At 68.3% G+C, this 57,671-nt stretch carries 45 protein-coding genes and 1 pseudogene (2 of these 46 only partly in view); 23 read left to right on the forward strand and 23 right to left on the reverse strand.

The window, feature by feature from the left end; all coding sequences use genetic code 11:
• Both AB0M22_RS23715 and AB0M22_RS23720 read right to left on the reverse strand, forming a co-directional pair.
• A protein-coding gene (locus AB0M22_RS23715) for a sigma-70 family RNA polymerase sigma factor (RefSeq protein WP_364730693.1) crosses the window boundary here: on the reverse strand, window positions 1–78 show its 5' end (the start). The gene continues 1,173 nt to the left of window position 1, outside the view; the window shows 78 of its 1,251 coding nt (coding positions 1–78); its start codon is at window positions 76–78; the stop codon falls past the left edge of the window.
• A 1-nt stretch (window position 79) separates the two neighbouring features.
• On the reverse strand, window positions 80–490 hold the full coding sequence (locus tag AB0M22_RS23720; RefSeq protein WP_364730696.1) for a YciI family protein: 411 nt from the start codon (window positions 488–490) through the stop codon (window positions 80–82).
• 129 nt (window positions 491–619) lie between these two features.
• Here AB0M22_RS23720 and AB0M22_RS23725 point away from each other — a divergent pair, with 129 nt between their 5' ends.
• A complete protein-coding gene (locus tag AB0M22_RS23725; RefSeq protein ID WP_364730699.1) occupies window positions 620–1,786 on the forward strand; it encodes a serine hydrolase domain-containing protein in 1,167 nt (388 codons plus the stop codon).
• Window position 1,787: 1 nt separating this feature from the next.
• Here the strand turns inward: AB0M22_RS23725 and AB0M22_RS23730 are convergent, their stop codons facing one another.
• Entirely contained in the window at window positions 1,788–4,967 is a 3,180-nt protein-coding gene (locus tag AB0M22_RS23730) for a carboxyl transferase domain-containing protein (protein WP_364731934.1), read from the reverse strand.
• A 373-nt stretch (window positions 4,968–5,340) separates the two neighbouring features.
• Window positions 5,341–6,360 carry an NAD-dependent epimerase/dehydratase family protein gene (locus AB0M22_RS23735; protein ID WP_364730702.1) on the reverse strand — a complete coding sequence of 340 codons (1,020 nt, stop codon included), beginning with the start codon at window positions 6,358–6,360 and terminating at the stop codon, window positions 5,341–5,343.
• A 144-nt stretch (window positions 6,361–6,504) separates the two neighbouring features.
• On the opposite strand from AB0M22_RS23735, the gene AB0M22_RS23740 reads away from it, so the two are divergent.
• Window positions 6,505–7,077, forward strand: a complete 573-nt coding sequence (locus AB0M22_RS23740; RefSeq protein ID WP_364730706.1) for a TetR/AcrR family transcriptional regulator — start codon at window positions 6,505–6,507, stop codon at window positions 7,075–7,077.
• On the opposite strand, the gene AB0M22_RS23745 is transcribed toward AB0M22_RS23740, so the two are convergent.
• Window positions 7,052–8,212 (reverse strand): erythromycin esterase family protein, encoded by a 1,161-nt coding sequence (locus tag AB0M22_RS23745; protein ID WP_364730708.1) that lies wholly within the window; start codon window positions 8,210–8,212, stop codon window positions 7,052–7,054. The two genes, AB0M22_RS23740 and AB0M22_RS23745, sit on opposite strands and share 26 nt — an antisense overlap.
• An 82-nt stretch (window positions 8,213–8,294) precedes the next feature.
• Here AB0M22_RS23745 and AB0M22_RS23750 point away from each other — a divergent pair, with 82 nt between their 5' ends.
• Window positions 8,295–9,008, forward strand: coding sequence for a TioE family transcriptional regulator (locus tag AB0M22_RS23750; protein WP_364730711.1), 714 nt, complete (start codon window positions 8,295–8,297; stop codon window positions 9,006–9,008).
• Window positions 9,009–9,066: 58 nt separating this feature from the next.
• Here the strand turns inward: AB0M22_RS23750 and AB0M22_RS23755 are convergent, their stop codons facing one another.
• Window positions 9,067–10,572, reverse strand: a complete 1,506-nt coding sequence (locus tag AB0M22_RS23755) for an NAD(P)/FAD-dependent oxidoreductase (RefSeq protein ID WP_364730714.1) — start codon at window positions 10,570–10,572, stop codon at window positions 9,067–9,069.
• Window positions 10,573–10,811: 239 nt separating this feature from the next.
• Between AB0M22_RS23755 and AB0M22_RS23760 the strand changes: the two genes are divergently transcribed.
• The 7 genes from AB0M22_RS23760 to AB0M22_RS23790 all read left to right on the forward strand — a co-directional run bounded on the left by AB0M22_RS23760 (window position 10,812) and on the right by AB0M22_RS23790 (window position 18,005).
• The gene (locus tag AB0M22_RS23760; protein ID WP_364730717.1) at window positions 10,812–11,630 is read left to right on the forward strand and encodes an ABC transporter permease; all 819 of its coding nucleotides are present in this window, start codon (window positions 10,812–10,814) and stop codon (window positions 11,628–11,630) included.
• A complete protein-coding gene (locus AB0M22_RS23765; RefSeq protein WP_364730720.1) occupies window positions 11,603–12,466 on the forward strand; it encodes an ATP-binding cassette domain-containing protein in 864 nt (287 codons plus the stop codon). Before AB0M22_RS23760 ends, AB0M22_RS23765 begins: the two co-directional genes overlap by 28 nt.
• A complete protein-coding gene (locus AB0M22_RS23770; protein ID WP_364730723.1) occupies window positions 12,463–13,467 on the forward strand; it encodes an ABC transporter substrate-binding protein in 1,005 nt (334 codons plus the stop codon). Before AB0M22_RS23765 ends, AB0M22_RS23770 begins: the two co-directional genes overlap by 4 nt.
• Window positions 13,468–13,479: 12 nt before the next feature.
• Window positions 13,480–14,625 (forward strand): LLM class flavin-dependent oxidoreductase, encoded by a 1,146-nt coding sequence (locus tag AB0M22_RS23775; protein ID WP_364730726.1) that lies wholly within the window; start codon window positions 13,480–13,482, stop codon window positions 14,623–14,625.
• A gap of 176 nt (window positions 14,626–14,801) precedes the next feature.
• Window positions 14,802–16,205, forward strand: coding sequence for an amino acid permease (locus AB0M22_RS23780; protein WP_364730729.1), 1,404 nt, complete (start codon window positions 14,802–14,804; stop codon window positions 16,203–16,205).
• Between the two features lie 194 nt (window positions 16,206–16,399).
• A complete protein-coding gene (locus AB0M22_RS23785) occupies window positions 16,400–16,810 on the forward strand; it encodes an SgcJ/EcaC family oxidoreductase (protein ID WP_364730732.1) in 411 nt (136 codons plus the stop codon).
• 97 nt (window positions 16,811–16,907) lie between these two features.
• Window positions 16,908–18,005, forward strand: coding sequence for a hypothetical protein (locus tag AB0M22_RS23790; protein ID WP_364730735.1), 1,098 nt, complete (start codon window positions 16,908–16,910; stop codon window positions 18,003–18,005).
• A 156-nt stretch (window positions 18,006–18,161) separates the two neighbouring features.
• On the opposite strand, the gene AB0M22_RS23795 is transcribed toward AB0M22_RS23790, so the two are convergent.
• Window positions 18,162–18,497, reverse strand: coding sequence for a hypothetical protein (locus AB0M22_RS23795; protein WP_364731936.1), 336 nt, complete (start codon window positions 18,495–18,497; stop codon window positions 18,162–18,164).
• Window positions 18,498–18,765: 268 nt separating this feature from the next.
• Between AB0M22_RS23795 and AB0M22_RS23800 the strand changes: the two genes are divergently transcribed.
• Both AB0M22_RS23800 and AB0M22_RS23805 read left to right on the forward strand, forming a co-directional pair.
• On the forward strand, window positions 18,766–19,101 hold the full coding sequence (locus tag AB0M22_RS23800; protein WP_040731279.1) for an RNA polymerase-binding protein RbpA: 336 nt from the start codon (window positions 18,766–18,768) through the stop codon (window positions 19,099–19,101).
• Between the two features lie 280 nt (window positions 19,102–19,381).
• Complete coding sequence (locus AB0M22_RS23805; protein WP_364730738.1) at window positions 19,382–20,305, forward strand: alpha/beta hydrolase; 924 nt, start codon at window positions 19,382–19,384, stop codon at window positions 20,303–20,305.
• Here the strand turns inward: AB0M22_RS23805 and AB0M22_RS23810 are convergent.
• From AB0M22_RS23810 to AB0M22_RS23820, 3 genes are all read right to left on the reverse strand, one after another.
• Window positions 20,302–21,084, reverse strand: a complete 783-nt coding sequence (locus tag AB0M22_RS23810) for an ABC transporter permease (RefSeq protein ID WP_364731938.1) — start codon at window positions 21,082–21,084, stop codon at window positions 20,302–20,304. The two genes, AB0M22_RS23805 and AB0M22_RS23810, sit on opposite strands and share 4 nt — an antisense overlap.
• Window positions 21,085–21,226: 142 nt before the next feature.
• Window positions 21,227–22,222, reverse strand: coding sequence for an ATP-binding cassette domain-containing protein (locus tag AB0M22_RS23815; protein WP_364730741.1), 996 nt, complete (start codon window positions 22,220–22,222; stop codon window positions 21,227–21,229).
• Between the two features lie 55 nt (window positions 22,223–22,277).
• Window positions 22,278–35,909 (reverse strand): amino acid adenylation domain-containing protein, encoded by a 13,632-nt coding sequence (locus AB0M22_RS23820; protein WP_364730743.1) that lies wholly within the window; start codon window positions 35,907–35,909, stop codon window positions 22,278–22,280.
• On the opposite strand from AB0M22_RS23820, the gene AB0M22_RS23825 reads away from it, so the two are divergent.
• Window positions 35,896–36,270 carry a hypothetical protein gene (locus AB0M22_RS23825; RefSeq protein ID WP_364732016.1) on the forward strand — a complete coding sequence of 125 codons (375 nt, stop codon included), beginning with the start codon at window positions 35,896–35,898 and terminating at the stop codon, window positions 36,268–36,270. The genes AB0M22_RS23820 and AB0M22_RS23825 overlap by 14 nt on opposite strands.
• A 118-nt stretch (window positions 36,271–36,388) precedes the next feature.
• Here the strand turns inward: AB0M22_RS23825 and lnt are convergent, their stop codons facing one another.
• The 8 genes from lnt to AB0M22_RS23865 all read right to left on the reverse strand — a co-directional run bounded on the left by lnt (window position 36,389) and on the right by AB0M22_RS23865 (window position 45,172).
• Window positions 36,389–38,164: an apolipoprotein N-acyltransferase gene (lnt, locus tag AB0M22_RS23830; protein WP_364730746.1), complete on the reverse strand. Its 1,776-nt coding sequence runs from the start codon at window positions 38,162–38,164 to the stop codon at window positions 36,389–36,391.
• 626 nt (window positions 38,165–38,790) lie between these two features.
• Complete coding sequence (locus tag AB0M22_RS23835) at window positions 38,791–40,386, reverse strand: amidohydrolase (protein ID WP_364730749.1); 1,596 nt, start codon at window positions 40,384–40,386, stop codon at window positions 38,791–38,793.
• Window positions 40,387–40,426: 40 nt separating this feature from the next.
• Window positions 40,427–40,669, reverse strand: coding sequence for a hypothetical protein (locus AB0M22_RS23840; protein WP_364730752.1), 243 nt, complete (start codon window positions 40,667–40,669; stop codon window positions 40,427–40,429).
• A gap of 76 nt (window positions 40,670–40,745) precedes the next feature.
• Window positions 40,746–41,228, reverse strand: a complete 483-nt coding sequence (locus tag AB0M22_RS23845; protein ID WP_150404641.1) for an FxsA family protein — start codon at window positions 41,226–41,228, stop codon at window positions 40,746–40,748.
• 87 nt (window positions 41,229–41,315) lie between these two features.
• Entirely contained in the window at window positions 41,316–42,455 is a 1,140-nt protein-coding gene (locus AB0M22_RS23850) for an NAD(P)/FAD-dependent oxidoreductase (protein WP_364730756.1), read from the reverse strand.
• A gap of 9 nt (window positions 42,456–42,464) precedes the next feature.
• Complete coding sequence (locus tag AB0M22_RS23855; protein ID WP_364730759.1) at window positions 42,465–43,157, reverse strand: TetR/AcrR family transcriptional regulator; 693 nt, start codon at window positions 43,155–43,157, stop codon at window positions 42,465–42,467.
• Between the two features lie 148 nt (window positions 43,158–43,305).
• Complete coding sequence (locus AB0M22_RS23860) at window positions 43,306–43,965, reverse strand: response regulator transcription factor (RefSeq protein ID WP_364730761.1); 660 nt, start codon at window positions 43,963–43,965, stop codon at window positions 43,306–43,308.
• Window positions 43,966–43,999: 34 nt separating this feature from the next.
• Window positions 44,000–45,172, reverse strand: a complete 1,173-nt coding sequence (locus tag AB0M22_RS23865) for a histidine kinase (RefSeq protein WP_364730764.1) — start codon at window positions 45,170–45,172, stop codon at window positions 44,000–44,002.
• Between the two features lie 87 nt (window positions 45,173–45,259).
• Between AB0M22_RS23865 and AB0M22_RS23870 the strand changes: the two genes are divergently transcribed.
• A complete protein-coding gene (locus AB0M22_RS23870; RefSeq protein WP_364731941.1) occupies window positions 45,260–46,027 on the forward strand; it encodes a TSUP family transporter in 768 nt (255 codons plus the stop codon).
• Here AB0M22_RS23870 and AB0M22_RS23875 read toward each other — a convergent pair whose 3' ends face one another.
• The gene (locus tag AB0M22_RS23875) at window positions 46,028–46,672 is read right to left on the reverse strand and encodes a TetR/AcrR family transcriptional regulator (RefSeq protein WP_223885335.1); all 645 of its coding nucleotides are present in this window, start codon (window positions 46,670–46,672) and stop codon (window positions 46,028–46,030) included.
• 197 nt (window positions 46,673–46,869) lie between these two features.
• Here AB0M22_RS23875 and AB0M22_RS23880 point away from each other — a divergent pair, with 197 nt between their 5' ends.
• Together AB0M22_RS23880 and AB0M22_RS23885 are read left to right on the forward strand one after the other, a co-directional pair.
• Window positions 46,870–48,399 carry a TldD/PmbA family protein gene (locus AB0M22_RS23880; protein WP_364730768.1) on the forward strand — a complete coding sequence of 510 codons (1,530 nt, stop codon included), beginning with the start codon at window positions 46,870–46,872 and terminating at the stop codon, window positions 48,397–48,399.
• A gap of 71 nt (window positions 48,400–48,470) precedes the next feature.
• Window positions 48,471–49,823 carry a metallopeptidase TldD-related protein gene (locus tag AB0M22_RS23885; RefSeq protein WP_364731944.1) on the forward strand — a complete coding sequence of 451 codons (1,353 nt, stop codon included), beginning with the start codon at window positions 48,471–48,473 and terminating at the stop codon, window positions 49,821–49,823.
• Window positions 49,824–50,467: 644 nt separating this feature from the next.
• Here the strand turns inward: AB0M22_RS23885 and AB0M22_RS23890 are convergent.
• Both AB0M22_RS23890 and map read right to left on the reverse strand, forming a co-directional pair.
• Window positions 50,468–50,851, reverse strand: a complete 384-nt coding sequence (locus tag AB0M22_RS23890; protein ID WP_364730771.1) for a PPOX class F420-dependent oxidoreductase — start codon at window positions 50,849–50,851, stop codon at window positions 50,468–50,470.
• A 43-nt stretch (window positions 50,852–50,894) separates the two neighbouring features.
• Window positions 50,895–51,662 (reverse strand): type I methionyl aminopeptidase, encoded by a 768-nt coding sequence (gene map, locus AB0M22_RS23895; protein ID WP_364730773.1) that lies wholly within the window; start codon window positions 51,660–51,662, stop codon window positions 50,895–50,897.
• A gap of 211 nt (window positions 51,663–51,873) precedes the next feature.
• Between map and AB0M22_RS23900 the strand changes: the two genes are divergently transcribed.
• Window positions 51,874–52,137 (forward strand): helix-turn-helix transcriptional regulator, encoded by a 264-nt coding sequence (locus AB0M22_RS23900; protein WP_364730775.1) that lies wholly within the window; start codon window positions 51,874–51,876, stop codon window positions 52,135–52,137.
• Between the two features lie 109 nt (window positions 52,138–52,246).
• On the opposite strand, the gene AB0M22_RS23905 is transcribed toward AB0M22_RS23900, so the two are convergent.
• Together AB0M22_RS23905 and AB0M22_RS23910 are read right to left on the reverse strand one after the other, a co-directional pair.
• Window positions 52,247–52,639 carry a PPOX class F420-dependent oxidoreductase gene (locus tag AB0M22_RS23905; protein WP_364730777.1) on the reverse strand — a complete coding sequence of 131 codons (393 nt, stop codon included), beginning with the start codon at window positions 52,637–52,639 and terminating at the stop codon, window positions 52,247–52,249.
• A 109-nt stretch (window positions 52,640–52,748) separates the two neighbouring features.
• Window positions 52,749–53,912, reverse strand: a complete 1,164-nt coding sequence (locus AB0M22_RS23910) for an epoxide hydrolase family protein (protein WP_364730780.1) — start codon at window positions 53,910–53,912, stop codon at window positions 52,749–52,751.
• Window positions 53,913–54,035: 123 nt separating this feature from the next.
• Between AB0M22_RS23910 and AB0M22_RS23915 the strand changes: the two are divergent.
• From AB0M22_RS23915 to AB0M22_RS23940, 6 genes and pseudogenes are all read left to right on the forward strand, one after another.
• Window positions 54,036–54,335: pseudogene (locus AB0M22_RS23915) on the forward strand (metalloregulator ArsR/SmtB family transcription factor); the annotation flags it as partial.
• 18 nt (window positions 54,336–54,353) lie between these two features.
• The gene (locus AB0M22_RS23920; protein ID WP_364731946.1) at window positions 54,354–54,836 is read left to right on the forward strand and encodes an SRPBCC family protein; all 483 of its coding nucleotides are present in this window, start codon (window positions 54,354–54,356) and stop codon (window positions 54,834–54,836) included.
• Window positions 54,837–55,009: 173 nt separating this feature from the next.
• Window positions 55,010–55,402, forward strand: a complete 393-nt coding sequence (locus AB0M22_RS23925; RefSeq protein ID WP_364730782.1) for a VOC family protein — start codon at window positions 55,010–55,012, stop codon at window positions 55,400–55,402.
• A gap of 47 nt (window positions 55,403–55,449) precedes the next feature.
• On the forward strand, window positions 55,450–56,388 hold the full coding sequence (locus tag AB0M22_RS23930) for a lipase (RefSeq protein ID WP_364730784.1): 939 nt from the start codon (window positions 55,450–55,452) through the stop codon (window positions 56,386–56,388).
• An 81-nt stretch (window positions 56,389–56,469) separates the two neighbouring features.
• Window positions 56,470–57,144 carry an isochorismatase family cysteine hydrolase gene (locus AB0M22_RS23935; protein WP_364730787.1) on the forward strand — a complete coding sequence of 225 codons (675 nt, stop codon included), beginning with the start codon at window positions 56,470–56,472 and terminating at the stop codon, window positions 57,142–57,144.
• Between the two features lie 382 nt (window positions 57,145–57,526).
• A protein-coding gene (locus tag AB0M22_RS23940; RefSeq protein ID WP_364730790.1) for a GtrA family protein crosses the window boundary here: on the forward strand, window positions 57,527–57,671 show its 5' end (the start). It continues 386 nt past the right edge of the window; the window shows 145 of its 531 coding nt (coding positions 1–145); the start codon lies at window positions 57,527–57,529; its stop codon lies beyond the right edge, outside the window.

The following is a 57,671-nucleotide window of genomic DNA, read 5'->3' on the forward strand; positions in this document are numbered from 1 at the left end:
GCCGTAGCGGCGGACCAGCGCGGCGAGGACCTGCGGCGCCGAGACGCGCAGCAGGTCCGCCACTTGGTTGTTCGGCATGTCAGCCGAACTCGGGCGCCGCCTCGGCGATCGGCCGCACGTCCGCGTAGGCCGTGTCGGCGAGGTGGGCGGGCGCCGGGCACTTGCCGAGCTGGGCCGCGATCTCGGTGGCGCGGTCGAAGCTTTCACATTCGACGATCCAGTAGCCGGCGAGCACCTCCTGGGTCTCCGCGTACGGTCCGTCGGTCACCAGCGCGCCGCCCTTGCCGCCGATCCGCCGAGTGTGCACCGGCTCGGCCAGCCCGCGAGTCTCGATCAGTTCGCCGGACTCCTCGAGGCCCCGGTTGAACTCGGTCATGAACTGGACCATGGCGGTGAATTCCTCGGCGGTCCACGCCGGTTTGCCGGTGTCCTTGCCCGCCATGCCGTCGTAGTCCTGCTGCGAGCCGTAGCTCAGGATCATGTATTTCATCGCAACTCCTCTGGGTCGGCGGCACCGTGTGGTGCCGCTCATCAGGAACGTCGGCGCTGCTGATCATTCTCGGACATCCGGGAAAAAGTTCGATGCGGCGGTGGCTACGCGCGTGACATGCTGGGGTTCATGACAATCGACGGAACGGTTGCACCTGGTTTCGCGGCGGTACGGGACGCGTTTGCCGCGAACTTCGCCGATCAGGGCGATATCGGGGCGGCCGTATGTGTATATCGGGACGGGCAGCCGGTGGTCGATCTGTGGGGTGGGCTCGCCGATCCCGAGGCGGGGCGGCCGTGGGAGCGCGACAAGCTTCAGTTGGTCTACTCAGCGACCAAAGGGGTGGTCACGGCGGCGGCGCACCTGCTGGTCCAGCGCGGTCTGCTCGACCTGGACGCGCCCGTCGCGCGGTACTGGCCGGAGTTCGCGGCCGCGGGCAAGGGCGAGATTCCGGTGCGCTGGTTGCTGACGCATCAGGCGGGGCTCGCGGCGATCGACAAGCCGGTGCCGCTGGCCGATGCGCTGGCGTGGACGCCGATGGTCGATGCGCTGGCCGCGCAGACGCCGAACTGGACGCCGGGCACCGATCACGGTTATCACGGGCGGACGTTCGGGTGGCTGGTCGGTGAGGTGATCCGCCGTATCACCGGACGGACCGTTGGGCAGTTCCTTGCCGAGGAAATCGCGGGGCCGTACGACGTCGATTTCTTCATCGGTTTGCCTGCGGCGCAACGGGATCGGGTCAGCCGGTTGGTGTTCGCGCCGAAGCCGGATCTGGATTCGGTCCCGGATGAGCTTATCCCGGAGCAACTGCGGCCGATGGTCGCGGCGATGCGCGACCCGGAGTCGTTGGCGAACCGGGCTTTTCAGATCACCGACCCGCCGGACATCGACTTCAATTCTCCCGCAGTGCATGCCGCGGAGATACCGGCGAGCAACGGTATCGGCACCGCTCGCGGGTTGGCCCGGTTGTATGCCGCGCTGGTCGGTGCGGTCGACGGCGAGCGCTTGCTCACCGCCGAAACCCTCACCGCCGCCATCCGCGAACAGACCAGCGGCCTCGACCGGGTCATCATGCTGCCGGACCGCTACGCCAGCGGCTTCATGCTGCCGATCGCCGATCTCACCCTGGGCGGCCCGAACACCTTCGGCCACCCCGGCCGTGGCGGTTCCCTCGGCTACGCCGACCCCGAACGCAAGCTCGCCTTCGCCTACGTCACCAACTACATCGTCGAAGGCGCGCTCGACCTGCGCGCCCGAAACCTGGTGGACGCCTTGGAAACCGCGCTCCAGTAGTTCAGCGGAGGGTGCGGATCCAGCGGCGGGTGTCGGCGGGGTCGATGACGTCGTCGAGTTCCAGGAGGGTGGCGGCGGTCAAGGCTTTGCCGGTGGCGTAGGCGAGGGTGACCAGGTTGTCGAAGGCTTCCTTTTGTTTGGCCGGGTCCTCGATGGCGGCGAGTTCCTTTGCGAAGCCAAGGCGGACAGCGCCTTCCAGGCCCATGCCGCCGATTTCGCCGGTGGGCCAGGCGATCACGAAACGGGGCGCGCGGAAGGAACCGGCGGCCATCGCTTGCGCGCCGAGGCCGTAACCCTTGCGCAGGATGACGGTGCCCCAGGGGACGGAGAGTGCGGCCGCGTCGATGAAGAGGCGGCTGAATTTGGTTACGGTGGCGTCTTTTTCGGCGTCCGGCCCCACCATGAAACCTGGTGTGTCGCAGAGGGACACGATCGGCAGCTGGTGGGCTCCGCACAGGCGCAGGAAGCTGCTGAGTTTGTCGGCGGCGGGGGCGTCGATGGCGCCGCCGAGGTGGTGGCAGTTGTTGGCGATGAGGCCGTAGGTGTGGCCCTCGACGCGGATCAGGGCGGTGACGATGCCGACGGCCCAGTCGGGGCGTAGTTCGAGGACGGAGTCGACGTCGGCGACGGCTTCGATGGCGGCGTGGATGTCGAAGGCGTGCAGCCGGTTCTCCGGGATCACGTGGCGGGCCAGGCGCGGGTCCGGTGCGGTCCAATCATCCACTGGGCCTTGGAAATAGGCGAGGTAGCGCTTGGCGATGCGGATGGCCTCGGCTTCGTCGGCGGCGACGATGTGCACGACACCGTTGCGGCGCTGGACCTCGATCGGGCCGATGTCCTCGGGGGCGTAGACCCCCAGTCCGCCGCCCTCGATCATGGCGGGGCCGCCCATGCCGATGTTGGCGTCCGGAGTGGCGATCACGACGTCGCACATGCCGAGCAGGGCGGCATTGCCCGCGAAGCAGCGGCCGGACACGATGCCGATCAACGGGACTCGGCCGGACAGCGCGCCCATGGTGTGGAAGGTGGTGAAGTCGAGGCCGGAGATGCCGCCGGTGTCGGTGTCGCCGGGACGTCCGCCGCCGCCCTCGGTGCAGAAAATTACCGGAAGGCTTTGGGTGGCAGCCATTTCCAGCATGCGGTCGGTCTTTGCGTGACCGCGGTAGCCCTGGGTGCCCGCCATGACGGTGTAGTCGTAGGAGAGCACGACCACGCGAGTGTGGTCGGTGCCGAAGCGGTCGGCGTTGACGGTGGCGATGCCGCCGATCAGGCCGTCGGCGGGGGTGTTCGCGATCAGGTCTTCGGGGCTGCGGCGCAGTCGCTGGGCGGCGACGGCGAGGGCGCCGTATTCGACGAAGCTGTCGTCGTCGACGAGGTCGGTGATGTTCTCGCGGGCGGTGCGCCGGCCCAGTCGGTGGCGTTTGGCGACGGCGGCGGGCCGGGCCTCGTCCAGGCCGATACGGTGGCGGTCGCGCACCTCGGCCAGGTCCGGGCGGACGGTGTCGAGGTCGATGGCCGCGATGTCGGCTACGGTTCCGTCGTGGTCGGCTTCGGTCCAGATCAGCAGGGGCGCATGTGGATCCACCGTTGCGCCGGGTTCCGCGACGTGTCGCCGGACGAGCAGCGGTTGTTCGGCGCGCAGGACGTGCTGCATCTTCATGGCTTCCAGAACGGCGACCTCGGCGCCGGCCGCGACGACGGAGCCCGGCTCGACGAGGCTGACCACGGTGCCACCCATGGGTGAGCGGAGGGTCTGTTCGTCGTCTTGCAGGTCGACGGAATCCGGGACCACTGCGGCGGCCGGTTCGAGGTGCGGGGCGGGCGCGTAATCGATTGCCCGGGTGACGAGTTCGTGCAGATTCTGTTCGAACCACTCGGTCGAGACGGTGGTCCCGGCGGACAGCTCGTCCAGTGTCGCGCGCAGCAGTGCCGCGTTCGTATCGATGCCGGCGACCACGGTTTCGGCCAGTGCGTCCGAACACCGGCGCAGCGCAGCGGAATACGAGGGGCCGCGGGCGATCACCTTGGCCAGCAGCGAATCGAACTGCGCCCCTTGCCGCATGCCGGTGTAGGCGGCGGTGTCGACGCGCACGCCGACGCCGGTCGGTGCGGCGAACTGGGCCACGGTGCCGGTGCTCGGCAGCACATCGCCACCCGCGGTGACGATTTCGGCGTTCACGCGGGCCTGCACGGCATAGCCGCGCGGTGCGCCGGTGGGCAGCTCGAGGTCCGCGAGGGTGCGGCCCTGCGCCAGATCCAGTTGGATCGCCACAAGATCCACGCCCATCACCTCTTCGGTGACGGTGTGCTCGACCTGTAGTCGCGGGTTCACCTCGAGGAACCAGGCATCGTCACCGCGCACGAGGAACTCGACGGTGATCACGCCGCGGCAACCCACCGATTCCGCGAGGCGCACCGCGTCACCGTGCAGCCGTTCCCGCAGTGCCGCAGCAAGATCGGGCGCGGGTGCCACTTCGATCAGCTTCTGGTGTCGCCGCTGCACGCTGCAATCCCGGTCGCCGAGGGCGATCGCGCGTTCCCCATCGGCAACCACCTGCACCTCGATATGCCGCGCATCGGCAACCAGCGCTTCCGCATAGACGGTGTCATCACCGAACCCGGCCAAGGCCTCCGCCCGGCACCGCTCATACGCCTCCCCCAGCGACTCCGCGTCCCGCACTTCCCGCATCCCACGCCCGCCACCACCGGCAGCCGCCTTCACCATCACCCCATCCGGATGCGCGGCAAGCAAAGCCGCGATCTCGGCGACCCCCGCACCACTCGACGTCGCCGCCAACACCTGCACCCCGGCCCGCTCCGCCGCCGCCCGCGCAGCAATCTTGTCGCCGAAGGTCCGCAACACTTCCGGCGCTGGCCCCACGAAAACGAGTTCCGCCGCGGCACAAGCCGAAGCAAGTTCCGCACTCTCACTGAGGAACCCATACCCCGGATGCACCAACGCCCCCGGCCCCGCCTTCCGCGCAGCCGACACCACCCCGGCGACATCTAGATAAGCAGCAGCACCCACCCCGGAAAGCTGCACCGCATCGTCCGCCAACCGAACGTGCAACGCATCCCGTTCCCCACCCACGAACACCGCCAGCGTCCCACCCCAACGCTCCCGAACCGCCCGCAAAACCCGAACCGCCACCTCACCCCGATTGACCACCACCACGCGCATCCCGCCAGTCTCCCGCATCCCCACCTCCCACCAAACAGCCCCTAACTGAACCATTTCCCAACAAAGCACCCCGCCACGTCCCACTGAGCACCAAACGGGACCTCCACTGACCCGAATCCCGAGAATCCCCTCCACCACGTCCCGGCCGCGGCGGCACGCGGCGTCGAACGGGACCCTCGCTGCGGCGAGTCGCACGGATGCCGGAGCGGGTTCAGGTGAAGGGGATGCGGCGGAATGCTTGCCAGTGATCTCTCATGCTGGTCGATCTGCGCGGCGCGGATCAGCGCATCTGCGCTCCGCGGGAGCCGCCCGAAACTGTCAACACTGCAGGCGATGTCAGGTAAGGGCGGCTACGAGGGGAGCGCGGCGGTGATCAGGCTGCGTCGTGTTCGATCAGGCTGTTGGCGCAGTCGAGCACGGCCTGGTTGGCGGGGCGGGGCGCCCAGCCGAGGACGCGTTTGGCCTTATCGGTGCTGTGCCGGTTGCGGCGACCCAGGGCGGGGGTGATCTCGCCGAGGGAAGCGTCGCTGAGGCGGGCGGCGAGCTTGACCGCGAAGTCGGGCAGTTGGCGGGTGGAGACCTGCTTGCCGCGGGAGCCGAGGCCCTCGCGCAGGGTGCGGGCCATGTCGCGCATCCACATGAATTCGCCGGTGGCGAGGAAGCGTTCGCCGGCGGCGGCGGGTTCGGTCATCGCCCGGATGTGGATGTCGGCGAGGTCGCGGACGTCGACGATTTCCAGTCCGATGCGCGGGACGCCGGGCAGCTTGCCGCCGACCATGCGGGCGACGATGTCGACCGACCCGGTGGTGCTGGTGGTCAGGATGGGGCCGAAGACCGCGCCGGGCAGGATGGTGGTCAGCTCGGTCGGGCCGTCGTAGTCGGCCATGAAATCCCAGGCCGCACGCTCGGCGAGGGTCTTGGACCGGCGGTACGGGATCAGCGTCGGATCGTCGGGATCGGTCCACAGCGTCTCGTCGGTGATGCCGTCGGTCGCGTAGGACGAGGGGCTCGAAGCGTTCGCCGCCGAGGTCAGGACCACCCGCTTCACCCCGCCCGCGGTGGCCGCGCGCAGCACCCGTAGCGCGCCGCCGCGGGCCGCGTCGATCAGCGCGTCCACATCGTCGGCGTTACGCCCCAGCGGCGAGGCGACGTGCAGCACATAGTCGACGTCCTTGACCGCGGCCTCCCAGCCCTCGTCCGAGGTCAGGTCGGCGACGGCGAAGCTCAGCCGCCCGGCCGGGTCGACCGCGGTGGACACGGCCGAGATGACGGCCGCCTCCTTGTCTGCGGCACGCACGGTCGTGCGCACGTCGTAGCCGCGTTCCAGCAGCTCGACGATGCACCATCCCGCGACGTAGCCACTCCCCCCGGTTACCAGAACCAACTCACCCATCGTCGTCCTCCAATGTGTTCGGAACGCCTGTGCGAGAATGAAACGGAGACCCCTCCGGTATTGCCTGCGAGCGTACCGGAGGGCCCTCCGTTTAGCAAAAGTGTGTGTATGGGCAAAGTGTGTATGGATGGAGCGCCGACATTGGTGGACACGCCGAAGCAGGCCAGAGCTGATGCCCGAACGAATCGCGAACGCGTCCTCGTCGCCGCCAGGGACGCGTTCACCGTTTCCGGCGGCACGTCGCTGACGGCGATCGCCAAGCAGGCCGGGGTCGGCATCGGGACGCTGTACCGGCACTTCCCGAATCGGGAATCGCTGATCGTCGCGCTCTACCAGCACGACATCCAGGACCTGATCGATCTCGCGCCGACGCTACTGGACAGACATCCGCCGCTGACCGCGTTGCGACTATGGTTCGACGAGGTCGCTCGCTACGGACAGCTGAAATACGGTGTCGCCGAGGTCATTCACGCGGCGACCAACGGGGGGCTCGACGACGAGTACTACCGCCCGTTCGTGGGCGCGATCGGCCTGCTGCTCGAACGGGGTGTCGCAGCGGGCGCGCTCAAGCCCGACCTCGATCCCGAGGATGTACTGCTGCAGCTGAGCGTTCTCTGGCGGATCGACCCCGAGAACGGCGGCGCCGAACGGGCCGCGCGCATCCTCGATCTCATCGTCGATGGGTTACAGGTCAACCCGCAATCCGACCAGGTGTGACAGTCGAGCTGTCACCGATGTGCAGGACCGTGTCCGCTGTCTCGAGCGTCGCGTTGTCCAGCGGGAAGTAGCCCTTCTCCGGAGTGGTACCGGTCTGCACACGAGCGCCGGCGATCGTGGCGGCCGACGCCAAACCCCAAGTGCCGATTCGGCTTTGCAGCGAACCCTCGAACGTATCCGGCTCCGGCGCCGGCAGATCCAGACCGGCGCTGCACCCCAGGCTGCCCGCGATGAACGTGTACTGCTCACCCCACAGCGCCCCGACGATCGCGCCGACGCCGACCCAGTCGAGGACCATGCCCGCCACCTTCATCGTGCCGGGGTGCCGCCGCAGATGGAAGTTGTGCGCGTGCGCCAGCGTCCCGCCGCGACCGGCCTCGAGGCCGCGGATGTCGAGCAGGTTCTGGGCCATGATCGCGTCGCGGGTGGACGACAGCAGGGATATCCGGGCGTCCAGGTCGAGCTGCCTGGCGGCCTGCCGGTGGTAGCGGAGCAGGCCGATGCCGGCGGTGAGATATGTTCTGGCCCTTCGCCACTCGGCGTGCGACGTGCGGTCGATCAGTTCTGGCGCGCGTCGTTCGAGCGAGACGAGCAGGTCGTGCGCGATCGAGCGCAGCTGGTCGGCCTCGGCCGTGGCGCCGATCGACTTGGTGGCGTCCAGGATTGCCTCCTCGCGGTGCCAGAGTTCGTCGTCGCCGAGCAGACTCGCGAGGTCGAGATCGGATTGCAGGTAGTCGCGGGCGTATTCGAGGTAGCGACGCGGACTTTGGGCGGTGGTGTTCTCGGTCTGCCCGTCGAAGCCGTGGAAGCTCAGTTGTTCTTCCAGCGGCCGGTGCCGGTTGTATTCGCGCATCCAGGCGACCAGTTGCCGGTTGCCCTCCAGCTTTCCCCAGCCGTGCGAGAAGCCTTCGTTCAGCACGGACTCGAGGGTGCCGATGCCCGCTTGGACGTAATCGTTCACGGCGAGCGCGGCGATCCGGTCGGTTTCGAGGGCGATCGATCGGAACCCGAGGTCGGCCAGTTGCGCGAACAGTTCGTTGCGGACCAATTGGAAAGCCGGTTCCTGATGCGTCGGTTCGCCCAGCGCAACCAGGTCACATGGTGTGGGTACGAAGTCCCGAATGTTCTGACTCATGTGTCTGAATCATATCGTTGAAAGAACGGTTGAGACTTTTGTGCGCGCTGACCGCTCAGCACTCCGGTAAAGTCTCAAACCAGTGAGTACCCTGCGACCAGCCGACCTAGCGCGCGAGCACGGCCTATCGACCCAAGCCGTCCGCAATTATGAGCAGGACGGATGCATCCCGCCCGCCGAACGCACCGCCAGCGGCTACCGCATCTACACCGAGGTGCATGCGGCCGCGCTGCAGACCTACCTCGCGCTGATCCCGGCCTACGGGCACTCGGCAAGTGGCCAGATCATGAACGCACTCCACGATGCCGGAGTCGAGGGTGTGCTGATAGCGATCGACCGCGGCCACAGCCAATTACTGCGCGACAGAGAGACTCTCGATACGGTGCGAAAGGCGGTGGCGCACCTGACCGCCGAATCCCCCACCGTCGCAGACCTATCCGCCGACACCCGAACCATCGGCGAACTCGCACACCAACTTCGGGTCACCCCCGCGACCCTGCGCAACTGGGAAGGCGCGGGCATCCTCGCCCCGGCCCGCGACCCGTCCACCGGCTATCGCCGTTACGACGCAAGCGATCTCCGCGACGCCCACCTCGCCGACCTACTCCGCCGCGGCGGCTACCCCCTGGACCACATCCGCACGGTGATCGAACAGATCCGAACCGCAGGCGGCACAGAAGCATTGGCCGCGGCCCTGGCCGACTGGCAACAAAAGCTCACCACCCAGGGCCTGGCCATGCTCAACGCCGCCACCCACCTGAACCACTACCTGAACGTGCACACGCACACCCTTTGATCTCCCGCACAGCGAATCGCATGCGATTGGCTGTGCGGGAGATCAGGAAGTGTGCGGCTCAGGCGGTGCGGGTCTCGACCAGCGGGCGATCCTTGGATTCGTTCGCGCTGCGGGCGAAGGTGAGGACGTCGTCTTCGATCGGTCCCTTGCGGAGCATCTTGCGATCGCGGAAGTAGTTGTTGATGACTTGCCACGGGCCGCGGGTGCCCTGCCGGGGCATCACCGCGTCGCCGCGCTGGATGTAGCCGGAGGTGAGCGCGCCGCCCATGACCGACTCGGCGGCACGGTCGCCTTCTTCGGCCACCGCAACGACTTTGGTGAATCCACCGGACTTCATGTGGTTGAGCACGCGGCAGAAGTATTCGGCGGCCAGGTCGGCTTTGAGCGTCCACGAGGCGTTGGTGTAGCCGAGCACCATCATCGCGTTCGGCACGCCGTCGAGCATCGCGCCCTTGTAGACGACCCGGTCGCGGGTGACCACGGGCTCGCCGTCCACCTCCAGGGTGGCGCCGCCGAGCATCTGCACGCGCAGGCCGGTCGCGCTGATCACCAGGTCGGCGGGCAGTTCCTCGCCCGAGACCAGGCGGATGCCGGTCTCGGTGAACGATTCGATGCGGTCGGTGACGATGGACGCCTTGCCACTGCGCAGCACCTTGAACAGGTCACCGCTGGGCACCACGCACAACCGCTGGTCCCACGGATCGTAGGACGGGGTGAAGTGCCGCATGTCGATGTCCGAGCCGAGCCACATCCGCACCGCGCCGAGCAGTACCTTCTTCGACGCGGCGGGATTGGTGCGGGAGAGCTGAAAGCTGGCGCGCTGCAACGCGATATTGCGCGCCCGGCCGGTTCGATAGGCCAGTTTGGCCGGCACCCTGGCCAGCTTCAGGCCGACCGCGACCGGGTCGTCGGCGGGCAGCGCGGTGATGTAGGTGGGCGAACGTTGCAGCATGGTGACGTGCGCGGCATCCTCGCTCATCGCCGGGACCAGGGTGATCGCGGTGGCGCCGCTGCCGATCACCACGACCCGCTTGCCGCGGTAGTCGAGCCCCTCGGGCCAATGCTGCGGGTGCACGATCTGCCCGCCGAAGTCGGCCTCGCCGGGGAATTCCGGGCGGAAGCCGTTGTCGTAGTCGTAGTAGCCGGTACAACCGACCAGGAAATTGCTGGTGAAGGTCTCGACGGCGCCGGTCTGCTCGTCGAGCGCCTCGACCGTCCAGATGCCCGCCGCGCTCGACCAGCGGGCGGTGGTGACCTTGCGGCCGAAGTGGATGTGCTCCTTGACGCCGTATTCGACAGCGGTGTCCTCGACGTACTGGCGGATGTGCGGGCCGTCGGCGAGCACCTTGGTGCCGATCCAGGGGCGGAAACCGTAGCCGAAGGTGAGCATGTCCGAGTCGGACCGGATGCCGGGGTACCGGAACAGGTCCCAGGTGCCGCCGATCGCGCTGCGGCGCTCCAGGATCGCGTAGCTGCGCCCGGTTTGCTCGCGGGTGAGGTGGCAGGCCATGCCGATACCGGAGAGGCCGGCGCCGATGATCAGTACGTCGACATGCCGCGTCATTGAGGAATCCGTTTCGTCTGGTCACGCCTCGATCACCTTCGACCGAGAACTCCCGTCGAGGTTACGTGTTATCCGAGGTTACGTCTAGTCCCGGTTGCTGGAAACATGCTGACGGACGAGCACCCAATTAAAACCGTGCTGGTTTGAAACGGTGACTCCGCCGCGCCGGGCGCACAGCATGGAGGACTGCGGCGTGCTCAGTGCGCTGCGGAGATCTTGCCCCCAACCCGAGGTGTTGCGTGTCATCAATTGTTGTGGAGCCGACACCGATTCGGGTTCGGTCGGCGGCTCGGTGGCGACCGCGCAAGATCTGGTTGCGGGTGGTCAGCCCGCTGGTCCTGGTGATCGCGTGGCAGGTGGCCAGCGTGAGCGGCGCACTGCCGGAACGACTTCTGGCCTCGCCGCTGACGATCGTGCGCACCACCGGGGACCTGTTGCAGGCCGGGACATTGCAGGAAGCGATCACCGTGTCGCTGGGCCGGGCGGCGACCGGCTTCGTGATCGGGGCGGTGCTTGGCATCGGCCTGGCCGTGCTCGCCGGGCTGAGCACGGTCGGCGAGTACGTCGTCGATCCGCCGATGCAGATGCTGCGCACGGTGCCGTTCTACGGGTTGATTCCGTTGCTGATCCTGTGGTTCGGCATCGGCGAGCTGCCGAAGGTGGTGCTGGTCGCATTCGGCACGGCGATTCCGTTGTATCTCAATACTTTCGCCGGCATCCGCGGGGTGGACGGCAAGCTGGCCGAACTCGCGCAGGTACAGCAGCTGGGCCGGATCGCCGTCATCGGGCACATCGTGCTGCCGGGCGCGCTGCCCCAGATCCTGGTCGGGTTGCGGCAGTCGCTGGGTATCGCCTGGCTGGCGTTGATCGTGGCCGAGCAGGTCAATGCCGATGCGGGACTCGGGTTTCTGATCAACGACGCGCGCGAGTTCCTGCGCACCGACGTCATCGTGGTCGGCCTGCTCGTGTACTGCGTGCTCGGTCTGCTGACCGACGCGTTCGTCCGATTGATCGAGAGGAAGGCGCTGGCATGGCGACGCGGATTCCTGGGACAGTGATTACCGAAGAGCTGATCGATACCGACCATCCGGAGACACCGACCGCCGCAGAGCCGGCAAACGGCTCGGCGACCTCCACGAACCGGACCGAAGGCCGTTCGGCCGCAAAGACTTCCAAGGATGAGCCGAAAACACCGGTCGCGCGAGTACGCGGAGTGGTCCGCGAGTTCGACGGACGCCGCGTGCTCGACGGACTCGATCTCGACATCGCGCCAGGCGAATTCGTCGCGCTGCTCGGTCGCAGCGGGTCGGGCAAGTCCACCCTGTTGCGTGCGCTCGCGGGCCTCGATCGAGGTGTCCAAGGCGAGCTGGATACGCAAGGCACCATCGCCGTCGCCTTCCAGGAACCGCGCCTCGTGCCGTGGAAACGCGTGCTGGCCAACGTGTTTCTCGGTCTGCGCCACGACGACCCGAAGGCCGCCGCCCGGGCCGCGCTCGCCGAGGTCGGCCTCGCCGAGCGCGCGAACGCCTGGCCGCTCACCCTCTCCGGCGGCGAGGCGCAACGCGCCAGCCTCGCTCGCGCTCTGGTCCGCGAGCCGGATCTGCTGCTGCTCGACGAGCCGTTCAGCGCCCTGGATGCGTTGACCCGCATCACCATTCATCGCCTCGTCATCGACCTGTGGCAGCGCCGCAAGCCCGGCGTCCTGCTGGTCACCCACGACGTCGACGAGGCGCTGCGTCTGGCCGACCGGGTACTCGTGCTCGGCGACGGCCGGATCGCCCACGAGTCCCGCATCGACCTGCCGCGGCCGCGCCGCAACGACCACTCGCAACTGCTCTCCCTGCGCAACACACTGCTCGCCGAACTGGGCGTGGCACCGGAAGGAACCGAATGAAAGCCAGAAGGCTGCTGCTCGCAACGACTCTCGCACTGGTCGTGGCGGTCGGCACGGCCTGCGGGTCGGACAAGGCCGAGGACGCGGCGGTCCGCCCCGACGGTTCGATCGACCTGTCCCAGGTGACGTTGCACGCGGGCGATCAGAAGGGCACCGGGCTGCAAGCGCTGCTCACCGCCGCGGGCGAGCTGGACAAGACGCCGTACAAGATCACCTGGTCGCAGTATCAATCCGGCCCGCCGATGCTGGAGGCGATCAACGCCGGCGCGGTCGATATCGGCGGCGTCGGCAATGCCCCGCCGGTGTTCGCGGCCGCGGCCAAGTCGGGGATCAAGATCGTCAGCGGCTACCGGGCCGGCACCGAGGGCCAGGCGGTCGTGGTGCCCAAGGATTCGCCGCTGCGCAGCCCGGAAGAGTTGCGCGGCAAGAAGATCGCGGTGGCCAAGGGCAGTTCGGCGCACCACCATCTGCTCACGGTGCTGACCAAGGCGGGCATCAAGTGGGATCAGATCGAGCCGCAGTACTTGCAGCCGCCGGACGCGCTGGCCGCGCTGTCCACCGGCCGGGTCGACGCCTGGGCCATCTGGGATCCCTACACCGCGCAGGCCGAGCAGCAGGCGAACGCGCGAATCCTGGTGAACGGCAACGGATATGTCACCGGCGATGCCTTCTACGTGGCCGGCAGCAAGTCGCTGGAGAGCAAGGCGACCTCCGCCGCCCTGCGTGACCTGCTCGCCCGCATCGCGCGGGCGCACGTCTGGGTCAACGCGCACCCCGAGCAGTGGGCGAAGACCTACGCCGAGCTGACCGGACTCCCCTATGACGTCATCCTCACCGTCGTCAAACGTGGCCCGTACCAAGACCATCCGCTCGACGCCGCGGCCATCGCCGCCGAGCAGAGCGTCGCGGACGCGTTCGCCGACGCGGGGCTCATCCCGCGCAAGGTCGATATCAAGGACTACACCGACACCCGCTTCAACGACCTGTATCCCCCGGCCTAAGGAGTTGGCTTCATGACTTTGTCCTTCCACTGGTTCCTGCCCACCTACGGCGATTCGCGCGGCCTGGTCGCGGGCGGGCACGGCACCTTCATGTCCGGTGACCGGCCCGCGACCCTGCGCTACCTGAACCAGATCGGCGCGGCCGCCGAGGACAACGGCTTCGAGGCGGTGCTCACGCCGACCGGCGCCTGGTGCGAGGACGCCTGGCTCACCACGGCGATGATGGTCGACACCACCGAGACGCTGAAGTTCCTGGTCGCGCTGCGTCCCGGCCTGGTCAGCCCGACCCTCGCCGCGCAGATGGCGGGCACCTTCCAGCGGCATTCGCAGGGCAGGCTGCTGCTGAACGTGGTGACCGGCGGCGAGCCGCACGAGCAGCAGGCCTACGGCGACTTCCTGGACAAGGAGCAGCGCTACGCGCGCACCGGCGAGTTCCTGCACGTGGTGAAGGAGCTGTGGAACTCGAACGAGCCGATCACCTTCGAGGGCGAGCACATTCACGTCCGCGACGCGCTGCTGAGCAACCGGCCCGATCCGATTCCGCCGGTGTTCTTCGGCGGTTCCTCCGCGCCGGCCGGACCGGTCGCGGCCCGCTACGCCGACACCTACCTCACCTGGGGTGAGCCGCTGCTCGCGGTGAGCCGCAAGCTGGAGTGGATCCGCAGGCTGGCCGTCGATCAGGGCCGCGTCCTCGATTACGGCCTGCGCATCCACGTGATCAGCCGCGACACCGCCGAGGAGGCCTGGGCCGAGGCCGATCGACTGCTCCAGGGCATCGACCCGGCCGACGTCGAGCGGGTGCAGGCGAGCCTGGCGCGCAGCGAGTCGGAGGGGCAGCGGCGGATGTCGGAGCTGCACGGCGGCAGCACCGACCGGCTGGAGATCGCACCCAACCTGTGGGCCGGGGTCGGGCTGGTGCGCGGCGGGGCGGGCACCGCGCTGGTCGGCTCGCACGCCGAGGTGGCCGAGCGGCTGATCGAGTACTCGAAGCTCGGCATCAGCCACTTCATCCTGTCCGGCTACCCGCACCTGGAAGAGGCGTACTGGTTCGGCGAGGGCGTGCTGCCGATCCTGGAGCGCAAGGGGCTGTGGACTCACCCCTCCCGACCGGCCGCCGCGCCGGTCGCGACCCCCTTCGCGGCGTCGTCGAGCAGCTGACCCAGATGTGCCTTCGCGGTCCCGCACCCGGTTTCACCTGCGAATCCGGGTGCGGGGGCGCGAGCGGCGCGACTTACCCAGTTGCACCCAGTTAACGGTGACTGACTCACTTCGATGAGAATGATCTAGTGGTCCGGCTCCCCGGCCGGCCCGCTAGTCGAGCTCATAAGGGAGTCATGACCACCCCAGCCGCCCAGCGATGGCGTCGCCGCCTGCCCGACACCGCGACCACCGACGGAGCGCCGAAGCTGGCGCGCAGACTCGGACGCATCGACCTCACGGCGATGGGGGTCGGCACCATTGTCGGCGCGGGCATCTTCGTGATCACCGGCGTGGCCGCGGCCGAGAAGGCCGGGCCGTCGATCGTGCTGTCGTTCCTGCTGGCCGGGACGGTGTGCGTGCTGGTCGCGCTCTGCTACAGCGAGCTCGCGGCGATGGTGCCGGTTTCCGGCAGCGCCTACACCTATACCTATGCCACGCTCGGCGAAGGGCCCGCGTTCCTGGTCGGGTGGAATCTGTTGCTGGAGTTCGTGATCGCGGGCGCCGCGGTCGCGATCGGCTGGTCCGGGACAACGGTGTCGGCGCTGGATTCGATCTTCGGCATCACCGTGCCCAAGGCCATCGCGGCCGGTCCGGGCGAGGGCGGGATCGTGAATCTGCCTGCGGTGCTGATCATCTGCGTGATCGTCGCCGTGCTGGTTTTCGAGGTCTCGCTGACCGCGCGGATCACCAAGGTGCTCGTCGGGGTGACGATCGGCGTGCTGGTGCTGGTGGTCGCCGTCGGCGCACCGCATATCGACGTGAACAACTGGACTCCGTTCGCGCCCTTCGGTTTCAGCGGAATCGTGGGTGGCGCGGCGATCGCGTTCTTCGCGTTCCTCGGGTTCGATGTCGTCGCGGCCTCGGCCGAGGAGGCGCGCAACCCGCGCAAGGACGTGCCGTTCGCCATCATCGGCACGGTGCTCATCGCGACCGTGCTCTACGCGCTGGTCAGCGCCGTGCTCACCGGGATCGCGCCGTTCGCGTCGCTGAACAACGGGGCGCCGATCGCGACCGCGTTCGGCGGGTTGAAGATCGGCTGGATCGGCAATGTCATCGTGATCGCCTCGGTCATCGCGTTGACCAAGGGTCTGCTGATGATCGTGTACGCGCAGGTCCGGCTGGCGTTCGCGATGTGCCGAGATCGACTGCTGCCCTACGGTTTTGCGCAGACCGGCAAGCGGTCCACGCCGGTCCGGCTGACGCTGGTGCTCGGGGTGTTCTGCGCGACGATCGCCGGGTTGCTGCCGATCGACATCGTGGTGGAGCTGGTGAACATCGGGGCGCTGTCCGCGTTCGCGGTGGTGTGCGTCGGCGTGCTGGTGTTGCGCCGGGCCGAGCCCGAGCGGGAGCGGCCGTTCCGGACGCCGTTCGTGCCGGTGGTTCCGGTGCTCGCGCTCGTCGGGTGCGTGCTGCTGGCGACGACGTTGGACGGGTTGACCTGGGTGCGGTTCGCGGTCTGGGTCGCGGTCGGGCTGATCGTGTACTTCGCCTACAGCCGCAAGCGCTCCACGCTCGCTCCGGCGGCCGTGCGCACCTGACCGCTTCCCACCGTCTCAGCTGCCGGGATCGACTCGCGACCTGCGGGTTCGGTCCCGGCTCTCGCCCCGATGGCGGGAAAGCATCGGGATATATCACACATGACGCGGAATCCATTGCGTCCCATGCGCGTTTTCGGCAGGCTCACTAGATGCCGAACGTACTGGTGAGGCGCCAGATGAAGGGACGATGAACGATGTCGGACGACGAGAAGACGATCCGGGTTCTGATCGAGCGGTGGGCCGCCGCCGTGCACGCGGGCGACCTGGCCGCCGTTCTCGCCGATCACGCCCCCGACATCGTCATGTTCGATGTCCCGCCGCCGGACGAGGGCCTGCGCGGCATCGACGCCTACCAGGCGGCGTGGCCCGGCTTCTTCGAGTGGCAGGCGCAGGGCGCGACGTTCGAGATCGTCTCGCTCGACGTCACCGCCGGCGCTGACGTCGCCTTCGCGCACGCCCTGCTGCTGTGCGGAACCGCCGAGGACTTCGCCAAGGACCCGGCCCGGCGCCTGCGCCTCACCCTCGGACTCCGCAAGGAGAACGAGCGATGGATCGTGTCCCACGAGCACCACTCGTTCCCGGACGCGAGCCTGCCCGCCATCTGAAGAACTGCGCTGAAGGACCGATCAGTACCCCGGTACTAGAAGCGAATAGCGCTGCGGCGGGACGTGTTCGGGCGGTCCGGATTTCTACCTTCGGTGCATGCCAACAACACATTCCGCCGCGCTCGACAGTCGGTCTTCGGCGCGGCATCGCCGCAGTAGCGTGGTCGCCGAGGCCGCCGCTCGGTTGCATCGGCCGCTGAAGTGGATGACGCTCACCATGACCGGGCTCGTCGTGTTCTCGCTGGTGGCGATGGTCGTGGACGATCGCATGCTGCTCGGCGAGTCGGTCTGGTTGAAACCGATGAAGTTCGGGCTCGCGTTCGCTTTGTACGGGCTCACGCTCGCGTGGCTGCTGTCGTTGCCGCACAAGGGAAGTCGCGCGACATGGTGGCTCGGCACGGTATTCGCGGTGACCGGCTTCCTCGATGTCGGGTTCATCGCGATGCAGGCCGCGCGCGGCACGTTCAGCCACTTCAACAACGAGACCGACGCGTGGAACGAGATCGGCCAGCAGGTGTTCCAGTCCGGGGTGCCTGGGCTGTTTCTGGCGAACCTGATCATCGTGTTGATCCTGTCCTGGCAGCGGCTGGTGGACCGGCCGACTGCGCGGGCCATCCATGCCGGACTGTTCCTGGCGGTGGTCGGGATGATGCTCGGTTATCTGATGGGCTTCACCGGCAAGCAACTGGTCCGCGATGCCGACGGCAAGGTAGTCGAGTTGGTTGCCGGGCACACCGTGATCGACCCCGCCAGCCGCGACCTGTCGCCCCGCGACGCCGCCCCGGGCCTGCCGATCACCCATTGGAGCACCATCGGCGGCGACCTCCGCGTCCCGCACTTCATCGGTCTGCACGGTATCCAGGTGCTACTCCTGGCCGTCGTCGTCCTGGCCTGGCTGGCCCCGCGCTACCCCTGGCTACGCGCCGACCGCACCCGCGCCGCGGTGATCGGCGTCCTCGCCCTCGGCTACACCGGCCTCCTGGCCATCACATTCACCCAGGCAATGCGCGCCCAGTCCCTGATCCACCCGGACCCCACCACCCTGACCGCCTTCGCCGGCCTGACCACAGGTGTCCTGGCGCTACTCGGCCTCGTCTACTGGCAAGCCCGCGCAACCCCAGATCCCGAACCGACCACCACAGACCCAACCCCCACTCCCCTACCCACACCCAACCCAATCCGCGGCCGCCAGTAACCGCCCAAGCTCACTTGACGTAGGAACCGTGTTCTCGACTGACGCTGCAACATGCGTCAAGAGCACGGTTCTTACGTCAAGTCGGTTGTCTGCCAGCGGTAGTCGACTGGGCGGAGGTGGGCGGCGCCGATGCAGGTCGCTGTGGGGACGTGCCGGTCAGCGTAGGCGTTCGGCGTCTCTGGTCAGCTCGAGCAAGGTTTTGCCGAGTGTGGCCAGCTCGTCTGGGCTGGCGCCTTCCTCGATGGCGGTGGTGACGTCCTCGGCGGCGCAGCGGGCGGCGAACCAGCGGTCGGCCAGGTCGGCGGCCTCCTGGGCGCTGAGCACGACGGAGTCGTCGGGGATCCCGGTCCCCTTCAAACTGTTGCGGTGCTCGTAGGCGCGTTGGCGACAGGATTGTCGGCAGTACCGGCGACGACGCCCGGCCTCCGACTCCACGATCTCCCGCCCACACCACAGGCAGGACAGCTGACGAGAGTGACGACGATCAGAGATGGAACACACCCCCTAGCGGGACAGCAAGCGGCGCGACATGACGCAGAACCTTAATCGCTCGACGCCCGGAACCCGCTCAGCGACCCCCGAGAACCGCCCGACGCCGGGCGCGGCGAGCTCGGCGCGCCGTTGGCACTACAATGGAACGGTTCCGCGGCCCGTCGGGAACTATCGGCGCAGGCCCGTTCGTTGCACATAAGGTCCAGCGAGCACCACACGCTCGTACGGTCGCAGCAACAAGACTCGAGCACACAGGGAGAGGCACACCATGGCAGATCGCGTACTCCGGGGCAGTCGGCTCGGAGCGGTGAGCTACGAGACCGATCGCGACCACGACCTGGCTCCACGTCGGATCGCCCGGTACCGCACCGACAACGGTGAAGAGTTCGACGTCCCGTTCGCCGACGACGCCGAGATCCCCCCGACGTGGCTTTGCCGCAACGGTCAGGAAGGCATGCTGATCGAGGGCACCACCGTCGAGACCAAGAAGGTCAAGCCCCCGCGCACCCACTGGGACATGCTCCTGGAGCGCCGCAGCAAGGAAGAGCTCGAGGAGCTCCTCAAGGAGCGCCTCGACCTCCTCAAAACCCGCCGCCGCGTCTAAGGGCTCACCACCCGAAAAGGCCGCCTCCATCGAAAGATGCAGGCGGCCTTTCGCGTACCCCCAGTCCGCGAAATCCGCACCCTGACTCGGGATCCGCACCTGGAATAGGGCCCTAGAGTCGGTGCGGATCCCGAGTCAGGGTGCGGATCTGCGGCTGGCGGTGCGGCGGAGACGCTGCGGGATCCGGGTTGCGGTGGAGGGTTCGGGGGAGATCGGCTGGGGTACTTAGGGTCTGGCGCGACCAACGGGATCGTCGCAGTGCGCGTGGGGAGGCAAGGGAATGGCGCGGGAGATCGATGTGAGTCACGAGGCTCGGGAGTTTGCCGAGCAGATCTGGCAGTCGGGGGTGAAGCAGATGGTGGTGACGGTCGAGGCGGCGAAGGCCGCGGTGGAGATGACGCGGCAGTTTCCGATGGCGAAGGAGCCGCCGCCGGAATTCACCGAGCAGTTCGCGGTCGATACCGAGGTCACCACCGATGTGCGCGGCAATGTGTGGGTGGTTTATACGGCGACGGAGCGGGACCGGGCGCCCGAGCGGACCGTCGTGTACACCCACGGTGGCGGTTTCGTGCTGCGGATGTCGCCGGACAGTTGGCAGCTCTGCGCGGATGTGATCACCGAAACCGCGGCGCGCCTGGTCATTCCGCTATACCCGCTGGCGCCCGAGGGCACCGGCGAGGTCATCCCGGACATGATCGCGGACATCGCGGCGAAGCTGATCGCCGACGAAGGTCCCGAGCGAGTGACGCTGCTCGGTACCTCCGTCGGCGCGACGATCACGCTGTCGGCCGCGCAGATCCTGCGCGACCGCGGAGTGCCGAATCCGCAGCTGACCGCGCTGATCGTGCCGGTGCTGGACAACCGCTACAGCGATCCGGAGATGGCGGAGATCGATCCGCTCGACCCGTTCCTCAGCCCGGAAGGATGCCGCTACTTCGGCAGCCTGTACCAAGGCGACCTGGACGTGACCGACGCCCGCGTGAGCCCGATGCTCGGCGACAACGACCACCTCGGCCGCGTCCTGCTGTTCAGCGGCACCTACGACATCCTGAACTGCCAGGCCCGCAAATTCGCGGCCAAGTCGTTCACCGGCACCCACCTCGAGTACCACGAGGCCCCGCAGATGATCCACATCTGGACGGCCGCGCCGATACCCGAGGGCCGGGCCGCGCTGCAAACGCTCTACAAGGCGATCTGGGGTTAGTGGCTGGCCACCTTCCGGTAGCGCAGCAGCGCCAGCGGAACCGCGACCGCCAGGATGACGAGTGAGCAGCCGATCGCGTATCCGACACAGTGCTCGGCGGCCCACCCCGTGGGGTGCCCGAAGGAGGGCGGGGCGTCATTGTCGAAGAGTTTGCGCCCCGCGGCGGAGACCGCGGTAATCGGATTCCACTCGGCGATGGTGCGCAGCGGACCCGGAAGGGTTTGGCCGGGAATAAAAGCCGACGAGATGAACGACAGGGGGAACAGCCAGATCAGTCCCGCGCTCTGCGCCACTTCGACGTTGGGCGCCAGCAGACCGGTCAGCGCACCGACCCAGGACATCGCGAACGCGAAGAGCAGGATCACCCCGAAAGCCAGTGCCGCGTCGGCGATTCCGCCGTTGATCCGCCAGCCGACCACGTAACCGCAGCCGACCATGACGGCCACGCTGAGCACGTTCACCACCAGATCGGACAACGTGCGCCCCATCAGCACCGCCAGCCGCGACATCGGCAGCGTGCGCATCCGATCGATGATGCCCTTCTGCAAATCACTGGCCAGCCCAACCGTGGTGAACGCCGCATTGAAAGCCACTGTCTGCGTGAAGATTCCGGCCAACAGGAACTCGCGATACTGACTACCGCCCAAGGATGCGCCGAAGATATAGGCGAACAGGAACACGAACATCAACGGCTGAATAGTCGCGGTCACCAACAAGGTCGGCACCCGCAGAATGGTCAGCAGATTCCGGTGCGCGACGATCGCGCTATCCCGGAAGATCCGAAACTGCGGCCCCGATTCCAGCTGAGCCACTTGCATTTTCGGCGCATCGACCACGGCAGTCACGACTGCACCTCGCTGGCGCTCGGTTCCGTCGTGCCTGCAAGGGCGACTGGGTCTTTGGTTCGTTCGCTACGCTCACTCACGAGAGAATCTCCTCTGTTACGTCATCGGTTTCTGGCTGGCGCTCGGCCGAATCGCGGGCCGCGGTGCCGGTGAGCGAAAGGAATACGTCGTCCAGGCTCGGGCGATGGACATTGGCGTCCACCACGCAGACGCCCGCGTCGTCGAGCCGGCGCAACGCCTCGACCATGGTGCGCGAGCCGTCGCCGACCACGATCGACGCCTCGTTGGTGTCGGCCTCGTGGCTCGGCTCGCCGATGCCGACCTGGGCGAGCACGGTCAGCGCCGGCTTCACGTCCTGCCCGGCGGCGAGGGTGACGGTGAGCCGGTCACCGCCGATGGACATCTTCAGTTCGTCCGCCGATCCGCGCGCGATCACCCGGCCGCGGTCGATCACGGTGATCCGATCCGCGAGCAGATCGGCTTCTTCCAGGTACTGCGTGGTGAGCAGAACGGTGGTGCCGTCGTCGACGAGTTCGCCGATGACGCGCCACATGTCGAGCCGGCCGCGCGGATCGAGCCCGGTGGTCGGCTCGTCCAGCACCACCACCGCGGGTCGGGCGACGAGCGCCCCGGCCAGGTCGAGCCGCCGCGCCATACCGCCGGAGTAGGTGCCGGCCCGGCGGTCCGCGGCGTGCTCCAAGCCGAACGCGCTCAACAGTTCCATCGCGCGCATGGTGGACTGCCGCGGCGACATCCCGTACAGCCGGGCCACCATGCGCAGGTTCTCGTATCCGGACAGGTTCGCGTCCACGGCGGCGTACTGCCCGGACAGACCGATCCGCCGCCGTGCCGCACCCGGATTGCGCAGCACGTCCACCCCGGCCACCCGGACCGATCCGGCGTCCGGGCTGAGCAGCGTGGTGACGATGCGGACCGTCGTCGTCTTGCCCGCACCGTTGGGCCCGAGCAGCCCCATCACGGTGCCGGTCGGAATTTGCAGGTCGATGTTGTCCAGTACCCGGATCTTGCCGTAGCTCTTCACCAGGCCGTGGACTTCTACTGCCAAGCTCACTGGTTTACCTCCCCGAGCGCCGCGATCGCGGCCGGTCTGTCGGCGGACCCCTGCATCACCTTTGCTTCTCCTTCTTCCTGATCCCGATGGCAGGCTTGTCGGATCGCGAGCCGTTCTTGCTCCGCTTGAGCGTCGGCAGCTCGGGATCGCCGTCGAGCCGGCGACGTAAGACCGAACCGATCGCGGCCAGCGATTCGGGTGCGGTCATCGCCGAGTGCCTGCACGGCAGCTCATGATCATCAATCGCGCCGGTGACGAACGGCTGCCACGCGGCCGCGCGGCGCTCCGGATCGGCCCGGTTGATCTCGTCCGCGGCGGCGGTGAAGAACAGCACGTCACCGTCGAAGACCCGAGGCCGGAAACCGTGCGCGAGCAGGGTGCCGTTGGTGTAACCGGCGTAGAGCCGTTCGAGGTGCTCGACGGTGAGCGCCGCGAACGGTCCCGGCCGCGCGCGCAGCAGCTCTGCCGCGTCGCGCAGGTTCATCGCCGGGTCGATCGGGGTGTCGAGCTGGCCGCTGCCGAACTCCTCGATGATCTCGGCCACGCTCGGAATCGCGTGTTCGAGCCAGGCATCGGAGAGCCGGTAGCTGTCCATCATCGACAGCAGGGCGACCTCGTCGCCCGCGTCTTGCAAGCGCACCGCGACCTCGTGCGCGATCAACCCGCCGAGCGACCAGCCGAGCAGGTGGTACGGCCCGACCGGCTGGATCGACTTGATATGGGCGACATACTGTCCGGCGGCCTCGGCGATCGAGGCGAAGCCGTCCTCCCCCGCGACATGCGGCGCCTGCAACCCGTACACCGGGCGGTCCGGCGCGAGGTGCGCGAGCAGACCCGAGTAGCACCAGGCCAGCCCGATCGCGGGATGGATGCAGAACAGCGGGGCCGCGGCGCCGTTCGGGCGGATCGGCAGCACCGGTCCCAGCGCCGCCGCGATGCCCGCGCCTGCCCCGTCCAGCCGGGCGGCGATGGCGGCCGGGGTCGCCTCGCCGAACATCAGCTGCACCGGCAGGTCGAGGCCGTTGGCCCGCACCTGCGCCACCACCTTCGTGGCCAGCAGCGAGTTGCCGCCGAGTTCGAAGAACCCGTCGTCGGCGCCCACCGATTCCAGGCCGAGCACCGCGGCGAAGGCCGCGCACAGTGCCGACTCGGTCGGTGTCGACGGCGCGCGGTAGCCCTCGGCGGCGGCGAACACGGGTTCCGGCAACGCTTTTCGGTCCAGCTTGCCGACCGGGCTGAGCGGCACCCGATCGAGCAGCATGATCGATTGCGGCACCATGTAATTCGGCACCAGCTCGGCCACGTGCTCGGTGAGTTCGGTCGCGGTGATCCCGTTGCGCGCCTTCACATAAGACACCAGCGCGGTGGTTCCCGCGGGGGTGCGATGCCCGATGGTGGTGGCGAACTCGACCGCACCGTGCCGCGACAGCGCCGCGTCGATCTCGCCGAGTTCGATGCGGAAGCCACGGATCTTGACCTGATGGTCGGTGCGGCCGACGTACTCGATCTCGCGTCCCGAGCCCGTGCTGCGCCCCGCGGCCAGCGAACCCGTCCCGGACCACCAGCGCACGAGGTCGCCGGTGCGGTACATCCGCTCCCCCGGCTTGCCGTACGGGCTCGCGACGAACCGCTGCGCCGTGAGACCCGGCCGATTGAGGTAGCCGCGGGCCAACGCGGCACCGGACAGATGCAGCTCGCCGGTGACGCCGACCGGCGCGGGGTGCAGGCGGGTGTCCAGGATGGTCGCGCTGACCCCGCGGATCGGCCCGCCGATGGTGATCGGCCCGCCCGGGGTCAGCGGCTGCCCGATCACCGTGACGATGGTCGTCTCGGTGGGCCCGTACACGTTGTACAGGTTGCGGTTCGGCGCCCAGCGGGTGACCAGGTCCGGCGGCAGCGCCTCGCCGCCGACCAGCACGTGCCGCAGCTCGGTGACGCCGGCCGGGTCGACCGTGCCGAGCGCGGAGGTGGTGATGAACGCGTGCGTGATCGCCTCGTCGATGAACACCCGGCCCAGATCGTCGCCGCCGACCACGCCGGGCGGAGTGATCACCAGGGTGGCCGCGCCGCCGAGCGCGAACAGCAGGTCCAGCATCGCCGCGTCGAAACTCGGTGTCGCGAAATGCAATACGCGGCACCCGGGCCGGACGTCGAAGCGCTGCGCGGTCTCCGCGGCGAAGTTGGACAGGCCGCCGTGGGTGACCACCACGCCCTTCGGCGTGCCGGTCGAGCCGGAGGTGTAGATCACGTACGCCGGGTTGTCCATCCGCAGCGGTGCGGTGCGCTCCGCGGCGGTGATCGGCGCGTCGGACGAGTCGAGCACCAGCCCGCGGAAGTGCGCGTCGTCCAGCACTATCCAGTCCACGCCGCCGGGCAGCTCAGCACGGTAGTCGCCGAGCGTGATGCCCAGCGCCGCACCGGAATCCGACAGCATGTGCTCGATCCGGTGGGCCGGGTACAGCGGGTCGACGGGCACGAACGCGGCGCCGGCCTTGGCCACCGCGAGCACCGTCGCCACCGATTCGACCGAACGCGGAATACCCAGTGCCACCAGCGTTTCCGGCCCGACGCCGCGCCCGATCAGCACGCGGGCCAGCCGGTTCGTCCACCGGTCGAGCGCGTCGTAGCTGACCTGGGTGTCCTGCGAGCGCAACGCGATCGCCTTGCGGTCGACGTTCACCGCCGCCTCGAACACCTCCGGGAAGGTGACCGGACGGTCCGCCTCCGCACCGCGCACCGGAGCCAGCCCGGACCATTCGGCCGGATCGAGCAGCTCCAGATCTCCCACGGCGGTAGTCGGATTCGCGGCTACCGCAGCCAGCAGCCGGACCAGGCGCTTGCCCAGCAGCAGCGCGGTCTGCTCGTCGAACAGATCGCTCGCGTAGTTCACCGACAGCGTGATGCCGGCCGGATCGCGTTCGGGCGTCTGCGATTCGGTGAGGGTGAATTGCAGATCGAACTTGGCGATGCCGGTGTCCACGTCGGCCGCCTCGATCCGCAGATCGGGCAGATCCAGCCCGCGCACCGGCTGGTTCTGCACCGAGAGCATCACCTGGAACATCGGGTGATGCGCTTGCGAGCGCGCCGGATTCAGCACCTCGACGAGCCGCTCGAACGGCACGTCGGCGTGCGCGAACGCGTCCAGGTCGGTGTCGCGGACGGTGTGCAGCAGGTCGGTGAAGCGGGCATCCGGATCGATCCGGGTGCGCAGCACCAGCGTGTTGACGAACATGCCGATCAGCCGGTCCAGCGCGGGGTGACCGCGGCCGGCGATGGGCGTGCCGACGGTGATGTCGTCGGTCGCGCTCATCCGGTGCAGCAGCACCGCGAGCGCGGCGTGCAGCACCATGAACATGCTGACGTTGTTGCTGGTCGCGACGGTGTGCAGTTCCCGGTGGGTGCTCGCGTCGACCGCGCATTCGACCAGTCCGCCGCGGTAGGACGGCATCGGCGGACGCCGCCGGTCGGCGGGCACGGTGAGCAGCTCGGGGCTGCCGTCCAGGGTGCGCCGCCAGTAGGCGAGCTGACGGCTCAGCACCGAGTCGGCGTCGTTCTCCACGCCGAGCGTGTCCTGTTGCCACAGGGTGTAATCCGCGTACTGGACGGTGAGCTCGGACCACTCCGGCGTGCGTCCGGCGCAGGCCGCCCGGTAGGCGGTGGCCACGTCGAGCGCCATCGGCTCGAGCGACCAGCCGTCCATGGCGATGTGGTGCACCACCAGGACCAGCACGTGCTCGTCGGACACCTCGGCCGGGTTCTGCACGCCGGTGTCGCCGTCGGGCGAGACCGAGATCAGCGCGGCCCGGATCGGCACCATGCCCGCGAGGTCGAATCCCGGTGCGGCGAAACGCCGTACGGCATCGTCCACCTCGTGCGGGGTGACCGTCGCGACGAACAGCGTGATCGCGGCGGCGGCCAGATCGAGGACCTGCTGGGCCGGTTCGCCGTTCGTCTCGGGGAACACCGTCCGCAGCGTCTCGTGCCTGGCCTGCACGGCATGCAACGCCATCACCAGCGCGTCGACATCGAGCTTGCCGTTCATCCGCAGCACGACCGGCACGTTGTAGGCGCCCGCCGTCTGCTCGGCCGCCTCGCCGGATCCGTTGAACCGGTTGAGGAACCACAGCCGGCGCTGCGCCGCCGACAGCGGAATCCGCTCGGGCCGGTGGCGTCGCACCAGCGCCGGACGCGCGTCCGAGCCGGTCGGCCCGGAGTCGAGCAGCGCGGCCAGCGCGGACACCTTCGGCGCGGCGAACACGGTGCGCACTTCGAGCCGGATATTCGTCGCCGCGGCCAGCCGGGCGACGAGTTGCGTTGCCAGCAGCGAGTTTCCGCCGATGTCGAAGAAGCTGTCGTCGGCGTTCACCGAGTCGACGCCGACCAGATCCGCCATCACCCGGGCGACCAGCAGTTCGGACTCGGTCTGCGGCGCCCGCGCGGCGACGTCGGCGACGAGCTGCGGTTCGGGCAGCGCGGCGGTGTCCAGCTTGCCGACCGGGGTGAGCGGAATCTGTTCCAGCACGGTGATACTCGTCGGCACCATGTGCGACGGCAACTGCGCGCCCAGATGGGCGCGCACCGCCTCCACATCCACACCTGCGTGCTCGTCGGCGGCTTGGACGAAGGACACGATCCGGTCCGCGCCCGCGATCTGGCGAACCTCGGTGTGCGCGAACCGCACTCCGGGATGCTCGCCGAGCGCGGCGGTGATCTCGCCGAGCTCGATGCGGAAGCCGCGCACCTTCACCTGATGGTCGCTGCGGCCGAGGTAGCAGAGCTCGCCGGCGCCGTTCCAGCGCACCACGTCACCGGTGCGGTACAGCCGGGCGCCCGCGGGTCCGTACGGGTCGGCCACGAAACGCAGTGCGGTGAGCCCGAATCGGTCGAAGTACCCGCGGGCCACGCCGTGTCCGCCGAGGTACAGATCGCCGGGCACGCCGACCGGCACCGGGCGCAACCGCTCGTCCAACACCAGCGCCCGCGCGCCGCGGACCAGGGTGCCGATGGTGACCGGCCGGTCCGCGGTGAGCGTCGCGATGCTGGCGACGACGGTCGTCTCGGTCGGTCCGTATCCGTTGAACATGGCCCGTCCCGGCGCCCAGCGGGCCACCAGGTCGGGCGCGCACGCCTCGCCGCCGACCATCAGCGCCCGCAGGTGCGGCAGCGGCCAGCGGTCGTGGTCGATGGTGGACAGCGCGGCCGGGGTGAGGAAGGTGTGGGTGATCCGCTCCCGTTCCAGCAGCGCGGCCAGCTCGTCGCCGCCGTAGACCTCCGGCGGGCAGATCACCATGGCCGCACCGGAACCCACCGCGAGCAGCAGATCGAGCATGGCCGCGTCGAAGCTCGGCGAGGAGAAGTGCAGCGTGCGCGAGTCGCGGTCGACCCGCATGCGGTCGCGCAGCTCGTCGGCGAAGTTGGACAGTCCGGCGTGGGTGACCGCGACGCCCTTGGGTTTTCCGGTGGAGCCGGAGGTGTAGATCAGGTACGCGAGATCGGCCGCCTCGATGGTGCACAGGCGGTCGAGGTCGTCGACCAGTGCGTCGTCGTAGGTGTCCAGCTCCGTGGCGAAATCGGGTTCGTCCAGCAGCAGCCAGTCGGTCGACGGGCCGTCGAGCGCGGCCGCGTACAGCCGGTCGGCGTGCTCGGTGACGGTGACGCCGACCCAGCAGCCCGCGTCGCTGAGCATGTGCCGCACCCGGTCGGCCGGGTAGTTCGGGTCGACCGGCACGAACGCGGCGCCGGACTTGACCACCGCGAGCAGCGTGACGACCGACTCGACGGATCGGGTGAGCCCCAGCGCGACTCGGTCGCCGATCCCGATATCCCGCGCGAGCAGGGCGCGTGCCAGCCGGTTCGAGCGGCGGTCCACTTCGGCGTAGGTGAGCGTGGTGGTGCCCGACTGCACCGCGGTGCGCTGCGGATGCATGTGCGCGGTGGCGGTGAAATACGCGGACAACGTGCACTGCGGCATGGTCGCGCCGCCGGTCGCGGGGGCGAACAGGCGCCGCTCCCGCTCGGTGCGAGCGTCGATGTCGCGCACCAGGACTCGCGGATCGGCGGTGACCGCCGCGAGCACCCGCAGGAACCGGTCGGCCAGGGTGTGGATCGTGGACTCGTCGAAAAGCTCGGCGGCGTAGACGAATTCGAAGGCCTGACCGGGCTCGCCCGGACCGGCGTCGCAACCGATGTGCGCGACCCGCAGCTCCAGGTCGAACTTGGCCAGCGCGATGTCGAGTTCCTCGGCGCGCAACGCCAGATCCGGCAGCTCCAGCACCGGGACGGGTCCGTCCTGCACGCTCAGGGCCACCTGGAACAGCGGGTGACGGCCGAAACTGCGTGCCTCGCGGCCCAATTCCTCGACGATGCGCTCGAACGGGATGTCGGCGTGCGCCATCGCGGCCAGCTCGGTGTCCCGATCGGCGCGCAGCAGGCCCGCGAAGGTGCGGTCCGGATCGACGTCCGAACGCAGCACCAGCGTGTTGACGAACATGCCGACGAGCTCGTCGAGCTTGGTGTCGGTGCGGCCCGCGACCGGCGTGCCGATCACGATGTCGCGGCCGCCGGTCACCGAGCGCAACAGCACGGCAAGCGCCGAGCGCAGCACCATGAACATGCTGACGCCCTGCTCCTTGCCCAGGTCGGCGAGCGCGCGCTGGACCGGTTCGGGCACGGTGAATTTCACCGCGCCCGCCCGCTGCGTCGGTTCCGCGGGGCGCGGCCGGTCATATGGCAGCGGCAGTTCGTCGGGCAGATCGGCCAGCGCAGTGCGCCAGTACGCCAGCTGGTTGCCCGCGAGGCTGCCCGGATCGTTCTCGTCGCCGAGGCAGGCGCGCTGCCACAGCCCGAAGTCCGCGTACTGCACCGGAAGTGGCGCCCAGGCGGGTGCGGCGCCCTCGTGCCGCGCCACGTAGGCGGCGGCCAGGTCCCGGGTCAGCGGGCCGAGCGACCAGCCGTCGGCGGCGATGTGGTGCACCACGATGCCGAGCAGGTAGCGCTCGGATCCGGTGCGCAGCAACGTCGTTCGCAGCGGGGTGTCGCGCACGAGATCGAAACCGGTGTGCGCGAGGGTGCGCAATGCCGTCGCCGCGGCCGCGTCGTCGAGATCGATCGGATCGATCGTCGGCAGAGCGCGCGAAGTCGGCAGCACCGACTGCTGGGCCCCGTTGTTGTCCTCCGGGAAGACCGTCCGCAACACCTCGTGCCGCTCGACCACGTCGGTGAGCGCCGCCCGCAGGGCCGCCACATCCAAATCTCCCGCGATTCGGATAACGAAAGCGATGTTATATGCGCTCGATTCGGGAGAATATCGATTGAGGAACCACAGTCGCTGCTGCGGCAGCGACAATGGAATGCGTCCCGGACGCGTGGTCTGCACAGCCAGCGCCAACCGCTGCGTCCGGGGCGCTTCCGTGAGCCGCTCGGCGACGCCGGCGATGCTGGGCGCCTCGAAGATCACCCGCACCGGCAGGTCCACGCCGAACTCCGCGTGCAGCGCCGCAGCGAGCCGGGTGGCAAGCAGCGAGTTACCGCCGACGTCGAAGAAGCTGTCCTCCGCGCCGGTGATCGGGCGGCCGAGGATGTCGCCGAACACGCCCGCGACCCGCATCTCCAGCTCGGTGCTCGGCGCGCGCGAGGAGCCGATGGCGGCGAAAACGGGTTCCGGGAACGCCTTTCGATCCAGCTTGCCCGCCGGGGTGACCGGCAGCTCGTCGAGCACGATGACCGAGGCGGGGACCATGTACCCGGGCAGCCGCTGCCGCGCGGTCTCGACGATCTCCGCCGCGTCCACCGGCTCGTCGGCGGTGACATAGGACGCGAGTCGCGGTTGCCCCTGCTCGTCGGTGTGCACGATGGTGAGCGCGAAACTCACGCCCGGGTGCTCGCGCAGCACGTGGTCGATCTCGCGCAGCTCGATGCGGAACCCGCGGATCTTGATCTGATCGTCGGCCCGGCCGAGGAAGCGCAGCTGCCCGCCCGTTTCGACGACCACCAGGTCGCCGGTGCGGTACATCCGCTCGCCGCGGCGGCCGTGCGGGTTGGCCGGGAACCGTTGCGCGGTAAGGCCGAATCGCCCGTGATAGCCGCGCGCCAGGCCGGGTCCGGACAGGTACAGCTCGCCCGGCGTGCCCGGCGGCACCGGATGCAGTCGTCCGTCCAGCACGAACAGCCGCATGCCGCGGATCGGCCTGCCCAGCGGCACCGGGCGGCCCGGCACCATCGGACCGGTCGCGGTGGCCGCGACGGTCGCCTCGGACGGGCCGTACATGTTGTGCATGCGGTGCTCGACCGACCAGGTCTCGACCAGTTCCTCCGAGCACGCCTCGCCGCCGACGATGACCGCCTCGAGCTCGTCCAGCCCCGTGGTCGGCACGGTGGCCAGCGCGGCGGGGGTGACGAAGGCGTGGGTGACCCGCTCGTCGCGCAGGAACGCGGCGAGTTCGGTGCCGCCGTACAGCCCGGCCGGCGCCACGACGATGGTCGCGCCCGCGGCGAAGCCGAGCAGCAGTTCCAGCACCGACGCGTCGAAGCTCGGCGAGGAGAAGTGCAGGGTCCGAGCCGAATCCGAGACGCCGAACAGATGCATCTGCTCGTGCGCCAGGGACGCGAGCCCGGCGTGGGTGATGATCACCGCCTTCGGCGTGCCGGTCGAGCCCGAGGTGTAGATGAGGTAGGCCGGGTGCACCGTGCACAGCGGATGGTGCCGGTCGGCATCGGTGATGGGATCGGTTGAGTAGGCGACGGATTCGGCGGCCAGCTCCTCGGAGCCGAGCACCAGCCAGTCGACCTGATGCTTGCGGTGCCTGCCCCGCGGCGCGGGCCACTCCGGCATGGCCGCAAGGCATTCCGCGTCGGTCAGGCCGAGCAGCGCGCCGGAGTCGGTGATCATGTGCGCGATCCGCTCGCCCGGGTAGCCGGGATCGATCGGCACATACGCCGCACCGGTTTTCGCGACCGCCCAGACCGCGGTGATGGCGTCCAGGCCGCGCGGCAGCGCGATGGCGACGACCACCTCGGGGCCCGCACCGTGCTCGATCAGCGCGCGGGCCAGCTTGTTCGATGTCTCGTCGAGCTCGCGGTAGGTGGTGTCGATGCCGAGGTAGCGCACCGCGATCGCGTCCGGCAGCCGTTCGGCGGTGTCGGTGAGCAGCCGGGCCAGGGTGTTGAACGGCTCGGCCGGGGAGCCCGCGATCGGCACCAGGTTGGCGAGTTCGCGGCGGTCCAGGATGGTCAGGTCGCCGATCGGCATGCTCGGCGCGGCGACCACCGCGTTCAGCACGGCGACGAACCGGCGGGCGAAGGACTCGACCGTCGATTTGTCGAAAATGTCGGTGGCGTAGCCGAATTCGGCGGTCAACGGACCGTCGGAGGTGTCGTCGTGTACCACCAGTTGCAGGTCGAACTTGGCGATGTCGGAGACGATCGGCAGCACCTCGGCCTGCACGCCGGACAGCTCGACCCGCAGATCCGGTGCGCGGTCGTAGGACAGCATCACCTGGAACAGCGGATGCCGGGCGGCGGAGCGTTCCGGGTTGACCACCTCGACCAGCCGCTCGAACGGCACGTCGGCGTTGGCGAAGGCGTTGAGGTCGGTCTCACGGGCCACGTCGAGCATCCGGTCGAAGCCTGCGGCAGGGTCGACCTCGGTGCGCAGCACCAGGGTGTTGACGAACATGCCGACCAGCTCGTCCAGCGCCGGGTCGGAGCGGCCCGCGATCGGGGTGCCGATGGCGATGTCGGTGCTCGCGCACAGTCGCGACAGCAGTGTGGCCAGCGCGGCGTGCAGCACCATGAACATGCTCACGCCCCGGGTGGCCGCGAGTTCACCTGCGGCGCGGCGGATTTCGGGGGAAATGGTGAATTCGACCCGGCCGCCGGTGGTGGCGCGGCGCATCGGTCGCGGGCGGTCCAGCGGCAGGTCGAGCTGGTCGGGCAGCAAGGCCAGTGCCGAACGCCAGTGCGTCAGTTGGCCACTCAGCGCGCTGGCCGGATCGGATTCGTTGCCGAGCAGTTCACGCTGCCACAGCGCGAAGTCGGCGTACTGCACCGGCAGCGGGGTCCACTGCGGCGCCGCGCCCTCGGTGCGTGCCGATACCGCCATCATGAGGTCCCTGGCCAGCGGCGCGATCGACCAGCCGTCACCGCAGATGTGGTGCAGCACAACGAGAAACACCCAGCTGTCCGGTCCGGTGGTGTAGAGCGCCACCCGCACCGGGGCCTGGATGCGCAGATCGAAACCGTAGCCGGCGAATTCGGTGGCCAGCGCGGCCACGTCGGCGCCGGTGGCGTCGATCGGGTCGAGGGTGAGCGGGATCTCGGCGGCGGGGTGGATGAGCTGGCACGGACCGTCCGCGGACTCCGGGAAGGTGGTGCGCAGGCTCTCGTGCCGCTCGATCACGTCGACCAGGCCGGCGCGCAGCGCCTCGACGTCGAGCGCGCCCTGGATCCGCACGGCCAGCGGCATGTTGTAGGCCGCCGCGTGCTCGGCGAACCGGTTGAGGATCCACAGCCGCTGCTGTGCGAGCGAGAGCGGGATTCGCTCCGGACGTTCGGCCGCAACGAGTTTCGGCGAGGCGACGTCGGTGGTGTGGGTGGCGAAGCACTGGGTGAGCGCGGCGATGGTGGACGCCTCGAACAGGTCGCGGATGGTCAGTCCGGTGCCGAGGGCGGCGTTGATCCTGGCCACCGCGCGGGCGGCGATGAGTGAGTTGCCGCCGAGGTCGAAGAAGCTGTCCTCGACGCCGATGTCGTCGGTGCCGAGCACCTCGGCGAAGATGCGGGCCAGCACGCGCTCCACCTCGGTGCGCGGCTCGGCGGTCGATCTGTTGGCCGAGCGGGTGCCCACCGCGGGCGCGGGCAGCGCCTTGCGGTCGATCTTGCCGTTGGCGCTGAGCGGCAGCTCGTCGAGCTCCATCAGCGCGGACGGCACCATGTAGGCGGGCAGGGTGCGGCGCAGCGCGGTGAGCAGCGCGGCCGTGTCGATCCGCGACACCGGATGCGGGGCGCCGGCGGACGGAACCGCCGGGCGGTACTCCTCGGCGTCGGGCACCGCGACGACATAGGCGACCAGTTCGTCACCGTTGCGTCCGGTGTGGGCCACGCAGACCGCCCGGGCGACGCGGTCGTCGGCGAGCAACGCCGCCTCGATCTCGCCGAGTTCGATGCGCAGGCCGCGGATCTTGACCTGGAAGTCGCTGCGGCCCATGTATTCCAGCACGCCGGGGCGACCGGTCGCGAGCTGCCAGCGGGCGAGGTCGCCGGTGCGGTACATCCGGACGCCGGGGGCAAAGGGGTTGGCCACGAAGCGATCCGCGGTCAGCCGCGGCTGGCCGAGGTAGCCGCGGGCCAGTTGCACGCCGGCCAGGTACAGCTCGCCCACCACGCCGGGCGGCACCGGGCGCAGGCGCGAATCCAGCACGTAGGTCTGGGTATTCCAGACCGGTGAGCCGATCGGCACGCTCGCCGGGTCGGCCGGGCACGGCCAGTAGGTGACGTCGACCGCGGCCTCGGTCGGGCCGTACAGGTTGTGCAGCGCGGGGCCGTGCAACGCCGCGTGGAAGTCGCGGACGGTCGCGGCAGGCAGCGCCTCACCGCTGCAAAAGACCTGACGCAGCGCGGTGCAGCCGCGCACGTCGGTGTCGGTGACGAAGACCGACAGCATGGACGGCACGAAATGCGCGGTGGTGATCCGCTTTTCGGTGATCAGCCGGGCGAGGTAGCCGGGGTCGCGGTGGCCGTCGTGCTCGGCGACGACGAGGCGCGCGCCGATCTGCAAGGGCCAGAAGAACTCCCAGACCGACACGTCGAAGGTCGCCGGGGTCTTCTGCAAGACCGCATCGGTGTGATCGAGCGGGTATTCGTGCTGCATCCAGCGCAACCGGTTGACGATCGCGGCGTGTGTGACGCCGACGCCCTTGGGCTTGCCGGTCGAGCCGGAGGTGAAGATCACGTAGGCGAGGTGGTCGGCGCGCAACGCGGACGTGCGGTCGGCGTCGGTGATCGGGGTACCGGCGTAGCCGGACAGGTCGACGGTGTCGACGGCGAGCCGGTTCACCGGCAGGGTGAGTTCGTCGCGCTCGGCGGTCAGCACGCAGACCGGTGCCGCCTGCCGCACGATCTGCTCGATGCGCTCGGCCGGGTGCTCGGGGTCCAACGGCAGGTAGGCCGCGCCCGTCTTGGCGATCGCGTACATGCCGACGACGAGGTCGAGGCTGCGGCGCAGGCACAGCGCGACCACCCGCTCCGGTCCGGCGCCGCGGTTGATGAGCAGGCGGGCGAGACGGTTGGCTCGGTCGTCGAGTTCGGCGTAGGTGAGTGCCTCGTCGCCGAATTCGAGGGCGATGGTGTCGGGGCTGCTCACGACGCGCTCGGCGAACAGGCTCGCCAGGGTGCCGGTGTGCGGCGGGGTTTCGGTCGCGTTCCAGTCGTGCAGGACCCGGGTGCGTTCGGCCGCGGTGATGGCGGTGAGCGTCTCGGCGAGAGTGTCCGGCGCGGCGGTGAGGAAGCGGGTGAGGAAGTCGAGGTAGCGGTCGTGGTGGGTGGCCACCTCGGTCTCGCTGTAGAGCCGCGGGTTGGCCTCGAAGTCGACGTGGATGCGGTTGCCGACGCCGTTGTACAGGTTGACCGACAGGTCCTCGACGGGCCCGGTGGCCAGCACGTTGAGCGAGCCGACCAGGTTGCCGAATTTCAGCTCGTTGTGGAACAGCATGATGTTGACCATCGGGCCGAAGAAGCCGCGGGCGTCCCGGGAGTAGCCGCAGTCGCGGCGGATGTCGTCGTGCCGGTAACGCTGGTGGCGCAGCGCGCCGGTGATCTGGAGTTCGGCGGCCTTGACCACGTCGGCGACGGTGGTCTCGGCGGTGAACCGCAAGCGGATCGGCACCACGTTGGAGATCACGCCCGCAGAGCGGCGCAGCGAGACCGTGGTGCGCGCGGAGACCGGCAGGCTGAGCACCACATCCGGATTGCCGGTCACCGAGCGCACGTACGCGCCCAGCGCCGCGACGAACAGCGCCGAGTTGGCGGTGCCGAACGCGGCGGTCGCGGTGTCCACCGCGGACTGGGCGCGGTCGTCGAGCACCGCGGTGGCGGTGCGCCGGCCGACGTCGTGGCTGGCCGCGGTGACGGTGACGCCGCTGAGGCTCATCGGCTCGCCGGCCCCGGCCAGCTGCTCGAGCCAGTAGTCGCGGTCCGCGCGGAACCGGCTGGTGTCGCGGTAGCGCACCTCGTCGGCGTAGATCTCGGTCAGCGGCGTCGCCCGGGAGGCGACCGGCTCGGTGTGGTTCTCCAGCGCGGTGTAGATCTCCGCGGTGCGGGTGAGCGCGTTCATCGCGCCGTAGCCGTCGATCACGATGTGATGGGCACGGGCGTACCAGATGTAGTCCGAATCCCCGGTCCGCAGCACCACATTCGTGCTGAGCGGATCGCGTTCGAGATCGATCGGCGAGCTGGCGTGCTCGCTCATCCAGCGCAGCGCGGCGGCGTGCGGGTCGGCCTCGTGGCGCAGATCGACCCGCGCCCAGCCCGGCCTGCGGGCGGAATCGACCAGCTGATGCGGGATTCCGTCGATCTCACGCAGGCGCACCTGCCCGACCTGGGTCTCCGCGCCGAACCGCTCGATGGCGTAGAGCAGCCGCCCGACATCCAGGTCACCGTGGATCTCCACGTACTGGGCGATGGTCAAGGGCACATCCGGGCGAATCCGCTGCGCGTACCAGAGCGCCGTTTGCGCCGGCGACAAAACGAACGGTTGTGCCGAAAATTCGCCGGATGAACATTGGTCGACGCGATCCGTGGCCAATGAACTCATCAATCACTCCGTTCTGCCGCTGTTGAAGCAACTCCACGTGCATCGCCACACAGTCGGCGCGCAGGCGCCGACCACGGACGTGATCTACGCCTTTAGATTCGGAGCGTTAGAACGGGCGGATTGCCGACGAGTTGGATTTGTTTCACATCCAACGCCGTTGGCGGGTCGTGATTTTGGTAGCTACATCGTCGCGAACTGGGCGATTTGGGCGCATTGGGTCAGCGAAACGCCAGGAAGATAGGTGACGCGACAAGAAAACGCCCGCGTACCCCACGCGGTTCGGCGAATATTGCGCTACATCACAATTCGGCTACAGATGCCACAGAAAATACCGGGTGTCCGGTCTGCTATCGCCGCCGTCAGGAGACGGATTGTCCGATCTCGGCGTTCCGGTCGGTCGCCTCCTCGGTTCGAGAGCGCCGACGCCGGACCACCACCCCGGCCACCATCGCCGCGACGGTCAGCGCGACGAAGACTCGCTCCGGCGCCGGACCGACCCGAGTCGCGACGGTGTTGCTGGTTCGCAGCGGCAGATCGGCGACCAAAGCGGCGGGCACGAACTGCGGGGTCTCCTGCGCCACGCTGCCGTCGGCGGCGATGATCGCACTCACCCCGGAGGTGGCCGCGACGACCAGGGCGCGGCCGTGTTCGACCGCGCGGATCCGGGACATGGCCAGTTGCTGGTAGGTCATCTCGCTGTCGCCGAAGGTCGCGTTGTTGGTCGGCACGGTGAGCAGCTGGGCGCCCGCGCGCATCGCGTCCTCGAAGGCACGGTCGAAGGCGACCTCGTAGCAGGTCGCGACGCCGATGTCGACGCCGTCGGCGCGCACCACGCCGTCGCCGTGGCCGGGCACGAAATATCCGGCGCGGTCGGCGTATTCGGAGAACAGGCGGAAGAACGAGCGCATCGGCAGGTACTCGCCGAACGGCTGGATGATCTTCTTGTCGTGCCGCTCCCCCGGGCCGGCCGCGCCGTTCCAGACGATCACCGAGTTGGTGGTGGTGCGATCGCTGTTCACCAGCACCGCCCCGACCAGGATGGGCGCGCCGATCTGCTCGGACGCCTCGGTGATGATCGCCGCGGCGTCGGCGTTGCGCAGCGGATCGATGTCGGAGGAATTCTCCGGCCAGATCACCACATCCGGCTTCTTCGCCTGCCCGGCTTCGACCGCGCGGGCCAGTTCCTTGGTCCGGCGGACATGGTTGTCCAGCACGGCGCGGCGCTGGGCATTGAAGTCGAGGCCCAGGCGCGGGACGCTGCCCTGGATCGCGGCGACGGTGATGGTGCGGTCGCCCTGATTCGGGTCGGGCAGGGTGGCGCTGAGGATGAGGCCGGCGATCGGCATGATGATCAAAGTCGCTGCGGCGGTGATGAAAGCGGTCCGCGGGGTCGACGCGCGAGGCTGGTCGGCCGAGACCCGACGCTCACCTGCTGCGGCACGATCGGCCGCTTCAGTGCCGCGGTCCGCAACCTCGACAGCACTGCCCCCTAGCGATGCGTCGTCTGTCGAGGCGTCGCTATTCGACTCCTGGCCAACGTCATCCGAGTCGACCGGCGCGGGCGCACCCGTGCGCGCCGATCGCACAGCCAGAATCAATGCCGCAGCGCCAGTTCCGGTGAGCGCCACCGCAAAACTGACCATCGGTGCGCCGCCGATCGAGGCCAGCGACAGGAACCATCCATCGGCCTGACCGAAAGCCAAACGACCCCAGGGAAATCCGCCGAACGGAAAACTCGACCGCACCCACTCAGCGGTCGCCCACGCCAACGCCACCCACAGCGGCCAGCCGGGCAACCTGCCCACCAAGCGCGCAATCAGCCCGAACAGCCCGATGTACACCGCGCACACCGTGGACAGCGCCAGCCACGGCACCGGCCCGACGTAGATTCCGGTCCACGGCAACAACGGAACGAAAAACGACAGCCCGGCCAGGAATCCGTACCCGAACCCGCTGCGCAACCTGCCGCTGTCCCGCACGACCAGCGTGAGCACCGCAATGCCCAGCGGCGCAAGGAACCACCACGGTCGTGGCGGGAAACTCCCGAACAGCAAGAGCCCGGCCACAATTGCCGCCAGCGATCGCCACAGGACCGGATACCGGTTCACCGCGGCCGACAGTCGTTCACGCACCACGAGTGGTCGCCTTCCCATGCGATAAAGCAGCAACAACCGCCGTGATTCCCCGATGCCGCGCTATCGTGCCGAGCCGCCACCCCGCACACCGACCACGGCGAACTCGATGACCACGCAGCCCAACTCGACCTTCCGCCCGATCAGCTTCCGGGGTCCCTTCGACCCTGGCCACGATCCGCGAACGGCCCGTCGAAACGCCACCGAAGGCAGTCGACGTGGCACCGAAGAATTGAGCGGCAGCATCGCGACGCGGCACGTCCCCCGGCCACGCGCCCAACCCGGCCCGGCATCCGCCCGACCCGCCACCGACACGCCCGCCAACACTGGGAATGGCCCACGCGTGCCTCGCCGGAACGCTGTCGGCCACGAACGATGCGGCACTGAGGAATTCGGCCACGTCGTGGCGACGAGCCGAGGCGTCACGCCGCGCGCTCGACTCGGCCCGGCATTCGCCCGATCCGCCACCGGCACGCCCACCAACACTGGCGACAGTCCACGCGCGGCCCGCCGGAGCGCTGTCGGCCACGAACGATGCGGCGTTGGGAAATTCGGTGACACTGGTGTGGCGAGCCGCGGCCGCGTGCTGGGCGCTCAATTCGACAGGGCTGTGCCGCGCTCGAATGAGCTCACGCCTCATAGAGGGTTTCTCCGCGGTGGACGGTGCGCAGGCAGGTTGGCAGGGGGGAATTCGGGGACAGCGGGGGCAGTCCAGGAACACGGGACCTTGGGTCGGTGGACCAGCGTTGGACGGTGTCGGCGGCCGCGGCGACGACGAGTTGGTCGGCGTCCCAGATGGCGTAGGAGGCGGGGGCGCCGGGGACCAGGGTGCCGGCGATGCCGTCGCGGACCCCGCCCGCGCGCCAGGCGCCTCGGGTGGCGGCGGCGAAAGCGGCACGCGGAGAAAGGGAACGGCCCGCGGTGCGGTGGTTGGCGGCGGCGCGGACGGCGGACCACGGGTCGAGCGGGGTGACCGGGGCGTCGGAGCCGACGGCGAGAGAGATGCCCGCGGCGGCCATGGCGGCAAACGGATTCAGGGTGGCGGCGCGATCGGCGCCGAGGCGGGCGGCGTACATGCCGTCGGGTCCGCCCCAGGCCGCGTCGAATCCCGGTTGGACGCTGGCGATTACGCCCCAGGAGGCGAGCTTGGCGATCTGGTCGGCGTCGAGCAGTTCGGCGTGTTCGACGCGGTGGCCGCGGGCGGCGACCGCCGGGCCGCCGAATTCGCTGACCACGCGGTCGAATCCGGCGATGATCGCGTCCATGGCGGCGTCGCCGATCACGTGGAAGCCGGCCTGGATACCCGCCTCGGTGCAGGCGCGGACGTGCGCGGCGATGGTGTCGGCGTCGAGGTAGGCGCGGCCGGTGCCGGGTGCGTCGGTGTAGGGGTCGCGCAGCCAGGCGGTGTGCGAGCCGATTGAGCCGTCGACGAACAGGTCGCCGCCGAGCGCGTGCACGCCGAGTTCGGCGATCAGGGCGCGGGCTTCCTCGGCGCTGCCGACCGCTTCGCCCCAGTACGCGCGCACCTCGACGCCGTGCTGGAAGTCGAGCAGTTCGCGAATGTCGGTGCGGCCGGAGATTTCCGGGCCCGCGCATTCGTGCACCGCGACGATGCCGTGCGCGGCGGCGTGGTCCAGTGCGGCGGTTCTGGCCCGATCCCGTTGTGCCCGATCGAGTTCCGCGAGCACGGTGGTGCGGACGAGGTGATGGGCGGTCGCGCGGACCGGTTCGCCGCGGGTGTAGCCGTCGGCGGCGGTTACCTGCGGCAAAGCGTCGAGCAGGGCCGAAGACACCGCGGCCGAGTGCGCGTCCACCCGGGACAGGTATACGTGCCGGGTGCCCGCGGCCTTGTCGATCTCCTCGATCGTGGGCGGGCGGCCTTCGGGCCAGGTGGTCTCGTCCCAGCCGTCACCGAGGATGGCGCCCTCGGGGCGGGCCGCGGCGAAGTCGCGCAGCAGCGTCAGGCAGTGCTCGAGCGAGCGAGCCACGGAAAGATCGAGTCCGGTGAGCTTGAGTCCCAGCGCAGTGACGTGCACGTGCGGATCGACGAAGGCCGGCGCGACGAACGCGCCGTCCAGATCGATGATCTCGGCGTCCGGATGCAGCGCGCGCCCCGGTTGTTCGGCGCCCAGCCACACCACGGTCCCGTCGGTCACCGCCATCGCTGTCGCGTCGGGGGAACTCGAACTGTAGAAACGACCGCCGATCAGCAACTGGGTTCTCACGGGAGACCAGTCTGCCGTATGCCTGATTCAGGCTTTCAGGTCAGCCGTTCAATACCGGATGCGGGGCCGTGTCCTCCGGGCACGCCAGCACCGTCATCACCTCGGCGAACTGGCTCGCACCTAGGTGCGAGCCGGACCGACAACCTGCTTCGACGGCGATGAGCTCCAGCCGCAGCGCCGCCGCGGTGAAACCAGAAATCGACTGTCCGGCAGCTGCCGCGGCTTTCTTGACCGCTGCGGCTAGCTCCTCGCTCACCGTGATGGTGAGTTGCTCGGTGGCCATCGCGCCACCATAGCCCTGTTTCGCACGGATCCCTAGCGCGCCCGCGCGCCTTTACTACCCGTTGGTAATAGCGAAACTATGGCTTGGTAATCGCGCGGCGCGCGTTGCCTTGGCCGTCGTCGTACCACTGCTGCACCACGACGCCGTCGACCACCTCACCGCCGTCGATCACCACGCCGCGATACGGCATCGCCGCGGCCATCTTGCCGATCCGGCGAGCGGCGAACGCGGCGACCACCGGACGCACCAGCATCCGCGTCGGCGGCAACAGCAGCAACAGGCCGAACAGCGAGGTGACCAGGCCGGGCACGAACATCAGGAACCCGCCCGCGGCGACCAGCGCGCCGTCGGCGACCGCGGTGCCCGGCGGGATCTCGCCGCGACCGGCGCGGCGGAACTGCTCGAACACGCGCCGACCCTGCGAACCGATCAGCAGCATGCCCGCGGCGGATCCGGCGATCAGCAGCAGGATGGCGGGAATCACACCGAGCCACTGGCCGACGGCGACCAGTGCGATGATCTCGGTGATCACGTAGAGGACGAATACTAGGGCGGGCATGGCGATCCTTTCGGACGATCTACCTGTGCAACGCCCGGCGGCCCGAATTTTCTCCCGAATCCGCCTGAGAGCCCGCTGAGATCCTGCTCAGGCGGCCGGTTCGCCGTAGGAACTCATCTGGACCAGCAGCTTGTCCAGCGCGTCCGGGCCGAACATCAACGCCTGGTTGGCGGCGGATTCGGTGGCCATTTCGGCGCTGCGGGGGAACAGGGGTTCTTCGTAGGCGCGCAGGGCCTGCTCGATGTCGGGATGAGTGACGAGCGCGGTGGCGAGTTCGGCGGCGTCGAGCATGGCGAGGTTCGCGCCTTCGCCCGCGAACGGTGACATGAGGTGGGCGGCGTCGCCGAGCAGGGTCACGCCGGGGACGCGGTCCCAGCTGTGGCCGATCGGCAGGGCGTTGATCAGGCGGGGTACGAGTGGGCCTTCGGCATCGGCAACCAGCGCGCGGAGTCGTTCGTCCCAATCCTGGAACTGTTGCAGGACAGTGGCTTTCGCGGCGGGCGTGTCGGCGAAGTCGATGCTGCTCAGCCAGTCCGCCTCGGCGGCGAAGGCGACGTAGGTGTGTACGGAGCCGTCGGTTTCCCGGTGCGCGAGCATGCCTTTGCGGTCGGCGAGGGCGAACATCATTCCGCCGCCGGCCAACCCGGCCGCGGCCGGGTTGCGGGTAGCGGCGTCGGGGAGGTCGCACTCGACGAAAGAGACACCGGTGTAGGCCGGGGTGGCCGCGGACAGCAGCGGCCGGATCTTGGACCAAGCGCCGTCCGCGCCGATCAGCAGGTCGGTGGTGAAGGTGGCGCCATCGGCGAGGGTTACCTCATGCCTGCCGTCGCCTAGGGCGCGCGCGTCGACTACCTTTGAACCCCAGCGAATCGTATTGTCGGGCAACGAGTTCAGCAGCAGTCGACGCAGGTCGTTGCGGTCGATCTCGGGTCGGTCGCCGTCGCCGCCGGCTGCCTGCATGCGGACGTTGCCATGCTTGTCGATGATGTGCATTTCCTCGCCGCCGGCGTGCACGAGTGCGCGGAATTCGTCGAACAAGCCCGCGGCGCGCAGTGCGGCCTGACCCGATTCGACATGCATGTCGAGCATGCCGCCCTGCCCGCGGGCGGCCGGTGAGGCGTCGAGTTCGTAGACGGCCGTTGCTATTCCGTGCACATGCAGGATGCGGGCGAGCACGAGACCGCTGAGGCCGGCGCCGATCACGGCGATGGGATGGTGTTGCAACATGGCATTCCCCTAACGGGTGGGGCGCGGTGTGTGTACCGCGCCGTTGATGAGCAGATGGAAGCCCCAGGCGAGGCGGTCCGAGCCGGGGCCGGACAGCAGCTCATCGCCCAAAGTGGCGATCCTGGGGTGGGTTTCGGTCGAGGCGGTGCGAATGGCGGCGACGAGCGCGTCGGTGTCGCGTTCGAGGTCGGTGCCGCGGTCCCGAGTGGCGTGTTCGGCGGCGTTCGCGGTGGCGAACTGCAACAGGACGTCGCAGAGCCAGGCCGCGCGGTCGTCGGGCAGGCCGCCCTGGTTCAGCAGCGCGAGGATCGCCTCGAGGAGGTTCAGGTAGCCGGGGCCGGACGGGCGGGCGACCAGCGCGGACTGCCCGAGGCCGGGGTTGTCGTAGAGCACCATCGTGTACGAGGTGAGCAGCTGGACCAGTCGGTCCTGCCAGTCGCCCGCGGCGTCGACCGGGGCAAGGTCGACCGCGGCGAGCATGTCGTCGAGGACCGCGGCATGCAGTTCGGCGGTGTTGCGGACGTACACGTACAGCGAAGCGGGTCCGGTATCCAACTCGGCGGCGAGGCGTCGCATGGTGACTCGCTCCAGACCTTCGGCCCGCATCAGCCGGACGGCTGTCGCGATGATGCCGGGTTTGGTCAGCGCCGGTTTCGCCGGGCGCTCTCGGCGGCTTCGCGGTTCCTGCGGCTTTGTCGGCATGAGTTCACTATAACGAACATGTTCGTTACGAACGTGTTCGTTGGGTCACAATGTGCGAAAACTCCTGTTCAGGGATATTTCCCCGGCACATGAAAGAGGCCGCATCCGAGTTGGATGCGACCTCAGGTCTAGTTCAACGACAGACCTGTCAGCCGCCGGGACGGACCAATCCGGTCTCGTACGCCAGCACCACGGCTTGAACCCGGTCGCGCAGACCGAGTTTCGTGAGCACCCGACCCACATGGGTCTTCACCGTCGCCTCGGAAAGGTAGAGCTGCTCGGCGATTTCGGCATTCGAACGCCCCGCGGCGATCTGCTCCAGCACCTCACGTTCGCGCGCGGTGAGCACATCGAGCACGCCAGGGTCGCGCATCCGCGCCGGATCCTCGGCGATCAGCCGATCCAGCAGCCGCTTGGTCACCTTCGGCGACACCACCGCGTCCCCCGCCGCGACGCTGCGGATAGCGGAGATCAGATCCTCCGGCGGCGTGTCCTTCAACAGGAACCCGCTCGCGCCGGCCCGCAACGCGCCGAGCGCGTGCTCGTCGAGATCGAACGTGGTCATCACCAGAACCCGGCAGCCGTGCCCGGCCTCGACGATCCGCAAGGTCGCGGTGACCCCGTCCACCACGGGCATCCGCACGTCCATCAACACCACGTCCGGCCGCAACTCGGCCGCGCGGCTGACCGCCGCCGCCCCGTTCGCCGCCTCCCCGATCACCTCGATGTCCGGGTGCGCACCGAGGACCATCTTCAGCCCCATACGCATGAGTTCCTGGTCATCCACAACGAGAACGGTGATCGGCACGCCCCTAATCTAACGTGCCCGCCCCACGGGCCGACTACTCCGGGAAGCCGGGCTCCAACGGGATGGTGGCTTGAACGCGCCACGCGCCGTCGGCGGAACGACCGGTTTCCAGGGTGCCGCCGAGGACCGCGATGCGTTCGCGCATGCCGACCAGACCCATGCCGCCGCCCTTGATGCGGACGGCGGGTTCGTCCAATGGAACGCCGCCGGTGTCGGTGATATCGATGGTGACGTCGGTGTCGCGGCGACGGACCTGTACCCACGCCTTCGGGTGCGGGCCCGCGTGACGCAGTGTGTTGGTGAGCGATTCCTGCACGATGCGGTGCACGCCGAGGCTGACCTCAGGGGCGACGTCGTCGAGTTCGCCGGTCAGTTCCAATTCGACGGCCAGGCCGGTGCCGCGCATCATCTCCACCACCTTCGCCAAGCCGGCGGTGCCGTGCTGCGGCAGCTGGTCGGGGGCGTGTTCGGTGCGCAGCAGCGCGACGGTCCGGCGCAGTTCGCGCAGCGCCTCGCGGCCGGTGCCCGCGATGGTGCCGAGCGCCTGTTCGGCGGCATCGGGGTCGCGGCGCAACGCATAGCGCGCGCCGTCGGCCTGCACGATGATCACGCTGACCGCGTGTGCGACCACGTCGTGCAACTCGCGGGCGATGCGAGTGCGTTCGGAGGAGACCGCGTCGTGCGCGCGCCGCTCCTTGTCGTAGTCGGCGACCGCGAGCCGGGCCGCGACCTCGGTGTCGTAAGCGTGTCGCGCGCCGATGAATTCGGCCAGCGTCCAGCACAGCGCGAAGAACATCGCGGTGAAGATGAGATCGCTGGGGCTCACCACGCCCGCCGCCGTCGACAACCCGCTGTCGGCCACCAGCCCGACCCCGAACCACAGCCCTTCGCGCCGCCCGACGTAAGCGACCAGCGTGTACAGCATGATCCCGAGGCTGAACAGCGTGATGTGCTCGACCTTCTCGTCGCCGACCACATACTGCACCGCGGTCACCGTGAACGACAGCAGCAGCGCGGCGACCGCCATCGCCCGCGGATACACCCGCCGGAACACGATCGGCAGCGGAATGAAGATCCCGACCGCCGCCGCAGCGGCCTTGTTCTCGGCATTGGTGAGCCCGAGAACCTCCAGCACCAGCAAAACCAGCGCCAGCATCGAATCCGCAACGATGGGCTTCCCACGAAGCCACAAGCTGAACCGACGCATGCCGACCAGCCTAAAGCGACCGGCACTGGTGCGGCGATACTGGACTGCTGTCTGGTATTGGACATCCGGTCTGGTTGGCTGGCGGGCGTGCAGATCGGTGATTGGGCGGTGTTATTGACCGCGGCGACGGCCGCGGGCTGGGTGGATGCGGTGGTGGGCGGCGGGGGGTTGATCATCCTGCCGACTCTGTTCCTGGTCGCACCGACGATCGCGCCGCAGACCGCGCTCGGCACCAACAAGCTGGCCGCGCTGGCGGGCACCGGTGCCTCGGTGGTGACCTTCGCCCGGAAGGTGCCGCTGCGCTGGCGGGTGCTGCTGCCTGCGGCGGGGATCGCGGCGGTCACGGCCGGAATGGGCGCTGCCGCGGTGTCTTTGATCGATCGCGAGTTGTTCGTCCCGATCGTGATGGTGGTGCTGGTTTCGGTCGCGGTGTTCGTCACGCTGCGGCCGTCGATCGGCGTCACCCTGGCCACGCACCCGCCGACGCGGCGCAAGTTCATCCTCACCATCGCGCTGGCCGCGGGCCTGATCGGGCTCTACGACGGCCTGCTCGGCCCGGGCACCGGCACGTTCCTGATCATCACCTTCGCCACCCTGCTCGGCACCGAGTTCGTCCGCGCGGCCGCGATGGCGAAGGTGATCAACTGCGGCTCCAATATCGGCGCGCTCATCTTCTTCGGCGCGACCGGCCACATCATCTGGGCGCTCGGCGCGGCCATGGCGGTCGGCAACGTGGCCGGCGCGATCGTCGGCTCGCACATGGCATTGCGCAACGGCGCGGGATTCGTGCGCATCGTGCTGCTGGTGGTGGTCGTCGGGATGGTGATCCGCCTGGGCTGGCAGCAGTTCGGTTGATCAGCCCCGGGTTTCGACCTGCGAGGCCAGCCACGGCTTGAGCACCCGTGAGGTGGTCTCGTGGATGCGCCGGTGCAGTCGCTCCCCGTCCTCCGCGCCGTTGATCGGCTGCTGGAACAGCACGGTCAACGCGCCCGACACCGCGCCGACGACCGCGCCGACCAGCGCCGCGGCGCCGACCTCGTCCAGCTCGTTCGGGAACGCGATGTGCAGCTGACGGGCGATCTCGCGTTGCGCGACCAACTGCGCGTGCGCGGCCCGGCCACTCACCGACGGCACCGTGCGCGAGACCTGCGCGCGCAACGCGGCGATCCGCGCGTTCAGATCGTCGACTAGATGCTCGCCGGGATTGTCACCGGCCGCGCGCAACGCCCGTAGCAGCACCTCGACCGGTCGCTCCCCCGGTCGCCGGCTGCCGATCGCGGCCACCGCGGCCCGCACCCGCTCGTCGGTCTCCGGGAAGAGCAGTTCTTCCTTGCTGGCGAAGTAGTTGAAGAAGGTGCGAGTCCCGACATCGGCCACCGCAGCGATGTCGGCCACCGTGGTCTCTTCGTAGCCTCTCGTCTCGAAAAGCTCTACGGCTGCCTGGAGCAGGGCTCGGCGGGTACGTTCGCGTTTGCGGTCACGAAGGGCGGATGGCGGCACGGCGGGCACAGTACGGCATTTCGCGAGGCAGACGCGGTAGGCGGCGGTTTCGCGCGTGCCGCTCCAAGGGCCCGCTCCGGGTCTTTCACCCTGTGCCGCTGGGCATTTCATGCGGGATTGCAGACCATGCAAACTCGCACGGCGTGTAATGGCGGCAGGCGTAACCGCACTCGGCGGAACCGACTAGTTTGGACCGGGTGAGCATCGCGACTTCGAAGGATGTGGACGCCGAGTTCCTCGACCTCCCACTGGCCGCGCTCGCCGAGGCCGCGTTGACCGCGGCCAAGGCGGCGGGCGCCGAACATGCCGACCTGCGGGTGCATCGGCTGGTCACCCAGTCGATCCGGCTGCGCGACGGGCGGGTCGAGTCGATCAGCGACAACGTGGAGCTCGGCTTCGCGGTCCGGGTGATCGTCGACGGCACGTGGGGCTTCGCCTCGCACGCCGCGCTGACGCCGGAGACCGCGGTCGAGGTGGCGCGCAGCGCGGTGACGGTGGCGACGACCCTGCGCGCGCTCAACCGCGAGCGGGTGCAGCTCGCCGACGAGCCGGTCTACGACAACGTGCGCTGGGTTTCGGCCTATGACCTGGACCCGTTCACCGTGCCGACCACCGACAAGGTCGCCCTGCTCCAGGACTATTCGGGCCGCCTGGCCGGGTCCGACGGGGTCGATCACGTGACCGCGTCTGTGTTGCAGGTGAAGGAACAGACCTTCTACGCCGACACCGCGGGATCGTCGATCACTCAGCAGCGCGTCCGGCTGCATCCGATCTTCGAGGCGACCACGGTCGATACTTCGGCGGGCGTGTTCGAGACCATGCGCACGCTGGCGCCGCCGGTCGGCCGCGGGTGGGAGTTCGTCTCCGGCGCCGATGAGACCTGGGATTGGCAGGGCGAACTCGCGCAGATCCCCGAGTGGCTCGCCGAGAAGGTCAAGGCGCCGACCGTCACTCCCGGCCCGACCGACCTCGTCATCGATCCGACCAACCTGTGGTTGACCATCCACGAGTCCATCGGCCACGCCACCGAGTACGACCGCGCCATCGGTTACGAATCCGCTTATGCCGGTACCTCGTTCGCGACACCGGACAAGCTGGGGACGCTGAAGTACGGCACGCCGGTCATGCACGTCACGGGTGATCGCACCCAGGAGCACGGGCTGGCCAGCGTCGCCTTCGACGACGAGGGCGTCGCCGGGCAGCGCTGGGACCTGGTGCGCGACGGCATCCTGGTCGGTTACCAGCTCGACCGGGTGTTCGCGCCGCGGCTCGGGCTCGACCGGTCCAACGGGTGCTCCTACGCGGACTCCCCGCATCACGTGCCGATCCAGCGAATGGCGAACGTCTCGCTGCAACCCGACCCCGAAAACGACACCAGCACTGCCGAACTCATCTCGCGGGTGGACAACGGGATCTACATCGTGGGCGACAAGTCGTGGTCGATCGACATGCAGCGCTACAACTTTCAGTTCACCGGGCAGCGGTTCTTCCGGATTCGCGACGGGAAGCTGGATGGCCAGTTGCGCGACGTGGCCTATCAGGCGACCACCACCGACTTCTGGGGCGCGATGGAAGCCGTTGGCGGACCGTCTACTTGGCAGCTCGGTGGCGCGTTCAACTGCGGCAAGGCGCAGCCCGGGCAGGTCGCGGCGGTCAGTCACGGGTGCCCCTCGGTTCTGGTGCGCGGCATCAACATTCTCAACACCCGGACGGAGGCGGGACAGTGACCGTGCAGACCGTAATAGCGGCGGGCGAGGTCGTCGAGCGCGCGCTCGCGCTGTCCCGGGCCGATGAGGCGATGGTGATCGTCACCGACGCGCACGACGCGTCGCTGCGCTGGGCCGGGAATTCGATGACCACGAACGGGTCGTCGGTGTCGCGGGATTGGGCCGTGGTCTCGATCTTCCGGGACGGCCCGAATTCGGCGCGGGTCGGGACCATCGGATCTACGAGTGTCGATCCCGCCGAGATCGAGGCGGTGGTGCGGCGCAGCGAGGAGGCGGCGCGGACCGCAGAACCGGCCAGGGACGCGATGCCGCTACTGGAACCGGATGCGGCGGTTGACGATTGGGCGGCCGCGCCGGGAAGCACCGGGATCGAGGTGTTCACCGATCTCGCCAGTGGGCTGTCCACCGGATTCGACGGCAGCGATCGGCTCTACGGTTTCGCGCACCACACCGTGCACACGACCTGGCTCGGTACCTCGACGGGACTGCGGCGGCGGTTCGTGCAGCCGACCGGTTCAGTCGAGATCAACGGAAAGCGCGGCCTCGCGCATTCGCGGCTCGCAAGCGCTCCAAGCGGTACGGGGAGCGATCTCGCCAGCGCATGGGTCGGCGTCGGCACCAGCGATTTCACCGATGTCGATGTCCCCGGGCTGCTCACCGAGTTGTCCCGGCGGCTGGACTGGGCCAAGCGGAAGGTCGAGCTGCCCGCGGGCAGGTACGAAACCCTCATGCCGCCTTCGACAGTCGCCGATCTCATGATCTACCTGCACTGGGAGATGGAAGGGCGCGGCGCGCACGAAGGCCACACGGCGTTCTCCCGAGCCGGCGGCACTCGAATCGGCGAGCGGCTCACCGACATTCCACTGACCCTGTACTCCGACCCCGCCGCGGCCGGCCTCGAATACCGTCCATTCGTCGCGACAACCGCGTCGTCGCAAGCGATGTCGGTATTCGACAACGGACTGTCCGCCGAACGCGTGGACTGGGTGCGCGAAGGCGTCATCGAGTCCCTGGTCTACCCCCGCGCCACCGCCGCCGAATTCAACACCACCGCAACAGTTCCCGGCGGCAACCTGCTGCTCACCGGCGGCTCCGACGCCACCCTCGACCAGATGATCGCCGGCACCGAACGCGGCCTACTCCTCACCACCCTCTGGTACATCCGCGAAGTCGACCCCGCCAGCCTGCTCCTCACCGGCCTGACCCGCGACGGCGTCTACCTCATCGAAAACGGCGAAGTAACCGCCGCCGTCAACAACTTCCGCTTCAACGAGAGCCCCCTGGACCTGCTCCGCCGCGTCACCGAAGCAGGCGCCACCGAAACCACCCTCCCCCGCGAATGGAAGGACTGGTTCACCCGAACAGCCATGCCCCCCTTGCGAATCCCCGACTTCCACATGTCCTCGGTCAGCCAGGCAACGTAGTAACCATCGAGTCGAGTCATATGGTGGCTAAAAGATCTTCAACAACAACCATTTGACTCGACTCGATACACGGAACGACCACTCGACTCGCTCTTCCCAAGCCTCTCTGAACCGGACCACAGCCAGTCCTCACGCTGGAACCCACACGCTGCCCATACCAAGCTGCGGAAGACCAGGTCGGGGACGGCACACGACGCGCCCAGCACTACTTCAATGAAAACATGGGACAAGTCTTCAGAACCTATTGGCCAGTTCCCACCGCGGATCTTTCCCCCGCAACAGGTACACCTGTCTCAGCACGTACACCTAAGACTTCCCAGGGCGACCTGGCCAGTAAAACTGAAGACCTACACAAGTTTTCACTGAAGTAGTGCTGAGCACGTCGTGTGCCGTACCCGGCTTTAGTTATCAGTCAGCCGCGCGATGTCCAGTTCCAGCGTGGTCATCTGGCTGTGGTTGCGTTTCGAGAATCTTCAAGATCACCACAGGCGGTTGTCGCGTTGGCGAGGCTGCTTCGCATACCTGCATCGTTCTTCGCACACCGGCTTCTTTCTTCGCATACCCAGTGGTGTGTTGAGGGGTATGCGAAAGGTGAAGCAGGTGTGCGAAGTTGACCTATCTGTCGCTTGGTCTGTGCGGTCAGCTCAGGGGGCGAGGGTGATCTCGACCGCAAGAGTGCCCTTTTTGCCTCGGCGGAGGTTGCTGCCGAGGATGGTGATGGGACCCATCAGCCAGTATTTGCGCATGAGGAGTTTGCGGACGCGGTCGGTGCCGTCCTGGTCGAGGATGCGGCCGGTGCCGGCTACGACGTCGCCGCGGGTTTTGCCGGTCACGTTGCAGGGCTGGACGGTGACGTCGGGGTTGCGGCGCAGGCGCTTGACTTTCCAGCTGTCGGTGACGGTCCACACGTAGAGCTTGTCGGCGTTCGCTACCGCCCAGACCGGGGTGCCGACGGGGGTGCCGTCCTTGCGGAACGTGGTCAGCAGAACGTAATCGGCCTTGCCGATTGCCCCCAGTGTGTTCGTCATGAGGGTCAGCGTATCCGGGTGTCGGTTATTCGGACATTCGTACTCAACCCACCTTGGTCAGCACCTGGGGGCCGTCGTCGGTGATGGCGACGGTGTGTTCGGAGTGGGCGGTGCGGGAGCCGTCGGCGGAGCGCAGGGTCCAGCCGTCGGGATCGGTGACGATGCGGTCGGTGGTGCGGGCGAACCAAGGTTCGATGGCGATGGCCAGGCCGGGGCGCAGGCGGTAGCCGCGGCCAGGGCGGCCATGGTTGGCGACGTGCGGGTCCTCGTGCATGGTGCGGCCCAGTCCGTGACCGCCGAATTCCATGTTCACCGGGTAGCCGTACTCGCGGGCGACAGCGGAGATCGCGGCGGAGATGTCGCCGATGTGGTTGCCGGGCACCGCGACCGCGATCGCAGCGGCGAGCGCTTCCTCGGTCGCGCGGATCAGGCGCAGGTCCTCTTCCGCGGCGGCGCCGACCACGATGGTGGTGGCCGCGTCGGCGACCCAGCCGTCGATGCCGACGGCGAGGTCCATGGTCAGTACGTCACCGTCGCGCAGGGCATAGTCGAACGGAAGGCCGTGCAGGACAGCGTCGTTGACCGAGAGGCAGACGGTGTTGCGGAAGGGTCCGCGGCCGAAGGACGGCGAGTAATCCCAGTAGCAGGATTGCGCGCCGCGCTGCTTGATCCGTTCGCGCACATGGGCTTCCAGCTCCAGCAGGTTCACCCCGATGCGCGCGAGTTCACGCAACTCTCGCAGCACCTCGCCCACGAACTGTCCCGTGACCCGCATCCGTTCGATCTCGGCCGGCGTCTTCAGCTCAACCATGCAACTGCTCCCATCTCGGTATTTTAATACCACCGTAGCTGATTCGGTATTTTAATACCAAACCCCGATGTCCTGGCATGCAGTTCGACCTGCCCGACGAGGCGTGCGCAGGCCCAATCCGACCTGCGCATAGTGTGATGCGCATATCTACGTATGTACATGTTGGTCCGACTAGCTTGCGGTATTTAAATACCACCAATACCCTGATCGCATGGTCCGTCTCCCGTTGACCCCGGCTCAGATCGACGCCGGCCGCCGCCTCGGCACCGCCCTGCGCGCCGCCCGCGCCGACCGCGACCTCATCGAGGTCGCCCGCTCCGCAGGCATTTCCCCGGAAACCCTGCGCAAGATCGAGACCGGCCGCCTCCCCTCCCCCGCATTCGGCACCGTCGTAGCCCTGAGCCTCACCCTCAACCTCCCCCTCCAAGACCTCGCCGACACTTGGCGGGCCGCCGGCCTCGCCGAATCCGCCTGACACCAGCGAATAGCCGCACCCACTCTCGGGATCCGCACTCGCTTTAGGGCCCTAGAGGCAGTGCGGATCCCGAGAGTGGGTGCGGGTCGTCGACGGGGCAGCGGAGGCGCTATTCGCCGGGGGCCAGCTGCCGGGTGATGGTGAGGCCGATGGAGCCGTCCGCGCCGCGAAATAGCTTGTGTAGCTTGATGGCCAGCGTTCCGATGATTCCGTACTTGCGGGAGACCAGATCGCGGACTCGCTGAGTGCCGTCCGCGTCGAGGACCGTGGCGGTGCCGGCGAACACCTCGTCGGCTTTGGGGCGGCCACGAGCGTCTGACGATTGCAGCGTCACGTCGGAGTTGCGGCGAATGCGCTTGACCTTCCAGGTCGTCGGGTTGGTCCACACGACGATCCGGTTGCCGTCCGGCGCGACCCAGACCGGCGTGCCCACCGGGGTGCCGTCCTTCTTGTAGGTCGTCAGCAGCACGAATTTGCTCGCGCCCAGCTCATTCCATGTCATAGCGAAAACGGTAGGCCGCGGGATGCGGCCGGACATCCGTCCGCGAGCACATATCCGCAGTACGCGCCGCGGCGTATCCGCGGCGCGTAGAGCGATCGGACGCCGCGACTCAACCTCGATGCGCGCGGAAGAACGTCCGGACATCCTCGAGGAACAGCTGCGGTTGCTCCAAGGCGGCGAAGTGCCCGCCTTCGGCGTACTCGGTGAAATGTTCGATGTACCCGCCCGGGTTCATCACTCGGCGCATGAGCGGGCTCGTATTGAACACCGCCCATCCTTGCGGCACTCCGGCGGGCATCACCCAGTCCATCCCGGAATGCGCTGTCTCCCAGAGGAACTGGGCGGCCGAGGCACCGCTGCGGGTGAACCAGTAAATGCTGATGTTGGTCAGCAGGATGTCGCGATCCACCGCTTCACCGCCCGGCCGCGCCGGGTCGGTCCAGACCTGGAACTTCTCCGCGATCCACGCCAACTGCGCGATCGGCGAGTCGGTCAACGCGGCGGCAATCGCGTTGGGTTGCGTCGTCTGGAGCACCAGGTACCCCTTCTGCCCCGACCACTGCACCTGTGCTTCCTTGATCGCCGCCAACTCCTCGTTGGTCAGCCCGTCCGGCATCGGCAACTGCTCCCCCACCAACCCGAGCGTGCCTCGATCGCTGTTGACGTGCGTCGCGATCACCCGCTCCGGATACACCGCCGCCAACCGCCCGGTCACCCCCGCCCCGACATCCCCGCCCTGCGCCGCGAACTTCTCGTACCCCAGCCGAGTCATCAACTCCGCGAACGCATCCGTGGTCCTGGCCAACTCCCACCCGGTCGACGCCAACGGCGTGGAGAACCCGAACCCCGGCAGCGACGGAATCACCACATGGAACGCATCCGCCGAATCACCCCCGTACGCAACCGGATCCGTCAACGGCCCGATCAGCTCGAGAAACTCCACCACCGACCCCGGATACCCGTGCGTGATCAACAGCGGCACCGCCCCCGCCTCCACCGACCGCACATGGAAGAAATGAATTGTCTGCCCATCGATTTCGGTCGTGAACTGCTCATAAGCATTCAGCTTCGCCTCCTGCGCCCGCCAATCGAACCCGTCCCGCCAATACGCCGCCAGCTCCGCAAGGTAGACAGGCGCAATCCCACGCCCCCAATCGTTTTCGGTCCCCGGCACCACCTCCGGCAACCGAGCATGCGCCAATCGCGCACGCAGCTCATCGATCTCGGCCTGCGGGATCTCGATACGGAAGGGGCGGATCGCTGTGTTCGTCATAAGAACCACTCTCCAGGGCATTGCGGAAGACTTACTTCCGCAATTCAGAAATCTGCGCAAATTGCCTGTTCCGAGCCGTGGAAGTCTTGACAACTTCCTTCGGTAAGCGTTGACTTACGGTTCGTACACGCTTACCAAGCAGGAGATGAATGGGGTGCGCTCGCGGATCGGATGCGGCGCACGATCTTGGAGCGCCTGGCCGAGAAGCCACAGGCGGTGGGTGAGCTCGCGCGCGAGTTGCCGATCAGCCGGCCTGCGGTTTCGCAGCATCTGAAGGTGCTCAAGGTCGCGGGGCTGGTCGTGGACCAGGCTGTCGGCACACGCCGGATCTACTACCTGAACCCGGCGGGGATGGGTGCGCTGCGCGCTCAGCTCGACCGGTTCTGGGGACGCGCCCTCGCAACGTATCAACAGGTGGTCGAGCAACACTCAGGAGAAGTCATGACCCATACCCAAGCCGAACCGGTGCAGCAGCAGATCGTGGTCAACGCACCATTGGAGCGGGCGTTCGCGGTGTTCGTCGAACGGTTCGACGCGATCAAGCCGCGCGAGCACAACCTGCTCGCCTCCCCGATCGCCGAGACGGTGTTCGAGCCGCGCGTCGGCGGCAACATCTACGACCGCGGCGAGGACGGCAGCGAGTGCCGCTGGGCTCGGGTGCTCGCCTACGAACCGCCGAATCGACTGGTTTTCAGCTGGGATATCAACGCCCGCTGGGAGATCGAGACCGATCCGGGCAAGACCAGCGAGGTAGAGGTCACCTTCACCGCCGAAGGCCCGGACCGCACCCGCGTGGACCTCGAACACCGCAACATCGAACGCCACGGCGAGGGGTGGGAGGCGGTCCGCGCCGGCGTCGACAACGAGGCGGGCTGGCCACTGTACCTGCAGCGTTACCTCGACGTGGCGAATCAGGAGGCGTGACGCACGCTGCCAGCGCCAGCAGGTAGCCAGATTCCGTCAATCAGCGGGCCCGCGGTGATCCGAGCGATCACTGTAGGCCCGCTTTTTGTGCAGAACTCTAGGAATACCCCTCCCACTCCTATATGGTAATCCTTCTTACCAAATAGCTGGAAGTTCTCTCGGAGGGAAGACTTATGCATTTCGGTGGAGTGACCCTGATGGTGGACGACGTGGATGCGGCGGCGGCGTTCTATGAAAAGGCGTTCGGGCTGGGGACGGTGTTCGCGGATCCGGACGGCACGTTTGTGGTGCTGGGGCGGGGTGTGTGGACTCCGGGCCCTTCGGCGCCGAGCCTCACCATCGAACACTGGAAGAAGATCGAGGACTTCGCGGAACCAGGTCCCGCCAACGCTTTTCGGGTGTTCCTAGAGACTGCCGACGTCGACGACGCCTACCGCAGCGCGCTCGCGGCGGGCGCGCACAGCGCGCTGATGCCGACGACACGTCCATGGGGACAACGGGTCGCCGTCGTCCGCGACCCCAACGGCGTGATCGTCGAGATCGGCGCGCCCGTCGAATACGCCTGAGCGCCAACGTCTCCGGGCCGGAATCGCTACCGAAGGAAGTAAAAGCAGTGCTGCGTCGAACAATGGTCGTCACCGCGGCGATGGCCGCCACCATCCCGCTGGTCCTCGGCACCGCGTCCGCCGACCCACTACCGGTCCCATACTCGTTGGCCGCCATGGTTTCCGCGAGCGTGACCACCGCACCGCCCGGTGCGCCACCAGGAGCGAACAACTGGAATTGCGTTCCGTCGGCAGCGCATCCGCGACCGGTCGTGCTGGTGCACGGGCTCAGCGGCAACGGCGAAAACAGTTGGCAGACCTTCGCTCCCCTGCTCGCGAACGAAGGCTACTGCGTCTTCGCGCTGACCTACGGCGTCTATCCGACGGACAGCGGAATCGTCGCGGGCATCGGCGGTCGCGCGCCGATCGACGAATCCAGTTCGGAACTGAAGCAATTCGTCGATCGAGTGCGCGCCGCGACCAGAACCGAGCGAGTAGACCTGCTCAGCTGGTCCGAAGGCACGTTGGTCAGCGCCGGTTACCTACAGTTCCTCGGCGGAGCGTCGGCCGTCGACCAGTCGGTCAACCTGGCGCCGATCTGGAACGGCACCGCCATCACCGACCCGCTGGACTCCCCGCTGTCGATCCTGGGCGTCCCCGGCGACGTCTACCAGGCGCTCGATCCCACCTGCGCTGCCTGCGCGGACCTGCGCACCGGCTCCGACTTCATCAACCGGCTCCAGGCCAGCGGCGTCTACGCGCCGAATGTGCAGTACACCAACATCGTCACGACCACCGACATCCAGGTCCAGCCCTACACCAGCGGCGTGCGCCCGGCCCCGAACGCGACGAACATTGTCCTGCAAGACATCTGCCCGGTGAACCGAGCCGGCCATCTCTCCGTCTCGGTCGACCCCACCGTCACCGCGCTCGCGCTGCACGCCCTCGACCCGGGCACACCGCGCCAAATCCCGTGCGCTCCAGCGCAAGCGCCCCCCGGCGTCTGATCGCCCGTTTCTCGACCGCACCCGCCGCGCAGTCCTTACCCTCAGAGGAAGGGTTCCCTCGACGCGCAGCGGAGGACACCGATGATCGAGACCGCGGTCCTCATGATCGACCTCCAGAACACCTACATCGCCGACGACGGCGTCCGCGACGCCCTCGGCTGGCCGCCGATCTGGCGCCTCGACGAGGTGGTCCGCGAATGCGCCGCCCTGGCCGCCCAGGCCCGCCGCCGCGACTTCCCGGTCATCTACTCCCGCATGATCGCCGCCCAGACCGGCCTGGTCGGCACCGGACCCCGCCCGCGCCGCCACCTACAGCAGCGCAAGCACCTGGTGCCGAAGCTGTCCGGCGAGCATCAGGCGTGGAAGGCGCAGATCATGGACGCCGTCGCGCCCCAGCCGGGCGATCTGGTCCTGGTCAAGACCCGGCACAGCTTCTTCGCCTACACCGAGCTGGAGCCGTTGCTGCGCAACCTCGGCGTGCACCGCCTGGTTGTCGCGGGCCTGCAAACCAATGTCTGCATCGAGGCGACCGTGCGCGCCGCGCTGGAGCGCAATTTCGAGGTCGCCGTGCCGGACGACGCGGTCACCACCGACGGCCCCGCACTGCACTACGGCTCGCTGAACGCGATGCGCGTCCTCTACGTGGAAGTGGCTCCGTGGCGCGAGCTGCTCGCCCCCGACGCACCGTGGGACCGCGCGTACACCACCCGCGATTACGGACGCGACCCCGAATATTGGCACGGGCCGGGCATTTGACTGTGTCCGGAAACACTGCGGGGGCCTCAGCCGAAAGCTGAGGCCCCGCCGTCGTGCCGACCAGTGTCCGAGCGATTTCCTCTGGGCCCCGGCCTCGATACATGAGGCTTTCATACTTCCGGCCGTTCGGCGCACCGAGCAGCGCCGCGAACGGTGAGCATGCGTGCCCGTGCATCTGTACGGGCAGTGAATCGACGCGCTTGCACCGGAATCGCCGTCCGAAAGCCGTTCGCAGATAACGAAATAGCAACGCCGGGGTCGAAACGTGCCCAAACTGTTCCGCTCGTCGACACCTGCCGCGCGCCAAGAATTCGCCGCCGAGCCGCCGCCCGGCAACGGTCCGCCCGCTACTGCCGAGTTGCCCCTCGGATAACCTGTCCCGATGTTCTTGGCCCAGATCGTCGCCGCTCGCGTTCCGAGCCGGATGCTGTCCGTGTTCGTGCGGAACGCGGAGTTGCTGAAATTCCTGACCGTCGGAGCGATCGCCTTCGTCACCACCATGGTGCTCTTCTTCGGGTTGAAATGGA

It is taken from the genome of Nocardia sp. NPDC051756 (genome assembly GCF_040681495.1).
Lineage (GTDB): Bacteria > Actinomycetota > Actinomycetes > Mycobacteriales > Mycobacteriaceae > Nocardia.

Coding starts and splice junctions, on each gene's coding strand:
- AB0M22_RS23720 (WP_364730696.1), bottom strand. CDS start 490: ATGAAATACATGATCCTGAGCTACGGCTCGCAGCAGGACTACGACGGC.
- AB0M22_RS23725 (WP_364730699.1), top strand. CDS start 620: ATGACAATCGACGGAACGGTTGCACCTGGTTTCGCGGCGGTACGGGAC.
- AB0M22_RS23730 (WP_364731934.1), bottom strand. CDS start 4,967: ATGCGCGTGGTGGTGGTCAATCGGGGTGAGGTGGCGGTTCGGGTTTTG.
- AB0M22_RS23735 (WP_364730702.1), bottom strand. CDS start 6,360: ATGGGTGAGTTGGTTCTGGTAACCGGGGGGAGTGGCTACGTCGCGGGA.
- AB0M22_RS23745 (WP_364730708.1), bottom strand. CDS start 8,212: ATGAGTCAGAACATTCGGGACTTCGTACCCACACCATGTGACCTGGTT.
- AB0M22_RS23755 (WP_364730714.1), bottom strand. CDS start 10,572: ATGACGCGGCATGTCGACGTACTGATCATCGGCGCCGGCCTCTCCGGT.
- AB0M22_RS23765 (WP_364730720.1), top strand. CDS start 11,603: ATGGCGACGCGGATTCCTGGGACAGTGATTACCGAAGAGCTGATCGAT.
- AB0M22_RS23770 (WP_364730723.1), top strand. CDS start 12,463: ATGAAAGCCAGAAGGCTGCTGCTCGCAACGACTCTCGCACTGGTCGTG.
- AB0M22_RS23775 (WP_364730726.1), top strand. CDS start 13,480: ATGACTTTGTCCTTCCACTGGTTCCTGCCCACCTACGGCGATTCGCGC.
- AB0M22_RS23780 (WP_364730729.1), top strand. CDS start 14,802: ATGACCACCCCAGCCGCCCAGCGATGGCGTCGCCGCCTGCCCGACACC.
- AB0M22_RS23785 (WP_364730732.1), top strand. CDS start 16,400: ATGTCGGACGACGAGAAGACGATCCGGGTTCTGATCGAGCGGTGGGCC.
- AB0M22_RS23790 (WP_364730735.1), top strand. CDS start 16,908: ATGCCAACAACACATTCCGCCGCGCTCGACAGTCGGTCTTCGGCGCGG.
- AB0M22_RS23800 (WP_040731279.1), top strand. CDS start 18,766: ATGGCAGATCGCGTACTCCGGGGCAGTCGGCTCGGAGCGGTGAGCTAC.
- AB0M22_RS23805 (WP_364730738.1), top strand. CDS start 19,382: ATGGCGCGGGAGATCGATGTGAGTCACGAGGCTCGGGAGTTTGCCGAG.
- AB0M22_RS23825 (WP_364732016.1), top strand. CDS start 35,896: ATGGTCAAGGGCACATCCGGGCGAATCCGCTGCGCGTACCAGAGCGCC.
- AB0M22_RS23840 (WP_364730752.1), bottom strand. CDS start 40,669: ATGGCCACCGAGCAACTCACCATCACGGTGAGCGAGGAGCTAGCCGCA.
- AB0M22_RS23845 (WP_150404641.1), bottom strand. CDS start 41,228: ATGCCCGCCCTAGTATTCGTCCTCTACGTGATCACCGAGATCATCGCA.
- AB0M22_RS23850 (WP_364730756.1), bottom strand. CDS start 42,455: ATGTTGCAACACCATCCCATCGCCGTGATCGGCGCCGGCCTCAGCGGT.
- AB0M22_RS23855 (WP_364730759.1), bottom strand. CDS start 43,157: ATGCCGACAAAGCCGCAGGAACCGCGAAGCCGCCGAGAGCGCCCGGCG.
- AB0M22_RS23865 (WP_364730764.1), bottom strand. CDS start 45,172: ATGCGTCGGTTCAGCTTGTGGCTTCGTGGGAAGCCCATCGTTGCGGAT.
- AB0M22_RS23885 (WP_364731944.1), top strand. CDS start 48,471: ATGGTGATCGTCACCGACGCGCACGACGCGTCGCTGCGCTGGGCCGGG.
- AB0M22_RS23890 (WP_364730771.1), bottom strand. CDS start 50,851: ATGACGAACACACTGGGGGCAATCGGCAAGGCCGATTACGTTCTGCTG.
- map (WP_364730773.1), bottom strand. CDS start 51,662: ATGGTTGAGCTGAAGACGCCGGCCGAGATCGAACGGATGCGGGTCACG.
- AB0M22_RS23900 (WP_364730775.1), top strand. CDS start 51,874: ATGGTCCGTCTCCCGTTGACCCCGGCTCAGATCGACGCCGGCCGCCGC.
- AB0M22_RS23905 (WP_364730777.1), bottom strand. CDS start 52,639: ATGACATGGAATGAGCTGGGCGCGAGCAAATTCGTGCTGCTGACGACC.
- AB0M22_RS23910 (WP_364730780.1), bottom strand. CDS start 53,912: ATGACGAACACAGCGATCCGCCCCTTCCGTATCGAGATCCCGCAGGCC.
- AB0M22_RS23920 (WP_364731946.1), top strand. CDS start 54,354: ATGACCCATACCCAAGCCGAACCGGTGCAGCAGCAGATCGTGGTCAAC.
- AB0M22_RS23925 (WP_364730782.1), top strand. CDS start 55,010: ATGCATTTCGGTGGAGTGACCCTGATGGTGGACGACGTGGATGCGGCG.
- AB0M22_RS23935 (WP_364730787.1), top strand. CDS start 56,470: ATGATCGAGACCGCGGTCCTCATGATCGACCTCCAGAACACCTACATC.